This is a genomic window from Lysobacter antibioticus, from assembly GCF_000731095.1.
Lineage (GTDB): Bacteria > Pseudomonadota > Gammaproteobacteria > Xanthomonadales > Xanthomonadaceae > Lysobacter > Lysobacter antibioticus_B.
Genome location: NZ_JMTZ01000009.1, coordinates 1 through 56,962 on the forward strand (window position 1 = coordinate 1; position 56,962 = coordinate 56,962).

Sequence of the window (56,962 nt, forward strand, 5' to 3'; positions counted from 1 at the left end):
TTTGGGCTTAGCAAAAGAAAGTAACCCGGCCGCGTCAGCGGACGGAAGCTTTAGATGTTGCTTCACCGCACTGCGGTAAGAAACGCAGTGACCGCCAGTTGCGTGGTCGCGGCTCGCGCCGCTCCTACCCCAGGAGCAGACCGCCCGAGGCCGAGACCAACCCCCTAATCGCCCTGCGAACCCCGATGCGGCTTGCCATGCCGCTCGCGCAACACCGCCACCGCGTCGCCCAGCGACAGCCCGCGCGCGCGCAACAGCACCTGCAGGTGGAACAACAGGTCGGCGGCTTCGCCGCACAAGGCGGCATCGTCCTGGGCGACCGCGGCCAGCGCGGTCTCGACGCCTTCTTCGCCGACTTTCTGCGCGATCGAGCGCACGCCTTTCTCGAACAGCTTGGTGGTGTAGCTGCCGGCGGGACGCTCGCGTTCGCGCTCGGCGATCAGTCCATCGAGCTCGCCAAGAAACGCCAGCTCGTCTCCCGACGCGCTCGGGAAGCAGCTGTCGCGACCGAGGTGGCAGGTCGGCCCATGCGGACGCGCGCGCACCAGCAAGGTGTCGCGGTCGCAATCGGTCTCGATCGAGACCAGGTCGAGGTAGTGCCCCGAGCTTTCGCCCTTGGTCCACAAGCGCTGCTTGCTGCGGCTGAAAAAGGTGACATGGCCGCTGTCGAGGGTGAGCTGCAGGGCGGCACGGTCCATGTAGCCGAGCATCAACACGCGCAGGTTGACCGCGTCCTGGATCACTGCCGGCAGCAGGCCGTCCTGCTTGTCCCAGGCCAGGGCGTCGATCTGCTCCGCGCTCAGCGTCGCGGACGCTGCGGTGGAGGAATTAGTGGAGCTGTCGGACTGGGACACCCTGCTCTCGCAATGCTGCTTTCAAGGCCGGAATGCGGATGCTGCCGGAATGGAACACGCTCGCGGCCAGGGCCGCGTCGACGTCGGCCTGCAGGAACACCGCACCGAAATGCTCGATCGCGCCGGCGCCGCCGGAGGCCACTAACGGCACCTCGCAGATCGCGCGTACCGCGGCCAGCTGTTCGAGATCGTAGCCGCTGCGCACGCCGTCGCTGCCCATGCAGTTCAGCACGATCTCGCCGGCGCCGCGCTGCTGCGCCTCGACCACCCAGTCCAGGGTACGCCGGGCCAGGGCCTGGGTGCGCGAAGGGTCGCCGGTGTACTGGCGCACGCGCCATTCGCCGTCGGGGTCGCGCAGGCTGTCGATGCCGACCACCACGCATTGCACGCCGAACTCCTCGGCGATCTCGCCGATCAGCTCGGGACGCTCCAGCGCCGGGGTGTTGATCGAGATCTTGTCGGCGCCGGCGTTGAGCACCCCGCGCGCGTCGGCGACCGAGCGGATGCCGCCGGCGACGCAGAATGGGATGTCGATGGCGCGCGAGACGCGTTCGACCCAGTCGCGGTCGACGCTGCGCCCCTGCGGGCTGGCGGTGATGTCGTAGAACACCAGCTCGTCGGCGCCCTCGTCGCGATAGCGCAGAGCCAGCTCGACGATGTCGCCCATGTCGACGTGGTCGCGGAAACGCACGCCCTTGACCACGCGCCCGTCGCGCACGTCCAGGCAGGGCACAATGCGCCGGCTCAGCCCGTTCAGCATCGGCGCACCTGACGCAGCGCGTCCGTCAGTTCGAAACGGCCTTCGATCAGGGCCTTGCCGAGCACCGCACCGGCGCAGCCGACGCCATCGGCGGCGACGATGTCGGCGATGTCGCGGATGCCGCCCGAGGCCTGCAGCTGAACGTGCGGGGCGACCTCGTGGATGTGCCGGTACAGGTCCAGATTCGGCCCGGCCAGGGTGCCGTCGCGCGAGACGTCGGTGCACAGCAGGTGGCGCAGGCCGGCCTGGGCGTAGCGTTCGAGCAAGGGCTCCAGGCGCATGCCGCTGTCCTCGGTCCAGCCGGCCACCGGCAGCTCCCAGTCGCCTTCGCTGTTCTGGCGCACGTCCAGGGCGATGGTGATGCGGTCGGCGCCGAAGCGCTTGAGCCAGCCGATGACCAGATCGGGTTCCTTGATCGCCAGCGACCCGACCACGACGCGGTCGGCGCCGGCGTCGAGGATGGCCTCGACATCGGCCTCGCTGCGCACCCCGCCGCCGGTCTGCACGCGCATCCAGCTGGAGGTGGTGATCGCGCGCAGCAACGGCGCCAGGGTGTAGCCGCCGTAGCGCGCGGCGTCGAGGTCGATCAGGTGCAGCCATTTGGCGCCGGCCTCGGCGTAACGCGTGGCCAGGGCCAGGGGCTCGGTTTCGTAGCGGGTTTCCTGGGCGTAGTCGCCCTGGTGCAGGCGGACGACCCGACCGTCGCGAACGTCGATCGCGGGATAAAGCGTGCTGTTGCCCATGTTCACGCCTCCAGCGCCAGGAAGTTGGCGAGCAGGCGCGAGCCGACGGCCGCCGAGCGTTCCGGATGGAACTGGGCACCGTAGCAGCGCCCGCGCCCGGCGACCGCGGTGAAACTGCGGCCGTAACTGGTGCTGGCCAAGGTGTCCGAGGTCAGCGGCGCGGCGTAGCTGTGAACGAAATAGGCTTGGTCGCGCTCGCCGATGCCGGTCAACAATCCCGGGGCGCCGGTGGGCGTTTCGCATTTGTCGAGGAAATTCCAGCCCATATGAGGCACACGTACTCCTGGTCCTGGTTGCAGCCTGGTGATCCGGCCCGGAAGGAGTCCGAGGCACTCGACCTCGCCCTCCTCCGAGGACTCGTACAGCAGCTGCATGCCCAGGCAGATCCCGAGCAACGGCTGCTGCAAGCGGCGGATCGGATCGACCAGGCCCCGTTCCCGCAACCGCGCCATCGCGGGGGCAGCTGCGCCCACGCCCGGCAGGATCACGCGATCGGCGGAGGCGATCGTTGCGGGGTCGGCGCTCAGGATCGAACGCGCACCCAGCCGCTCCAATGCATAACGCACCGAGCCGATGTTCCCCCCACCCGAATCGACGACTACAACCCAAGACATCACAAGACCCCTTTGGTACTCGGCAATTCGCGACCTTCGCGGCGGATCGCCTGGCGCAGCGCGCGCGCCACGGATTTGAAGCAAGCCTCAACTTTGTGGTGATCGTTATCACCTTCCACGTTCAGATTCAGGTTCAGCCCGGCGGTTTCGCACAACGAACGGAAGAAATGCGCGACCAGTTCGGTCGGGAAATCGCCCACCCGCTCGCGCGCGAACGTGCCGGAGAAGACGAAATACGGGCGGCCGGAGAAATCCAGCGCCGCGCGCGCCAGAGTTTCGTCCATCGGCAATACGACAGCGTGTCTACCTAATGTGCTTTCCTGAAGTGTGCTTTCTTGAAGTGTGCTTTTTTCGGGTACCGCTTCCTGAAGTGTGCTTTCTTCGACTGCGCTTTCGGTGCCATCCGCGGCCACCGCATCGAAGCCGTAGCGGCCGATGCCGCGCTTGTCGCCGAGCGCCTCGCGCAGGGCCTGCCCCAGCGCCAGCGCGCTGTCTTCGATGGTGTGGTGCTCGTCGATGTGCAGGTCGCCTTCGCAACGCAGCTCCAGGGCGAAACCGCCGTGCTTGCCGATCTGTTCGAGCATGTGGTCGAAGAAGCCCAGGCCGGTGTGGACCTTCGGCTCGGCAACGCGATCCAGGTCGACCGCGACTTCGATCCGGGTCTCGCGGGTGTTGCGCTGCACGCGCGCGGTGCGCGGGCAATCGGCCAGAGTGTGGGCGATGCCGGCCCAATCCCACTCGCCGCCGAATTGCTCGGTGCGCAACTGGAACGCGCGGATGCCGAGGTTGGCGGCGAAACCGTTGTCGGTCTCGCGGTCGCCGACCATCGCCGAGCGCGACCAGTCGATGCCGCGGTCTTTCAGCAAAGGCAGCGCCAGGCCGATGCCGGGCTTGCGCGTGGGCAGGTTCTCGGCCGGAAAACTGGTGTCGATGAGCACCTCGCGGAAGACGATGCCCTGGCTTTCGAACACCTGCATCATCAACTGGTGCGGGCCGTCGAAACTCCAGCGCGGATACGCCTCGGTGCCGAGGCCGTCCTGGTTGGTGACCATGACGAACTGATAGCCGGCGTCGCGCAGTTTCAGCATCGCCGGGATCACCCCGCGCACGAACCGCAGCTTGGCATAGCTGTCGATCTGGAAATCCGCCGGCTCCTCGATCAGGGTGCCGTCGCGATCGACGAACAGGATCGGCGTCGAGGCGCTCATGCCGCTACTCCGCGCGTCTGCGCATTGCGCGTCAGCACTTCGATCACCGCCGCGTTCTGCTCCGGCGTGCCCAGGCTGATGCGCAGCGCATTGCCGAGCTGCGGCGCGGCGCGCATGTCGCGCACCACCACGCCGGCATCGAGCAGGCCGTCGAACGCGGCCTGCGCGTCGTCGAAACGGGCGAGCAGGAAATTCGCCTGCGAGGGATAGACCTGCAGCACGCCGGGCAAGGCCTGCAGCGCGGCGAACAATCGCTCGCGCTCGCCGATCGCGGTGACCACGCGCGCCTTGGTGGTGTTGTGCGGCACCTCGGCCAGCGCGCGCAGGGCCAGGTTCACGCAGGGCGTGGGCAACGGGTACGGCGCCTGGCAACGCTGCAACGCGGCGATCAGCTCGGCGTCGGCGATCACACTGCCGATGCGCGCCGCGGCCAGTGCGTGCGCCTTCGACAAGGTCCGCAGCACCGCGATATTGCGACGGGCAGCGAGCAGGCTCACTGCCGAGGCGCCGTCGGCGAATTCGAGATAAGCCTCGTCGACCACGACCAGGGCGCGGCCGCGCAGACGCAGGGCCAGCGCATCGATCTCGGCCAACGGCAACAAGGTGCCGGAGGGGTTGCCCGGCGAGCACAGGAACACCAGCTTGGCGTTCTCGCGCTCGACCGCCTGCGCGACCGCGGCGAAATCGCAGGCGAAACCGGCAGGCGTGTCGCGCAAGGCGACTTCGACCGTGCGAGTGCCGTGCAGGCGTGCGTTGACCGCGTACATGCCGAAGGTCGGCGGCGTGATCACGATGGCGTCGCCGCCGGGACGGCACAGCGCGCGCACCAGCAGATCGATCGCCTCGTCGCTGCCGCGGCCGGCCAGCAGTTGCTGCGGCTCGCAGCCGTACAGCCCGGCCAGCGTTTCGCGCAGGCGCTGCGGCTGCGGGTCCGGATAACGGCGCACCGAGCCTTCGCCGTCGGCCACGCTCGGCCAGGCCGCTTCGTTGGCGTTAAGCCAGACTCGGCCGCTGCGCTTCTCGCTGCGCGCCGAGCTGTAGCCGGCGAAATCGCGCAGGTCCTCGCGCAACAGGTTCAGGGGGTTGTCGTCGTTCATTTCGATCGGACTCGATTCGTTCTCAGCACTCATGCCGCTGCCGCCCGCAAACGCAAGGCCACCGCCTCGCGGTGCGCATCCAGGCCTTCGGCCGTCGCCAGCTCGACCGCGCAGGGGCCGATCGCCAGCAAGCCGCGCGGCTGCACTTCCTGCACCGTGATCGCGACCTGGAAGCTGGCCACGTTGACGCCGCTGGCGTACCGCGCCGCGCCGCTGGTCGGCAGGACGTGGTTGGTGCCGCTGCAGTAGTCGCCCAGCGCTTCCGGTGCCCAATCGCCGAGGAACACCGAACCGGCCGCCTCGACTTCCGGCAACCACTCGCGCGCATCGCGCAGGGCCAGGATCAGGTGCTCGGGCGCATAACGGTTGCTGACTTCCAGCGCGCGTTCGATCGAATCGACCCGGATCGAACGCGAGCACTGCAACGCCGCACGCGCGGTGTCGGCGCGCGACAGCCGGGCCAGCTGCGCTTCGAGTTCGACATCGACCGCATCCAGCAATGCCTCGTCGTCGCTCACCAGCAGCACCTGCGAATCCGGCCCGTGTTCGGCCTGCGACAGCAGGTCGGCGGCGACGAAATCGGCTCGCGCGCCGGCATCGGCGATCACCAGCACTTCCGAGGGGCCGGCCGGCAGATCGATCGCCGCCCCGCCTTCGAGCAGCGCGACCTGGCGCTTGGCTTCGGTGACGTAGGCATTGCCGGGCCCGAACAATTTGTCGCACTTGCCGATGCTTTCGGTGCCGAAGGCCATCGCCGCGATCGCCTGGGCGCCGCCGACCTTGAACACCCGGGTCACCCCACAACGGCTCGCAGCGTAGAGCACCGCCGGATCGGCGCTGCCGTCGCGGCGCGGCGGCGTGCACAAGGCGATCTCGCGGCAACCGGCCAGATCCGCCGGCACCGCCAACATCAGCGCGGTCGAGGGCAGCGGCGCCGAGCCGGCCGGCACGTACAGGCCGACCCGGCGGATCGGCCGCAGGATGCGTTCGCAGCGCACGCCGTCGGCGGTGTCGATCGCATACGGCTCGCTCATGCCGGCGTCGTGGAACACCGCGATGCGCTCGGCGGCCTCGTCGATCGCCGCGCGCAAGGCCGGCGTCAGCGAGGCTTCGGCGGCGTCGAACTCGGCGGCGTCGACAGCGAAGCGCTCGGGCGCGCCACCGTCGAAACGTTCGGCATACAGGCGCAATGCGGCATCGCCGTCGCGCCGCACCGCTTCGACGATCTCGGCGACCGCGGCCGCGGTCGAGGCCCGGGTCTGTTGCGCCGGACGGCGCAGCGCCTGTTCGCGCGCGCCTTCGTCGAGTGCGTTCCAGTCGAGGCGTTGCATCTTCGCGCTCATGCCAGCATGCCCTCGACCGGCACCACCATCAGTCCGCGCGCGCCGGCGCGCTTGAGTTCTTCCAGCCGCTGCCAGGTCACCGCGCCGTGGCACAGCGCCTGCAGGGCCACGCCGTCGCCGTTGTCCAGGCTCATCACCGTCGGCGGCTCGGCGTCGGGCAACAGCGGCAGCAATTCGTCGAGCAGGTTGCGCGGCGCCTGGAACATCAGCAGCTTGCTGTTGCGCACGCGCAGCGCGCCGTCGAGACGGCGCAGCAGCAGGTCGGCCAGTTCGCCGCGCACGTCGTCGAAGCCGCCGGCCGGGCCGGCCAGCACCGCTTCGCTTTCGATCAGGGTCTGCACCGGCTTGAGCTGGTTGGCCGACAAGGTCGCGCCGCTCGACACCAGGTCGCAGATCGCCTCGGCCTGGCCCAGGCGCGGGGCGATTTCGACCGAACCCGACAGCAGCACGACCTGGGCGTCGACGCCCTCGCCGGCCAGCCACTGCGACAGTAGCGCCGGATAGCTGGTGGCGATGCGCTTGCCGGCCAATTGCTGTGGGCCTTCCCAGTGCCAGGCCTCGGGCACGGCCAGCGCCAGGCGGCAGCCGCCGAAACCGAGCGCGCGCCATTCGCGGAATGCCGATTCGCGGCCGTTGCTGCGGCGGTCGCCGTCCTGTTCGAGCAGGACATTGCGCCCGACCACGCCGAGGTCGCAGACGCCGTCGGCGATCAGGCCGGGGATGTCGTCGTCGCGCACCAGCAGCAGGTCGACCGGCAAGGTTTCGCCGTAGCAGAACAAACGGTCGCGGCTCTCGCGCCAGCTCAGGCCGCAGGCGGCCAACAGCGCACGCGCCGGCTCGGCGAGACGGCCGGATTTCTGGATCGCGATGCGCAAGCGGTCACGCGCGGCGGCGCTGGCGGGAGGGCTCATGAACGGGTCTCGGATGGGGGGCGGTCGATGCGGGGACGAGGCGGCAGTCCGATGACGGGGTGTGCCGAGAGAGGCGCGGACTTGCGCGGTCTTTCAGGAATTCAGCGGTGTCGCGCGGCGCGCCGGTGCAGGGCCGCGCCGTAACCGCCGGTGCCGCGTTCGAGCACGCGGGCGACGCGCCCGATCGTGGTCACGCTGACCTGGGTGCGGTCGTGGATTTCGCGATACGGCACGCCTTCGTTGAGCAGGGGCACGACGCGCCAGCGGTCGCTCATCGCCTCCAGTTCGGCCGGGGTGCACAAGTCTTCGAGAAAGGCCCGCACCTGTTCGGCGCTGCGCAGGCCGGCCAAGGCCACCGCCAGGTCGGCGATCGCATCTTCGGTCTGCTCGGTGTCGTTGGCGCGGCGCTTCATTGCGGAGAACTCATGTCGGCGTGGTAGCAAGGTCGCTGAATCGGTTGCCCCGCAGGGCAGGCGGGGTTCGACGCCCGGGAATCCAACGCCTGGGGATCGAACCCAGGCGCGGATCATCGAACGCGTTAATGCACTAACGCGTTAATACATTATCGATCGAGCCGGCCGCCGTCAAGCCGGCCTGTCGCAGTAAGGAATTGCGTTAAGACTCAGATGCGCCCGATCCCACGCCCCTGACCGGGGTCGAGGCGCCGCGACCGCTCCCCCGACGCCCCGCCACCGCGACGCAAAGGCCTGTGTCCGCCACCGCCACGGAAGATGAATACGAACCCTGCCCTCGCTGCCGTACCGAGTCGCCCCGCCTCGCCCCAGCGCCGCTGGGCCGGGTGGGCCCTGCTCTGCCTGCTCGCCGCGGCGTTGCTCGCACCGGCGTCCGCGCACACCGTGCTGAACCTCGAACGCAGCACCCGCGAGGTCGAACTCGCGCCGTTCACCGCCTACTACCACGACACCGGCGGCCGCCTCGATCTCGACGGCGCGCGGCGCGCGCTCGCTGAGAAGCGTTATCGGCCGCTGCCGAACGGCAACGGCTCGTTCGGCTTCCAGCCCGGCGCCTACTGGTTCCACATCGCCGCGGTGAACCGCAACGCCGAGGTGCCGCGCTGGCTGTTGGTGCAGCAGTTCGCGCTCAGCGACCGTCTCGATGTCTACACCCGCGCGCGCAACGGCGCTTCGACCCACCAGGTGGGCGGCGACAGCCAGTTGTTCGCCTCGCGCGCGATCCGCTACCGCCATCCGAATTTCTGGATCGACCTGCCGGCCGACCAACCCGTCGACATCTTCGTGCGCGTGCGCAGCGACAGCTCGATGCAAGTGCCGCTGACCCTGTACACGCCGAGCGCCTTCACCGAGCTCGCGCGCGACGCCCAGTTCGGCATCGGCATCTACTACGGCATCCTGGTCGCGTTGTTCTTCTACAACCTGGTGCTGTGGCTGAGCCTGCGCGACTCCAGCTACTTCTGGTACCTGTTCCATATCTGCGCGTTCGGCCTGGTGCTGCTGACCCTCAACGGCCTGGGTTTCGAGTACCTGTGGCCGCGTTCGCCCTGGCTCGCCGACCACTCGGTGCCCTTGTCGATCTGCCTGGCCCAGATCGGCATGCAGCAATTCGCGCGCAACTTCCTCAGCCTGCACCGACGCTGGCGCCTGGGCGATTACGTCGGCCTGGGCATGATCGCGTTCTTCGTCCTGCTCGGCATCGCCGCGACCCAGCTGCCCTATCGCATCGCCACGCCGATCGCTTCGGCGGCGGTGTTCGTCAGCATCGCCTGGATCGCGGTCGAAGGCATCGTGGTGATGCGCCGCGGCTACAAGCCGGCGCGGCTGTTCCTGCTGGCCTGGTCGGCGTTCCTGCTCGGCACCGGCATGTTCGCGGCGATCGCCTTCGACCTGCTGCCGAAGATGTTCATCACCGAGTACGGCGTGCAGATCGGCTCGGCGCTGGAAATGCTGCTGCTGTCGGTCGCCCTGGGCTATCGCTACGCCTCGCTGCGCAACGAGAACGAACGCATCGTGCGCGAAGCCAAGGAGCAGCTCGAACACAAGGTCGAGCAGCGCACCACCGAGCTGCGCAGCACCCTGGCCCTGCTCGAGGATGCCCATGCGCGCCTGCGCGAAACCAGCCAACGCGACGGCCTGACCGGCCTGCACAACCGCAGTCATTTCCGCGAGGCCTTCGAGGCCTTGCTGCACCGCTCGCGGCGCCAGCACCGGCCGCTGGTGCTGATGATGATCGACCTGGATCACTTCAAGCAGATCAACGACCACCACGGCCATCTGGTCGGCGACGAGTGCCTGCGTTGGGCGGCGGGCCTGATCGCGCAGATCCTGATCCCGCAGCACGCCCTGCTGGCCCGTTTCGGCGGCGAAGAATTCGTCGCCGTGCTGCCCGACCACGACCTCGATGCCGGCGCCCGCGTCGCCGAGGCCTTGCGCCTGCGCCTGAGCTCGCAGCCCTGCCCCAGCCGCAGCCACGACATCCCGGTCACCGCCAGCATCGGCGTGTACGAGATCACCCCGGACTCGGACATGGGCGTGGAAGCGGCGCTGCAGTTCGCCGACCAGGCCCTGTACCTGGCCAAGGCCGAGGGCCGCGATTGCGTGCGGGTGTGGGGGGCGGCCGTGCAGGCTTGAACCACTGCGCGACTCGCGCAGCGCGGGCTCAGCCCGGCGCGTACATCACGTCCGAGCGCAGCGCGTACTTGACGCCTTCGAGCACCGCCGCGCCTTCGTGCCAGGTGTCGTGCACGAACAGCAGGCCGGCGCCGGTCTTCGGCACCACCTTGAACTGGCGGAAGTCGGTGTCGCCGCCGACGAACTCGTCGTTGAGATAGACCAGCAGGGTCAGCCTGCTCGACCGGCCGTCTTCGCTCCAGGGGCCGTCCTTGTGCATGCGGAAACGCTGGCCCGGCGAGTATTTGTAGAAGCGCAGCGCCCGCGGTAGGCCGACCGCGCGTTCGCCGTCGAGTATGGGCAAATTAAGCGTGCACAAGCGCTGCCATAAGCGTTCGACCCAGGCCGGCGACTCGAACACCACGCGCTCGTTGTTGCGCACGTGCTGCAGGCTTTTCTGCTCGCCCGACGGGGTGCGCACGCCTGCGGACTCGAAGCCCTGGCCTTCGGCGAGTGCGACCAGTTGCTGGCACTCGGACGCAGTGAGCAAGCCTTCGATGCTGAAGACGCGGTCGTTGTGGAAGATCGTCTGCATCCTGGGCTCCTGCCGGGGAAGAACGATGCGGTGAGTGATTCGGTGCTTGGGGCCGAGCGGCCCTTCACCCCAACCCCTCTCCCGCTGGCGGGAGAGGGGCTTTGACGCACGTGCCGCTTAGCTTTGCACCGCAGCGCGCGCCGCGGCGATCAGGGTGCCTTCGTGGACCAGTTGCACGGCGGTGGCGACTTCGCCGTCGAGCGCGCGGTCGCGGTCGAGGAAGGCGATGGCTTCGCGCAGTTTGGCGTGCGCCGCGGCGACCGCCTTGCCCGGACGGAACTCCTCGGCCGCGGCCAGTTCGGCGCGCAGGCCTTCGACCTCGGCGAGAAAGCCGGCGTGATCGGCACTGTCGCCGACCGGACCACCCGAGACCTTGCTCGCGAGCGTCTTGGCGTCGGCGCGGTCGGCCAGGTCGCGGGCGGCGTTGATCATGTCGCGTCGCAGGTCCAGCGCCTGGGCGGCGGTGTACAACTCCAACGCGAGCACCTTGCCGAGGTCTTCGGTCATCGACAGCACGTGACGGGCTTCGTTGGCGCCCATCGAAACGTGGTCTTCGGCGTTGGCGCTGGTCGGGATCGAATACACCGAGGCCGGATGCGCACGGCTGGCGAGATCGTTGACGATGGCCGCGGCGGTGTACTGCACGATCATGTGGCCGGATTCGGTCGCGTCCTCGTTGCCGATCAAAAAGCCCGGCAGGCCGTCGTTGGTGGCCGGGTCGACCAGCTTGTTGAGGCGGCGCTCGGAAATGCTGGCGAGCACCGGGATCGCGGCCTTGACGTAGCTCATCACCAGGGCCAGCGGCATGCCGTGGAAATGGCCGGCCGAGATCACCTGCTGCTCGACGTGCTCGGCCTGCGCATCCGGGAACACGATCGGATTATCGGTCAGCGAATTGAGCTCGACTTCGAGCACGCGCGCGGCCTGGGCGATGGCGTCGCGCACCGCGCCGTGCACCTGCGGGATGCAGCGCAGCGAATAGCTGTCCTGCGGCTGGTGCTTCTTGCCGCCGCGGAACGGGCGGAAGCGGGTGTAGAACTTCTCGCGGCCGTGGCGCTGGCTGAAAGGCACCCAGTCCCAGCCGATGTCGAAGCTGAGCTGCTGCGCCTGTTCGGTGTCCCAGCTCTGCGGCAGCCAGGGGCGGAAGCGCGGCACCAGGTGATAGGGAATGTCGGCGAGGGTCGAGCCTTCGAGCAAGCGGCGCAGGTTCGCGGCCACTTCGACCTGGCCCGGGTGTGGACGCAGGTCGTGCACTTCCTCGGCGAAGGCGCCGAGGCGGCCGGCGAAGGCGTCGATGGTCATCGCCGCGGCGAGGTCGGCGGTGTCGAGCAAGTCTTCGAGGCGGGCCAGCGCGAGCACGCCGCAGGCGAGCATCTGCGCGGTGCCGTTGTTGAGCGCCAGGCCTTCCTTGTAGGACAGCTTGACCGGGGTCAGGCCGGCGAGCTGCAGCGCTTCCGCGCCCGGCATGCGCCTGCCGTCGTAAAAGGCTTCGCCGCCGCCGAGCAACACGATGGCCAGGTGCGACAACGGCGCCAGATCGCCGCTGGCGCCGACCGAGCCGAGCTGCGGCACCACCGGCACGATGCCGGCGTTGAGCATCGCCGCGAGCGCCTGCAGGGTCTGCACGCGGATGCCGGAGTGGCCGCGCATCAGGGTGTTGATGCGGATGCATAGCATCGCGCGCACGATCTCCGGCGCGAACGGATCGCCGACGCAGACCGCATGGGTGACGATCAGGTTGCGCTGCAGTTCTTCGTGCAGGGTCTCTTGATTGCGCTTGGCGCCCGGCAACTGATCGCGCAGGTGGTGCGCGCCGAGCAGGCGGTCGGCATTGCTGCCGAAACCGGTGGAAACGCCGTAGATCGGTTCTTCGCGGCGCACCTGTTCGGCCAGGAAGTCGGCCGCGCGGGCCACCGCGGGCAACTGCGCCGCGGCCAGTTCGACCTGGGCGCCGTAAGCCACGGCCACGAGTTGCGAACGCGTCAGCGAACGGCCATCGAGTTGGATCTTGTTCAAGTTGTAACCTCGCCTCGCACCCTGGCGATCATCTGAACGGCCGCGCTTACGCCGCGAACGGCGCAGCCCGGCCGAGCGTACTCGGGAGTCGGTGCGTCAATGAAACGATGGGAACCGCGGCGGCGTCATTGCGCCGCGGCATGGAGTCGGCCCGCATCCGCGCCGGATCGCGATCCGGTGCGGGACGAACCAGGGAATCGGCCGCGCACGCGAACCCACGCGCCCGCCGCCGCAGACCCGCCGCACAGACGGCCGGCATGCGGATCGCGAGATCCGCCACGCCGGCACGGCCTGCACGGGCCGGGATCACTTCATGACCCGCGACTGCTCCAGTTCGACCCGCAGTGTGCGCGCCAGCTCGGCGCGCGACACCTCGAACTGGTCTTCGCGGCGCAGGTCCTTGACCGTGGCCGTGCCTTTGGCGATTTCGTCCTCGCCCAGCACCACCACGAAACGGATGCCGGCGCGGTCGGCGTACTTGAACTGCTTGCCGAGCTTGGAGGTCTCCATGACCACTTCGGTGTTGAGGCCGCCGTGGCGCAACTCGTTGGCCACCGCCAGGCAATGCGGCAGGTGCGCATCGTCCATTTGCGTGACCAGTACCTGCACGCTGCTGTCGGCGGTGCTGACCAGGCCGGCTTCCTGCAACTGCCAGAACAAACGGGTCAGGCCGATCGAAATGCCGACGCCGGGCAGCTTGGACTTGGTGTAGTGGCTGGCCAGGTCCTCATAGCGCCCGCCCGAGCAGATCGAGCCGATCTGCGGAAAGTCGTCGAGCGTGGTCTCGTAGACGGTGCCGGTGTAGTAGTCCAGGCCGCGCGCGATCGAGAAATTGAGGGCGTAGTTCTTTTCCGGCACGCCCAGCGCGCGGATCAGTTCCAACACCTCGCGCAGCTCGGCCACGCCTTCGCGCAAGGCCTCGTTGCCCTCTCCCAGCGCGGCCAGCTTGGCCAGCGCGTCGGCGTGCGAGCTCGAACGCACCGCGACGAAGTCCAGGATGGTCGCGACCGCGTCCGCGGCCAGGCCGAACTCGGGCCCGGTCAAGGTCTCGCGCACATAGTCGGGGCCGCGCTTGTCGAGCTTGTCGACCTCGCGCAGCACCAGCGCCTGCAGCCCGCCGTCGGCGACGCCCTGGGCCTCGAAGAAGCCGCGCAGCAGCTTGCGGTTGTTGAGCTGGATCGTGAACGGACCGATGTCGAGCTCGGAGAACACCGCATAGATGGCCGCCGGCAGCTCGGCGTCGTAGCGCACGCTGAGGCTGTCTTTGCCGATCACGTCGATATCGCACTGGTAGAACTCGCGGAAGCGGCCGCGCTGCTGGCGCTCGCCGCGGTACACGCGCTGCATCTGGTAGCGGCGGAACGGGAAGGCCAGCTCGTGCTCGTGCTCGGCCACATAGCGCGCCAGCGGCACGGTCAGGTCGAAGCGCAGGGCCATCTCCGGCACCCCGCGCTCGCCCGACTGCGCGCTTTTCTCCAGCGAGCCGGTGGACTGGGCGAAATAGACCTGGCGCTCGGTTTCGCCGCCTGACTTGGTCAGCAGCACCTCCGACAGCTCCATGACCGGGGTTTCCACGGGCAGGAAGCCGAAGCGCTCGAAATTGCGCCGGATCGTGTCCAGCATGCGCTGGAAGGCGATCTGGTCGCGGGGCAGCAGCTCCATGACTCCCGGCGGGGTACGAGGCTTGATCAAGCGGAACTCCAATACGTCGGCCGCGCCGACAACGAGCTGTGGGGGTTGGAAAGCGCCACAGTTTAACGGCCGCCCCCGCTCCCTGCTCGTCCGATCAACAGACCCCTTGCGCCGGCCGGGGGTGAGTCGCTAGAATTTGCGGCTCAGCAGTCGGGGTGTAGCTCAGTCTGGTAGAGCGCTACGTTCGGGACGTAGAGGTCGCAGGTTCGAATCCTGTCTCCCCGACCAATGCTGAGAGTTATCGACTAAGCCGGCCTTGCGCCGGCTTTTTCGCGTCTGCAAAAAGTCTGCAAATTATTCTCGGGGCGGCCGCCGACCAGGCTCCTTCTTGGGTCGGCTTCCAGCGCGGTTCTGATCGCGCCACTCGACGACTTCCCCGGCCTTCCAGGTCGCCGGCTTACGGGTCAGTCGGACCGGGAAGCCCGGCCGGCAGGCGATCGTCGCCAGGAAGTGCTCCGGGGTGATTCCCCAGAGCTCGCCGCACTCGGTCGCGTTGAGCGCTAGTTCCTGCCACGGGATCTTGTCTGATATCGGCATGGTGCGAGGCTATGTCGCGACTGTCGCAAGAGCGGAGACTCAGCGCTGGCCGATGCCTGCCCGTCATTCCGTTTTCCCTTAGACCACAGGGAGGGATCGGCATGAGATTTGAAATCTATCGTGAAGGTGGTGGTCTGCTCGGCAACGCATTGGCCGGGCTCGGAACGAAGGGTCAGTACAGGTGGCGGCTTTGGTCCGACGGCAACAACAAGATCATCGCTTCAGGCGAGGATTATGTGAACAAAGCCGACTGTCAGCACGCCATCAACTTGGTCAAGGGGACCAATGCCCTTACGCCGGTCGTGGATAACTCATAGCGCCCGAGGCCGATAGCGGAATCACGCTAACGCGCGCCCCCCCCCCGTTGAGGGTTGTGCCATGGCAGGAATTCCTGCTTCGAAGGTCCCGCTTGAGACCGCAGCTTCACCAACTCAAAGTTGAGTCAATGCGCCGATAGCCGGGATTCCGGCTATCCCAACTACGGGGTAGCCCCGTGTTTGGGGCTGTTCCGATTTAGGAAGCAACCAAGTGTCGGTCACTTCTCCGGTTTCAAACCGGAGAAGTGAAGGCAGTTTCCCCTGAGGCGGCGCTAGCCAGTTCGGCGCGGGTGTGCCGGCCCAGCCGCTTAAGCCTGCGAGCGGCAGAGTCGAATGTAGCCCGCGATCCTTTGCCGGCTAGAAGGCCGCTTACCAAGTCGCAGATTCGGGCCGAAGCGTGCGTTCTACTGGTCGCCTTCCTCAAGGCGACGTTCCCAATGGACGTACTAGAATATTGGATATGGCATGGGCCGTGACTGCGCGGCTTGGAACCGCAGCGAGATCCGAATACTACGTCGCTACTACCCAAGACACGGCGCGCGATTCGTTGCAGATCGCACTAGCCGCACGATCGCGTCAGTTCGTTGCAAGGCAAAGCGCTTAGGGATTGCTTTAGGTAGGCATCGGCGGGTTCCTTGGAGCCCCCAGGAAATCACGCAACTACGGGACTACTATCCAATAATGGAAACAGGCCTGCTAGCTAACTGGCTTGGGAGGTCGCGGTGCGCGGTTTTCAACAAAGCTACACAGCTGAAGCTTGATAAGTCTAGTGGTTTGGGCAGGAATAGTGGCCGCTTCCATTCGGGCATGAGGCTGACTTGGCCAGCTGGCTTAAATCGACGTCCTGGCGCTGCCATCGGTGCTGAGAAGTTCATGTCCAGTCGCGGTTATTTAATGCGAAAAATCACCTCTACCGGGAACGCGGTCCGCGATTGGCAGAAGGTCCATCGGCTTGTTTGGGAGGATGCCAATGGCCCAGTTCCTGATGGACACTTCGTCGTATTTCGAGATGGCGATAAGACTAACGTCAGTATCAAGAACCTCGTTCTTCTGCCGGCTGCAGATGCCGCGCGTCGAGCCAGTGAGTTGTACAGCTCATATCCAAAAGAAGTCCGGATGGCCATGCGAGCGCTTGGCAAGTTGAAGAAGGCAATCTCGGAGAAATCATGAAGAACAAGATCGAAGACCTACGTAATCACTTGTTCGCGGTGATCGAAGGGTTGTCGGACCCGGACAATCCGATGGAGATAGACCGCGCAATCGCAATTGCAAACGTCGCGCAGGTTCTCATCAACTCAGCGAAGGTCGAGGTCGAGTTCATGCGCGTGACGGATAGCGTTCGTGGCTCTGGCTTCATTCCTTCCGACGCCGGAACGGCTACATGCCGGCCGGCAATTGACAGTAAGAGCGTCTCCTACGTCACCGCAGTTACGACGCCCAGCGCCACCGCGGCCGCCGGCAGCAAAGTTTGACGCCTCCGCCTATACGAACATTAGCGATAAGCCGCCCAACAAAAAGCCCCACAGTGCGGGGCTTTTGCTTCAGTGTGGACAGCGGTCCATTTGCTTATGTGTTCCCGCTCGCTGAAATACCGCAACTGACCCTTCCATGATGAAGGTGGCTTGGTAACGCTGCCCCTTGCCAGATTCAAGATCGATCTTGTATAGCTTCGGATCAAAACCATTCAATCCGTGAAATCGAAGTTTCTTTGCGGTCGGATTAGCCACCAACAACGCTAGTCTGTTTGCGAGATCCGCCAAGACATCTGGCGGAAGCTTCTTGACGTCATTGACGAACGAAACTTTATCGATGACGACCGCCGTGATCTTGAAGGTCACAGGGCGGCAAGAAAGCGACTTATCTCCTCGGAAGTGCTAAGGCCATCCTTGGAGCCAGAGGGGTCGAGTTCTGCGTTGCGGTGCATCGCGGCCCATCGCATTTGCTCTGCTGCACTATAAAGATCGCACGCAGCATTCAGTGCATCACGATAGGCCCTTGCCACACCGTCAGATTCGCATAGATCACGATCTTTCTTTGCCGCAACCAGCTTGGCCTCAAGCTCATCTCGAAGTGGTTCCAGCGCGCCTTGAAGCTGATCCAGGCCTTCGAAAAGCTTAGTTTCATCAACCTGGCAGGGAAAGCTCTTGATTAGATCAATGAAGGAAGCCGCAAGTGCATAGTTTGAGCGCAGGCTATCGGTAATTTGCCTCAACGCATTGATCGTCTTCTTGATGCGCTTCAGCAGCTCCACATCGCGCGCAGCATCGTCTCGCCAAGCCGCGGCGAAGACGTACATATCCGCAAGAGCGCTTGCGTTGCTTTGTTGAAGTGACATAGGACGCCTCCCCCCGGAGGTACTGCTTCGGCGCGAACAGTAGCAAAGCTAACGTATTGACGTGTGAAGCTTTTCCCGAAATTGGAACGTGCATTCACCGGATGTTGTTGACACATTTTGACGCGGTTCGGTGCCGTTTCCGGCCACACCGAAATACTGTCAACTAAATCAATCACTTGCTGATGAAGCCAGCAACTACAGGATCGCCCACCGGCGTCGCCTACCTTCAGATCGCCCCGAGGCCCGCCGCGTGAACGGTCTTTCAAGGTAGCCGAAAGGCGCCCGCCGACCACATACGCCCGCCTCACCCCGCCCCCGGCGGTTTTTTTGCCGTGGGCGGCGCCCATTTAACGAATGCGGACACCGCCGCGGGCCGACACGGGGTCCTCGGCCAGTCAAGAAGCCTCAGCGGGTCCGCCCGCAAGGCTCCGGTGGATATTGCGACCAAAGAGGGCTCCATCTTGGGCCTTGGCCTCAAGGGCAATGGCGGGGCCGTATCGTCGGACCCAGCCGACCACGTAGTCGACACCCCGGCCGAAGGTCCTGATCCAGATGTGATGCCGGCCTACCCTTCCTTCCCGATGGCAGCCGATTTGAGCCAGCCAGCCCTCGCGGGTTGCGAGGGGGCGACAGATGCTACCCGTTGGTCTGAGGCGCGGATCTCGACGTAGTCGTGGGTCGGGAAGTTGTTGCCGAAGTTGGGCCGCGCCCATTCGAAGCCAGCCGGCAGCGCCGGTAAGGACGCCAGATCGATCGTAGGGGGTAAGTTCCCGGGAACCCTGGGGCGGAAGTTCTGTGACCATGAGCCGCATTTTGTCCCCGGCTATCTCGCGGGGCGCGACCGGTCGTCACGGCTGCTGAATTGTTCAGTGCCGGGGGCTGGCGGGGCCTCGTTCCGTTGAGGCCCCCGTGCCGCGCGGTGGAACTACCTGGGGAGGGTCGCACGCTGCCAGCGGGGACAGATTGCCGCGGCGGCCTGGTCGGCGGCGTCGGCGCGCCCCCTATGCGCGGGTCGGGGAAGTCCTGGTGCTGGGGTCAGGCTGGTCCGCCGTACCGTCAGCCAGATTCGGCGCCCTCGGCCATTCGACGTCCGGGAAGCCCGCCTGCTGCGGCAGCACCCGGAGCGCGGCTCGGTACGTCGCCCAGGCTTCCCTATCCGCCTCGAGCAGCGGTGAATCATTGGCCTGCGTCCAATCGGAAGAACGCAGCTGCGCGTCGAAAGCGGTTGTAATTACGTTCGGGACGTAGAGGTCGCAGGTTCGAATCCTGTCTCCCCGACCAATGCTGAGAGTGTTTCTGACTAAGCCGGCCTTGCGCCGGCTTTTTCGTGTCTGCGCGACACCCGCCCTCGCCCGCATGGCCTGACCCGGCCGGATCGAGGGCCGACAGACGACGCGATGCAGGTGCGGGCCGCGCACTTTCCGGAACAGAAACCCAGGCGTCTGCCCCGCCGTCGCAGGGGGAGCGGGACGACATCTTGGGTCAGCCCGATCTCTCCGGACCCCGCAATGTCGGCGACTCCAGCCTTACCCCGGCCTGGCTTGCGGATTCGGCTTGCAGGGGTCGAGCCCAGCCCGGCGCCAGCCGCTGCGCGCGGCCTGGCTGCATCTCCCCTCTTGGCTAAAGTTCCTGCCCGAACATGATCCGATGACCGTCGATCGTGCGGACACCGAACTCACGCATGCCCCAGGGCTTGTCCGATAGCGTTTGAGTGAACACCGCGCCCGCAGTCCGATACTCGGCGAATAAAGCGGCGGCGTCCGCCACCGTCACATAGCCGTACCAGGAATGGTCGCCGAGCGCCGCGGGCGGAAGCGCGTCCGTACACTCGCCGAGCATCACCCGAAAACTTCCGCGGGACAGAAAGGTCCAGCCAGGCGCCGTGAAGTCGATGCTCAGGCCGAGAACGGACGTGTAGTAATCCGTGGACTTGGCCAAGTCGAGTACGGCCAGGGTGTATCGAACCTTGGTGAAATCGGACATCTCCGTCTCCTTGCCATGAACTGCGCCGCTGTCGCCCCACGCTGGAATCGACCGGGCCGCGCAGCGGCTTCGGTTCGAACGAATCGTCAGTCGTTGCCCGCGACACGGAAGCGAGCCAGCTCGGGCAGCGACCGACACACCAGGGTTACCTGTGAACTCGACCCGAGCGGTTGATGGGCCACAGCGCCGCCCGGAAGCAGAACATATACGCCTTTGCCCTGGTCCGAAGCGATGGGGAGGTTCTTGGTGCCGTGGACCTTGCGATTTTCGCGGACATGCCGAGGGACGAGCGGGTAGAACCTGCCGATCTCCCAACGTTGGCCGGATGGCGCCACCAGAACGAACTCGAGCCGCTGCAGAAACGGCGCGGCGTCATAGAAGTCGCCGGCTTCGATCGGCAGCGCAAACCCCACGAGTCGTCCGGTGCCGTCCAGGTCGGGCCGCCTGAGCGCGGCCATGGAATCGCGGGTCATCCAAGGGGAGACGATCGAGTAGCGCAAAATGGCCCAAAGCATGAAAACCAGCGCGAACACGATAACTGCGCAAAGCGCATACCCCAGGAAACTCAGTACTACGTCCATGTAGCGCTCGCCCCCTGTAGATCGACGGTAAACCGATCTGGTGGCGGGGTTATACACCAGCCGCGCCGGGGCACGATAACCAGGCGAGCTATCGCTCAGGCCCTGAACCGTGCGCACCGTCCGCGGCAAGGCTTGGGCCGCCGAAGGCCGCGGTGCGCGGCAGGCGCGGCTGCGTGGCCGGTCCCGCGCGACGGGCTCGTTAGGCATTGGGTAAATCCTCAACCCAGCCGAGCACAGACTCATGACCGACATTGCCAACCTCTCGCCGGCCGCCAAGGCCGAGCTCCACGCCCACATCAAGACGATCACCGAGTCCGCCGAGCAGGCGCTCGCCTCGCTGCATCTGGTGTCCGGGGATGCCGCCAACCAGGTCGCGCAATCGGCCGCGGCCTATTTCGACGGCATCAGCAAAATCGCGCTCGCCAGCCAAGGCGTCTTGATGAAGCAGATGACCCAGGACCTGGCCGAGCAGTCGGTGCAACAGTCCGCGGAAGACGCCCTGGGCCTGTTGGCCACCGACGTGCTGATGGGCGCGGCTGCCGCAGTCGCCGCCGCAGCCGGTGCGATGGAGGCCGAGTCGGCGAGCTTCGCGATCGACCGGATCGACGAAAACATCGCCAAGTACTCGTCGATGATCCGAGACCGCATGCCCTGACTCCGACTGTCCGCATGCCCCTCGACCGGCGGCGATGCAACGGCCGCAGGCAGCAAGATGCCGCGCGAACCCAGCCTCCCTCGCGCCTCGGCGGCCGGCCGCTGCGGCTATTCGAGGCCGGCCATATCGCGGTTCCGGCCGCCCCGAGCCTGCTCTATCCTGTCCACCGGCCGCGCACGATGCGCGACCCCATGCCATGCAAGGAGCTGCAAGCCGATGGGCAATTACTTAAAAATCTGGAACTGGATCGCGATCTTCGGGGTCCTCACCGCGCCGCTGTTCGGCGTACGTCTGTCGCCGGGCAGCCTGCTGATGGGTCTGGTCCCGTTCGTGTTCGCGCTGGTCTCGGCCTCGCTGGTGCAGGCGTCGTGGTTCGCCTTGCTGGTGCGCCTGGGCTCGGGGCTGCTGGCCTTGTTGGTCGCCGGCTTGTTGTTCCGCATCGGCATGGTCACGCCGGGCGTGGTGCGGCTGCTGTTGTTGTTTTCGGTCGTGCCGATGCTCAACGCGATCTACCTCGTCCCCTGCCCGCCCGAATTGCCGACCTTGCGTCCGCACCGCACGCCGCTGCCGCCGCGCCCCGCTCCGCAACAAGATCCGGATCGTCCCGCGCCCTGAGCGCAGAGGCGGCACGCGCACGCCGCCGGCCTTCGGTCCGGTCTGCACCTCAAGCATGGCTTCAAGCTTCGACTCGCGCTTGCACCGCCTGCGCAGGCAGGAACTCGCCGACCCGCGCGAAGCCATAGCCTTGCCCGCGCAAGGCCGGCACCAGGCGACGCACGATCTCGACGATGCCGTGACGGGCGCGGCCGAGCTCGTCGTCGCCGTCGTGCAACAGCACGATCGCGCCGGGGTGGATGCGTGCCAGCACCGACTCGACCACGCAGGACACGTACCCGGGCGCCTCGGGTTCGAGCCAGTCGCGCGGGTCGACCGACCAGCCGACCACGGTATAGCCGAGGCGCCCGAGCGCATCGACCTGCCCTGGCGCGATTTCGCCGTAGGCCGGGCGGAACAATCGTGGCATTTCGCTCAGCCCGGCTTCGCACAGGGCCGCCGCGGCGGGATGGATTTCGCGGTCGATCCAATCCTGCACGCCGAAACCGCGCGCATCGGCATGGCTCAAGGAATGGTTGCCGATCTCGTGGCCTTCGCGAAGGATGCGTTCGATCAAGGCGGGCTGCGCGCGCGCGGCCTCGCCGACGCAGAAGAAGGTCGCGGCCACTTCGAGTTCGGCCAGCAAGGACAACAAGGCCGGCGTGGCGCGGCCGGGGCCGTCGTCGAAGGTCAGCGCCAAGCGGCGTTTATCCGGCAACCCGCGGCCGAGATAGGTGCGCGGGTGGTCGGCGAGGAAGTCGTGATAGTCCATACCCTGCCCCGCCCTCAGCGCGTCAGCCAGGTCTTGCGATGGCCGCGCAGTTCGTCGATCAGGCCGATCACGTTGGCCGGCAGCAACAGCACGTCGATCACCGTGTTGCAGATCGACACCAGCACCAGGTCCAGCGGCCCGAGTTGCAGGCGCGTGCGCGCCTGCATCACCGCGATGAAATTGAGCAGGGCCATCAGCCACCAGTTCAGGGCGGCGATGCCGAGCAGGGTCGGGCTGCGATAGATCGAAGCACCGGCGATCAGCAGCAAGAGGGTCGGCACCAGCGCCGACTGCGCCCACAGCAACCACCACGGCAGCATCTTCATGGTCCGCGGCCAGGAGATGCGCCAAGCGACGCGGAACGATTCCAGACGCCCGCGCGCCCAACGCCGGCGCTGGCGGAACAGGCCGAAAAAGGTCGAGGGACAGATGGTGTAGGCGATCGCATCGGGCGCGTAGGCGATGGAATAACCGTGGGCCAATGCGCGCCAGGTCCAGGCGATGTCCTCGACCAGCCATTCGCCCCACCCACCGAGTTCGCGGATCACCTCGGTGCGATGCAGCGAGAAGGCGCCGGCGACGACGTTGACCACGCCGATCTTGCTCTGCACGTAACGGATCGCGGCGAGCGCGCCGACATGCTCGTAGAACTGCAGACGGTGCAGCCAGGAATTATGCCGCCCGGCCGGCACGATAAGGCCGCAGGCGGCGGCGTGACGCGGCGAGCTGTACAAGGCCTCGACCGCCCGGCGCAGCGAGCACGGCATGATCACGGTGTCGCTGTCGATCACGGTGACGACGTCGGAATCGGCCGACAACTGCGGCAAGGCCGCATCGAGCGCTAAACCCTTGGCGCCGCCGTTGCGTTCCAGCGAGATCAATCGGTAGGTCTTGTCGCGCGGCTGCGCCAGCCAGGTCGCGACCGTGGCCGGCGTGGAATTGGTCGAACCGTCGTCGACCAACAACACTTCGATGCGGCCCGGATAGTCGGCGTGCTCGATCGCATCGAGCGTCATCAGGAACGACGCCTCGGGCTCGTTGTAGAACGGCACCAGGATCGACACGAACGGATAGTGGGCGAGCGTCGGCGCGGTCGGCCGGCGCACCGCCTTGAACAGTGCCCACCCGGCCAGGAACACCAGGCAGCACAACAGCACGAAAGTGGAGAAACCGACGAGGCCGGTGAGGACGAACTGGCTGAACATGAGGCGATGCATCCGGCAGCGCGATACGCCACCGCGGCATCGTCGATGCGCAGTGCGTTCGCAGGGTCTGATTGGCAGACCGGACGCGTCGATACGGGTCGCCGCGCGTGTGCGCGGCCCCGCACGCCTGGTGCTTGTGGGGGAACTACTCTTGCAGAACTCAGGGTAGGACGTGGTGGGGTTAATGGTTGCTTGCGAAACGGTGCCGCATCTATCCATCGATCGAAACGCAATGCGTTGTCGCGTTTTCTCAATAGAGAATGAAAGCAGCAAGCGTTTTATTCTGTGACGACGGCAAGCAGTTCCACGATCGTTGTAGTCGACGTCGCTCGACATGCGATCGATGATCGATGAAGAATCGAAACCGTTCTGTCTTATCCCTTGGTCATGATGAACAATCCCCCGACGATCGCCCCCACGCAGGCCGCCCCGATGTTCCGTCCGCGCTTCGACATCGGCGCCCAACGCATCGATTGCGGCCACGAGCCCGACGTCGCTACCCACGACGCCGCCGACCAGTTCGCCACCTGGCCGCTGCTCGACTATTCCGCCTGCGAACCGACCGAGGACCAGGCCGCGATCAACCGTTGGCTGGCTGCTGCCGACCTGCGCGATCGCGACCTCCTGCACGTCGGCACCGGCAACTCGTCGGTGGCGCGCCTGCTCGCCGGCAAGGTGCGCGGCATCGTCTCGGTGACGGTGGCCCACAACGAATGGCAGCACGGCAACTCGCTCGGGCTGCCGCAGTACTCGGTGCATCTGCTCAACAAACACAGCGACGACTTCGCCCGCCAGTTCGAGCCGGCGAGCTTCGATTGCATCCTCGACAACAACCTCGCCAGCTTCGCCTGCTGCCAGCGCCATCTCGAACGCTATTTCGAGACTCTGGTGAGCCTGCTGCGGCCCGAGGGTTTCATCCTGACCCACTGGCTCGGCATGCAGTGGACCCTGGATGTCGGTGTCGACGACGTCGAACCGGTCTGGCAGCTCGATGCCGGCAAGCTGCGCGCCATCGCCAGCGCTTACGGCCTGGCGGTCGAACGCCAGGACGAGTTGTTCTTCCTGCGCCGCGCCCGCACGCCGAACGCCGGCGCGACCAAGCCCTGACCCGCCGCTCGCCGCGCCGTCGCCTGCGACCGCCGTGAGCGAGCGCCCCGCCCCGGTACCGCCTCGCCTGCGCCGCCGCTTCGCCACGGCCGCGCGGCTGTGGCGCATCGGCCGGCGCGAGCCGCGTTTCGGCTGGCTGCTGCTCGACAACCTGATCACCACCTTCGGCGCCAGCTTCACCCTGATCGCGCTGCCGTTCCTGGTGATGCGCCTGACCGGCAGCGCCTTCGATCTCGGCCTGACCGCCACCATCGAAGCCTTGCCGAGCGTGTTGTTCCTGTTCTTCTTCGGCGGCTTCCTCGACCGCGCCAACCCGATCCGGGTGTTGTGGATCTGCCGCGCGCTCTACGTCGTGATCAACGCCAGCATGGGCCTGTTGATCTGGTTCGGCCTGATGACCATCGAGATCATCTACGCACTGGCCTTGTTCGGCGGCCTGGTCTGGGCGGTCGCGTATCCGGCCGGGCGCGCGAGTTTCGGCCTGTACATCCGCAAGGGCCTGCTGCCGGCCGGCAACGCCTTGTTCGCGGTGGCCTCCAGCCTGGCGATGATGCTGCTGCCGATGCTCGCCGGCAGCCTGATCCTGGCCTCCAGCGACAGTCACGGCCTGGCCATCGCGTTCTGGATCGACGCGCTCAGCGTCGCCGCCTCGCTGTGGCTGCTCGCGGCGGTGCGCCGGCGCGGGCCGGTGCGGCGGCCGGCGCAAGACAGCTCCGCCGACGCGCGCCTTAACGTCGCCGCAGGATCGCCGCCTGCATCGTCGCCCGCGATCATCCCGCGCAGCTATTACCTGTATCTGTTGGTCAGCACGGTGCTGGTGTTCGGGCCGGTGCAGATCCTGCTGCCGGTGTTGCTGGTCGAACACGGCGACACCCGTTACTTCCTGGTCTATGTCGCCCAGTTCGCCGGCATCACCGCGGCGGCGGCCTTCGCCGGCCGCGCCTCGAAGGGCTTGGCCGGGGTGATCGTCAAGTTGCTGGCGTGTTGGGCGGTCGCCGCGCTGGCCTATGGCCTGCTGGCCTGGAACGCCAGCCTGGCGACGGTGTTGGCCGCATTCTGCCTGCTCGCCGGCGCCTCCAACTTCTACGGCATCCAATCGCTGTCGTGGCTGCAGCGCAGCGTCGCCGCGCAACACATGGGCCGCGAGATGACCTGGTTTTCGGCCGCAACCATGGGCGCGATGCCGCTGGCGACCTTGTTGACCGGGCTGTTGCTCGAACGCTTGCGCTTCGCCGCAACGACGCAGTGGCTGATGGCGCTGATCGCGCTGTCCTTGCTGGCCGGTGTCGTGCACCTGCGTCTGCGGCTTGCGCGCGCACCGGTCTTGCAAACGCTCCGGGGGCCGACGGCCCCCGGAGCTTGACGCCTTTGTCGCTTTCGACGCTCAGTTCGTCTTCAAGCCGTACATGAAGGTCGCCGGCACGCCGTTGATCGCGCCTGCGGTGCCCGGGTTCGGGCTGGTGTTGCCGGCGCCGCCGATGCCGTCCCAATTGGTCTGGCCCAGCGAATACAGCCCCGCACCGACGATCGACAGCGCATTGAGCGCCGCGGTCTGGGTCGGCGCCGCACCGTAGTAGGTGACGAAGCTGCGCGCCGCGCCCGGTGCGAGCGAACCGAAGCGGAAGTCCATGTGCGCCCCGAGGTCGCCGGGGCCGTTATCGGTCATCGGCCCGGACAAGCCGGAGTTGGCCGCAAGCGGGTCGAGCGAGTTGAAGCCGTTGTTGTTCCAGGCCAGCAGGAACGGCGAGGCCCCGGCCAGGGTGATGTACTCCGAGAACGTGTTCGGCGGCACGTCGTAGTCGATGCCACGGGTGTAACGCAGATCCTTGACCGTGGTGCGGCCGATGTTCTCGATCTTGACGTCGACGCGGTACAGGAAGCTCGTCGCCGCGATCGGCGTGTACTGATGGGTCACCCGGAACGTGCTGCCCACCGTCACCACCGACGTCGCCATGCTCGTGGTCGGAGTGAAGCTGACCAACGTGACGTTGCTGGTGCCGGCGCAACGCGAGGTCCGGCCGGTCACCAGTGCGGCCGGATCGGCATTGGCCACGCCCCAGCCTTCGCAGGGCGCGCCCGGTGCCGAGGCTTCGCCGTTGGTCGGCATGTAGCGCAGGCCGACCAGGCGGGTGCCGTAGCGGCCGCTCGACAGGTCGATGTTCGGGCACTCGATGTTGAGATAACCGGTCGGCGCCACGCCGAGCTGGATGATGCCGTTGTTGATCAGGCCCGGGCAGCCTTCCGGCGGATCGACCGCGCAGACGTAGCCCCAGTCCTTCGCCTCCACGCTAGGCGTGTCGACGCGCTGGAACTTGGGAATGCGTTCCAGGTGCGGCAGGAACTCCTTGTACGGCAGTTGCGGCCGGAACGCGCCGGGGTCCCACAGATCGGCGCAACCGGTGTTGAGGCCGGGGTCGACCTGGACGAAGTAGAAGTCCTGGATATCGCCCACGCCCTGCCAGTCGCTGAAGGTGTTGCCGGCGAGGATGAAGCGGTCGCTCTTGCGGTCGATCGCGTACAGGCTTTCGCGGAACTTGTCGCCGAAGCGGCGCGGCGACAGGCCGCCGTAACGCAGCAGATCGCTGGTATTGGCCGCGAACAAGAAGCCCTGGGTGCCGGCGATGGTGCCGACCACCGCGACCGCGCCCTCGCGGCCGTCCAGGCCGCGCGCTTCGACCACGTCGAAGGCGGTGAAGCTGGCCTTGTCGCGATCCACCCAGCTCGCCTGCACCAGCGGTCTGCAGCTGTAACGCGCGTAACGAGCCAGATAGGCCTGCGAAGCGCTGCCCTCGTCGAGCCCGGTCGAGGCGCCGACCGAGACCGTCTCGCCGGTGTAGTTCGCGTTCAACAGTGCGGTCAGGCCATGGAAGTCGCGATGGTCCTGGCCGTCGATCAACACGCTGCTGCACACCGGCCCGCCGTTGGCGTCGGTGCGGAACATCAGGCCGCCGCGTTTGGCATCGGTGGTCAGCGCGGTGCCGGCGACGACAATGTCGGTGAAGCCGCCGCTGCTGGCGAGGTTTTCAGTGACCGCGCGGAAGCGCAGGCCCGGCCAATCGCCGCTGCCGTCGTAGCGGTGATCCCACAGCACGTTGCCGACCGCATCCAGGCGTGCGATGCGGCCGAGGGTGCGGCCGTCCTTGTCGTTTTCCTCGCCGACCACCACCAGATCGCCCTGCGCCGGCGCCTTGCTCGGCATCACCGATCCGGTTTCGATCAAGTCGTAACCGGTCGCGCGGTGACTGGTAGCGACGTTGTCCAGCAACGTGGTCCAGATCTGCCGCCCGCGGCAGTCGATCTGCAGCACGTAGATGAAACTGCCCTCGCCGAGCTGCACCGCGCCGGTCACGGCGAAACCGCGCTCGCCGCTCAACTCGACGATGCCGTAAGCGTCGGAGCGTTTGCTGCCGGCGATCATGTAGGCCTGTTGCCAGGTGTTGATGCTGCTGTCGTCGGTGACGCCGAGGTCGTTGGCGCGGGTCACCAACACCTGGGTATTGCCGTCGCTGGAGCGACGCGTGCCGACGGTGACCGAGCCGCGGCCCGGACAATAATTCACCGCCTTGACGTCCTCGCCGCCGTCGCGCCAAGGTTGGTTGCCGTAGTGAGTTTCGAAGTTCTGGGCTTGCGCCCAGGGTGCTGCGAGCATCAAGCCCGCTGCCAGCACCGCGGCGTGATGCCGCAGCCTGGAGCCGGTACGTCCCATGAGTTCCATATGAGCCTCGTTGCGGAATCATTCCGCGTGGATGGGTCGATCGCACTGCATCGCCGAACTTAGCCCTCCTCAGCGCGCGTTCCGAGGAAGAACACGGGGCGATATCGGGACATAACGGGAACGATTCGCGCGATCGGACCGCTGCGTTCGAGGCGAACGCATGAGGTTTCCGTTAAAGCGCACAGCGCGTCACAGCGCCAATGCGAGCGCCGGCAGATTAACGTGGCGCGCGCCGACCGACGGTGCGCGACGAATGCGGCGTGGCCGCAAGCGTGCGCTGCGACCTGAACTGTCTGAACGCGTTGTTCGAACGCGCTGCGGTATTACTGTCGCCGCGACCGCCGCACAACGCATTCGACGTTGTCGCGGCGCGGGCGCGCCGAAGCAGGCGGCAACGCCGGCCTTACTTCGCCTCGCCGAGCAACTCCACTTCGGCCAGCTCGATGCCGCCCTGCCCGGCGCCGTCGGCGAGCAGGCGCAAGCGATAACGCGAGTACGCTGCGGCCTCGGCGATGGCGAACGCACGCGTCTGCTTGCGCCAGGCGAAGACCTGCCCGCTGCGTTCGTCGAGCGTGGTCCATTGCGCGCCGTCGTTGGAACCCTGCAAGGCCCAGGCCTGCGGATCGCCGCGTCGCGCCGCCGAGGTCAGGGTGTACAAGCGCACCGTCGCCGGCGCCTTGAAGTTCCAGCTCAGCAGCGGCATCGGCCCGCTCAAGCGCGTCGAAGTGGTCGCGTCGTCGTCGAACAAGGCCGCGGCTTGCTTGGCCGCGACACCGGCGACCGTCGCATTGTCGCGCCGCCCCAGGTCGCGCAGCGGCTTGGGTGTCTCGCCGTCGGCGCTCAGCGATTCCGGCAAGGCCTGCGCGCTGCTCGCCCAGTTCGACGGCGACGGCCCCATGCGGAAATCCAGCACCGCGCCTTGCGCCAATAATTCATGCGGCAGGGTCAAGCGGTCCCAGGCTTCGCCGTTGACGCGCAGCGATTGCACGTAGCGATTGCGCGCGCTGACCTTCGGCGCGTTGATCTGCAGTTCGCGGCCGTTTTCCAGGCGGATGCTCATACGTTCGAAGCGCGGCGCGCCGATCACGTACTCGGGCGAGCCCATGCGCAGCGGATAGAAACCGGCGGCGCTGAACAACCACCACGCCGACATTTCGCCGTTGTCCTCGTCGCCGGCATAGCCCTGGCCGATCTCGCCGCCGACGTAGAGGCGGTCGAGGATGTCGCGCACTTTCTCCTGGATACGCCAGGGTTGGCCGGCGGCGGCATACATATAGGGAATGTGGTGCGAAGGCTGGTTGCTGTGGCCGTACTGGCCCATGCGCACGTCGCGCGCTTCGAGCATTTCGTGGATGACGCCGCCGTAGCTGCCGACCTCGAAGGTGCCCGGCGTGGCGAAGAACAGATCGAGCTTGTTGCCCAAGGCGGTGCGTCCGCCGTGCAAGGCGGCCAGGCCGGCGCCGTCCTGCGGCGCGTGGAAGGCCATGTTCCAGGCATTGGTCTCGGTGTAGTCGCCGCCCCAGCGGGTCGGGTCGAACTCGGTCGCGGTGTAGCGCCAGCGGCCGTCGCGATGGCGGCCGACGAAGAAGCCCAGTTGCGGATGGAACAGGTTGGCGTAGCCGAGCGCGCGATTGCGGTAGTAGGCCGCGTCGTCGCGATAGCTGCCCTGGTAGGGATCGTCGGCGCCGGCCTGCTGCGCCAGCGCGCCGGCCAGGCGGCCGATGGCGAAGTCGTTGATGTAGCCGTCCATCGACCACGACAGGCCTTCGCCGACCGTGGTGTCGGTGTAGCCGGCGAAGATCGCGCGCTCGATGCCCTTGCGGCCCGCGCCCGGCACCGGGCTGACGCTGGAGGCGTTGCGAAGCGCCGACTGATAGAACGAGCGCACGTCGAAATTGCGCACGCCCTTGAGCCAGGCATCGGCGAAGGCGACGTCGGAACTGGTGCCGACCATCAGGTCGGCATAGCCCGGCGAGGACCAGCGCGCGATCCAGCCGCCGTCGCGATACTGCTGGACGAAGCCGTCGATCATCTCGCCGGCATGCGTCGGCGTCAGCAATACATAGGCCGGCCAGCTGGTGCGGTAGGTGTCCCAGAAGCCGTTGTTGACGTAGACCTTGCCGTCGACGACGGCCGCGCCGGTGGCGCCGGCGCTGTCCTTGCCGGTCGGCGCCGAGAACGGGCTCGCGTATTTGTACAACGGCCGCTCGGCGGTGCCGGTGTTCTCGTAGCCGCTGTTGGGGTAAAGAAACAAACGGTAGAGATTGGAGTACAGCACCGCTTGTTCGTGCACCGGCGCGCCCTCGGCGCGGACGATGCCGAGCTTGGCGTCCCAGGCGGCGCGGGCGCGTTCGCGCACCGCGTCGAAGCCTTCGTCGGCGCCGATTTCCAGCTCCAGGTTGCGCTGCGCCTGTTCGACGCTGATCAGCGAGGTGGCGATGCGCATCGTCACCTGGCGGGTGGGATCGCCGCTCAGGTCGAAGCCGTACCAGGCCGAGACGCGGTCGCGCCCGGCCTTGTCGCGATCGAGCCGGGCGCCGTCGCGGATCGGGCGGTCGAACCGGGCGTAGAAGAACAAACGCGAGGCGCCGGTCGAGAGCTTGCTCATGCTCTCGCTCCAGCCGCTGAGCGCGCGGCCGTCGCGGTCCAGGCGGATGTCGCCGTGCTCGTCGCGGTGGTCGAACAGCAACTGCGCGCGGGTCTCGCCGGGCTCGGCCGGGAAGGTGAAGCGCATCACCGCGGCATGGTCGGTCGGGGTCATCTCGGCGACCAGGCCGTTGTCGAAGCGCACCCGGTAGTAATCGGCGCGCGCGGTTTCCTCGTCGTGGCCGAAACTCAGCGCGCGCTTGCTGCGGTCGAACTCGAGCCGGCCCTCGCCGATCGCCGGCATCACGTGAAAGGTCTGGCGGTCGCCCATCCACGGGCTGGGCTCGTGCGACAGCGCGAAGGCTTCGATGCGCGGACGGTTGTCGTCGCCGTTGCGCTCCTGGTACTGGTAGATCCAGTGCGAACCGGCGTTCGTGGTCGGGGTCCAGAAGTTGAAGCCGTGCGGCACCGCCACCGCCGGAAAGGTGTTGCCGCGCGAGAAGCGGCTGTTGGAATTGCTGCCGCGGCGCGTGTCGACGTAGTCGCTCGGGCGCAGCGCCGCGCGCTTGCCCTTGGCGAGCGCGGGCGCCGGGGCGATGCGCAGGTCGTCCAGATAGCCCTGGTACGGCAACGCCGTGTCGCCGTCGTGGACCAGCAGGATCTTGCGCACGCGGCGACCGGCCGCGACCTCGCCGATGCGGCTGCTGACCGCGTTCCACTGGTCGGGATAGAGCAACCGCGCCATGCCCTGCTCGCGCGCGGTCAAGGCGTTGCCGTACAGATCGAGCGGCTTGCGTTGCGACAGACGGCTGCCGTCGTCGAACACCAGGTCGATGGCGACATAGGTCGAACCGTTGCGCAGCGCATCGAGTTTCGACGGCGCCGGCTGGCCGGCGATGTGCGCGCTCGACAGCGGGAACAGGCGATACGACAGCTGCGTGTCCTTGGCGACGGCGATGTCGACCTCGAAGGCCTGAACGCTTTGCGCGGCGCCGCTGCCCACGCCCTGGTAACGCAGCGAGCGCACACCGCTGAAGCCCATGCCGGGCTTGGCGGTCAGGGCGGCGGCCTGGGACGGGCCGCCGTCGGCACTCAGGCGCGGCACCGCCCCGGTGGCCGTGGGTCCGGCCGTGGGTTCGGCCGCGGCCGGCTCACCGGCCTCGAACGAGGTCCAGAAGCTGCGCGCGGGCCCGGCCATCGCCGTCGGCATCAATGCCCCGGCCAAGGCCAGCGCCAAGGTGTGCTTCGCCGCTGCCCGTGCGCCATCGCGGCGCGCTCTCCACGTTGCCGACATTCCCGCTCCCATTGCCCGGACGGCGACTGCCTCCGATTCGCACTGTGCCGACCGGCACAGGCCCCTGCTTTCTCGATTTAAATCGATCTAAATCGAGCTTGTCAAACCGCGCCGCAGCATCCTCGGCAGCGTCTTGGGAGCAAAAAATCCAATCCAGACAAGCACTTCCAGCATCGTTCAAGCAGCGGACGGGGCCCCTTGGCACACCTTTTGCACCACCCTCTCTGTAAATGTGATTTGCATCACATTTTTATCTTGGAATAAATCGCATCTGCACCCCCCTGCCTTACGGACCCTGTCGCTCATGCCGACTCCGCACCGACTTGCTCTCTCAATCGCCTTGGCGACCGCGAGCGCAATCTGCCCCCTGACGTCAGTTTTTGCTGCGGAGCGTCAAACGACCGCAACGAATGCGATGCCGGAGATCGAGCGCCTGCGCGCCGACCGGCAATGGCTCGCTGCGCTGTCCCGCATCGAAAGTGCGCAAGCGGCAACGCCCGGCGACGACCGCCTGTATCGCCTGCAAGTGCTGACCCTGGCCGACCTGGGCAGCGCGCATCGCGCCTGGACCTTGTACCAAGCTCGCCCCGACCTGTTCGATGCCGCCGAACGCAAGCGCCTGCACTCCGGCCGCCTCGCTCGCCTTGCGGTCTGGGGCAGCCTCTACCCCGAAGACGAAGCCACCCGCCTCGATGAAATGCGCAGCGCGCGCGACGCCTTCGAGCAGTACCGCGCCACCCAGACGCCGGAGCAACGCCAGGCCGACCTGCGCACGCGTTTCGACGAATTGATGCTGCTCAACCATCTGGAACGCCACGCCGAGGTGGTCGAACGCTATCGCGCCCTGCAGGCCGAGGGCGTCGAGATACCGATGTATGCCTTGTCCAAGGTCGGCGCGTCCCTGCTGGCCGACAAACGCCCCGAAGAAGCCGCGACCGTGCTCGAGCGCGTCGTGCGCGAATGGCCCGAGGACCACGACTCGCAACTGCAGCTGGCCTACGCCTATTCGGAAGGCGAGCGTTTCGACGACGCCCTGGCCCAGCTCGACAAGATCAAGGCCGCCGAACCGGCCTGGGTGCGCGTCAACGGCGCCAAGCAGAGCGTCGAAAACTGGCGCCATTACGACGCCGACAGCACCCAGACCATGATCCGCCTGTACGGCGAAGACACCGTCGGCGCGCAGCAGCGACTCGAAGCGATGGCGGCGATCGGGCCGGACAACCCCGGCGTGCAGACCAATCTCGGCGTCGCTTATCAAAAACGCGGCTGGACCGATCGCGCGCTGCAACGCTTCCAGATGGCGAGCACGCTGGAACCGACCGGCGTCGGCGCGCGCGTCGGTCAGGTCGGCGCCTATCTCGAGCACGCCCGCGTCGACCTGGCGCGGCCGATCCACGACGAATTGATCGCCAACCGCCCGCGCGACGTGCAAGTGCGGCAGATGAGCGAGTCCTGGGACAGCCGCCTGGGCTGGCAATGGTTGTTCAGCACCGCCAGCGGCCGCAGCGATGCGCGCGGCGGCGGCGCCACCGCCTCGCCGCTCGGCACCCGCGATGCCGTGCACCGCCTCGAGGTGCGCAGCCCGCTGATCAACGACCGCTGGCGCCTCACCGCGCACGCGCAGGATGCCTGGGCCGATTACCCCGGCGACCGCGTCCACGATCGCCGCGCCGGCATCGGCGCGCTGTATGCCTACGACCGCCTGAGCCTGGGCTTCGGCATCGACCGCGCCAACGACCGCTGGCTCGATCGCGGCGACCGCACCGGTTATTACCTCGATGCCGGTTGGCGCCTCAACGATGCCTGGCGCGCTAATGCGTCCTGGTATCGGCAGACCCCGGACGCTTCGTTGCAGGCGCGCGGCGCCGGCATCGATGCCGATGCCTTGAGCCTGGGCCTGCGCTGGACGCCGAGCGAGCGCACCTCGCTCGGCGCGAGCGCGCAGCAACTGCGCTACAGCGACGACAACCGCCGCAGCGCCGTCGCGCTGAACCTGGATCAGCGCCTGTACACCAGCCCGCATCTCCAGGTCGCGGGCTTGGCCGATCTGTCGGCCAGCCGCGCCAGTCGCCGCGACGCCGACGTGCCCTATTTCAACCCCAGCCGCGACGCTTCGCTGAATCTCGGCGTGCGCCTGGATCACATGACCTGGCGCCGTTACACCCGCCACTTCCTGCAGCGCCTTACCGCCACCGCCGGGCCGTACTGGCAGCAGGGCTACGGCAGCGCCTGGGTGCCGCAACTGCGTTACGAACACGAATGGCGGTTCGGCAGCGGCCGCACCCTCAACTACGGCCTCAACTGGTCGCGTCCGGTCTACGACGGCGTGCGCGAAGACCGCGTCGCCTTCGATCTGAGCTTCCGCTGGGGTGAGGAATGAACATGCTGTATTTCGCTGCGCCGCTTGCTGCCCCCCTGCGCGGGTTGATCCACCGGGCGCTCGCGTTCGCCGTGCTGGCCATGGCCGCGCTGGCTCCGCTCGCGGCCGGCGCCAACGAACTGTTGGTGCTGAGCTATCACGACGTGCGCGATGAAGTGGCTCGCAAAGGCGATCCCGATGCCTACGCCGTCAGCACGCAGAACTTCGCCGCCCACCTGGACTGGCTGTCCGGCCACGGCTACCACCCGGTCGCACTGAGCGAGGTCATCGCCGCCTCGCGCGGCGGCAAGCCGCTGCCGCCCAAGGCGGTGCTGCTGACCTTCGACGACGGCCTGCGCAGCATCTATACCCACGTCTTCCCGTTGTTGCGCGCCTACAAGTACCCGGCGCTGATGGCGGTGGTCACCTCCTGGGTGGACCTGCCGCGCGAACAGAAAGTCGATTACGGCCCGCGCATGTTCACCCACGACGACTTCGTCACCTGGGAGCAATTGCGCGAGATGCAGGCCTCGGGCCTGATCGAAGTGGCCTCGCACAGCCATGCCCTGCACCGCGGCGTGACCTCCAACCCGCAGGGCAACAGCATGCCCGCGGCGATCACCCGCGCCTGGGACGAGAAGGCCCAGCGCTACGAAAGCGAAACCGAATACCTGGCGCGCATCCGCAAGGACCTGGGCGACAGTGCCGCCGAGATCAAGCGCGAACTCGGCGTCGGCCCGAAGTCGGTGATCTGGCCGTACGCGGCCTACAACAGCCAGACCAACGCGATCGCCGACGAACTCGGCATGGCGGTCACCTTCGACCTGGAAGGCCGCCATCAGAAGATCGGCGCCGACCTGCACGGGCTGGCGCGCCTGCTGGTGTTCAACAACCCCACCGTCAACGACCTGGCCTATGAGTTGCGCCACGACGAAGCACTCGACGGCCTGCGCGCGCTGCAGGTCGACCTGGATTACGTCTACGACGCCGACCCGGCGCAGCAGGCGCGCAACCTGGACAAGCTGATCGAACGGGTCAAGCAAGTCGGCCCGAGCCACGTGTTCCTGCAGGCCTTCGCCGACCCCGACGGCAACGGCTCGGCCGATGCGCTGTACTTCCCGAACCGGCACCTGCCGATGCGCACCGACCTCTACAACCGCGTCGCCTGGCAGCTCAAGACCCGCGCGAACGTCAAGGTGTTCGCCTGGCTGCCGGTGCTCGGCTTCGAGCTGCCCGATGCGGCCTTGAACCAGCGCCTGAAGATCCAGGCCAGCAACCCGAAAGAAACCTTCCGCCTCAATCCGTTCGAGCCGCAGACCCGGCGCATCGTCGCCGATATCTACGAAGACCTCGCGGTGAGCGGCTACACCGAAGGCCTGCTGTTCCACGACGACGCACTGCTGCGCGACGACGAGTTGCGCGGCCAGGCGCCGGCCGACCCGGCCGCGCGCACCCAGGCGCTGATCGACTTCACCCGCGAACTGGCGCGCGCCGCCGGCAAATGGCGTCCCAAGCTGATCACCGTGCGCAACCTGTTCGCCGCGCCGGTGCTGGAGCCGCGCAGCGAAGCCTGGTTCGCGCAGAACCTGGCCGCCTTCAACCAGGCCTACGACTACACCGCGGTGATGGCGATGCCGTGGATGGAAAAGAGCCGCGATCCGCAGGCGTGGATGGACCAACTGCTGGCCGACGTGAAACGTTCGCCGCGCGGCCTGTCGCACACGATCTTCGAGTTGCAGACCGTCGACTGGCGCAACGAACGGCCGATCCCGGCCGCGCGCCTGAAGGCGATGGCCCACCGCTTGCAGGCCGGCGGCGCACGCCACCTGGCCTGGTACCCCGACAACTTCATCGACGACCAACCCTCGACCCAGGACGCACGCGAAATCATGTCCGCGCGCGGCTTCCCCTACATCGAGCGCTGAGCGCCGCCCCGACCGCCAATCGCCGCCTATCGACATCCGGCCAGCCTGTACGCGCTGCCATCGAGTCCAACATGAGCCAGGTCACTAATCCGCTGCTCACCGCGCTGTTCCAGTTCGCGTTCTTCTATCCGATCGTGATGTCGTTCTTCTGGATCTCCGGCGGGCTGTACTACTACTTCCGTCGCGAACGGAAGGCGCGCGTGCGCACCGATCCGCCGCCGCTGGAGAACGCGCCGTTCGCGTCGATCCTGATCCCCTGTCACAACGAAGGCGACCACGTCCACGAAACCATCGCCGCGGCCTTGGCCCAGCGCTACCCGCAGTTCGAAGTGATCGCGATCAACGACGGCAGCCGCGACGACACCGGCGATAAGCTCAACCGCCTCGCCGCCCTGCACCCGCAACTGCGCGTGGTGCACCTGGACCGCAACCTGGGCAAGGCCAACGCGATGCGCATGGGCGCCCTGGCGGCGCGTTCGGACTACCTGGTCTGCATCGACGGCGACGCCCTGCTCGACGAATACGCGATGCATTGGATGATCTGGCACCTGTGCTCGGGCGCGCGCGTCGGCGCGGTCACTGGCAACCCGCGCATCCGCAACCGCTCGACCCTGCTCGGCCGCCTGCAGGTGGGCGAGTTCTCTTCGATCATCGGCATGATCAAGCGCGCCCAGCGCGTCTACGGCCGCATCTTCACCGTCTCGGGCGTGATCTGCGCCTTCAAGCGCAGCGCCCTGCACCGGATCGGCTACTGGTCCGACAGCATGGTCACCGAAGACATCGACATCAGCTGGCGTTTGCAGATGGACCACTGGGACATCCGCTACGAACCCAATGCGATGTGCTTCATCCTCATGCCCGAGACCCTCGGCGGCCTGTGGAAACAGCGCCTGCGCTGGGCCCAGGGCGGCGTGGAAGTGTTGATCCGGCATGGCCGCGACCTGCTCTCGTGGCGCCGCCGGCGGATGTGGGCGGTGCTCGGCGAGTACGTGTTGAGCCTGGCCTGGGCCCACATCATGGCCTTCATCATCGGCCTGTGGGCACTGGGCCTGGTCGTCGACCTGCCCGAACAACTGCGTGTCACCACCCTGCTGCCGTCGTGGCACGGCGTCATCCTCGCCCTGATCTGCCTGCTGCAGTTCGCCGCCAGCATCGTCATCGACCGCCAGTACGAAACCGGGGTCGGGCGCAATTACTACTGGATGATCTGGTACCCGATGGCGTACTGGCTGCTCAGCTTCACCACCACCGTCGCCGCGCTGCCCAAGGCCTTGTCGAAACGCCGCGGCACGCGCGCCACCTGGGTCAGCCCGGATCGGGGGATTCGATGAACACCCAACTCTCTCCGGCGGCGCCGAAACACGCCGACTCGCATCGCACGGCACGCAAGCGCGCCGCGCACAAGCACGACTCGCGCCTGATCCAGAAACCCGGTGCGCAGGATGCCTGGCCGCGCACCTTGTGGGGCGTGGTGACCGGCGCCTTCTGGCTGGCCTATCTGTACCTGTGGATACCGGTGGCGACCCTGGTGATGTGGCTGCTCGGCATCCGCCGCACCGCCTCCGAACTGTATCTGCGCGAGCACGGCGTCGACCCGTTCCTGATGCTGGTGCTGCCGGCGACGGCGGCGGTCGTGGTGGCGATGCTGCTGATCTGGGCCGAATACAACCGCTGGCGTTTCGCCACGGCCAAAGGCGAACGCCGCGGGGCGCAGCCGACCGTCGGCCTGGACGAAATCGCCGACCACCTTGGCGCCAGCGCCGAAGTCGCACAGGCACTCAACCAAGGCCGCATCAGCGTCCTGCACATGGACCCGAACCACGCGGTGCCCTTGTCGCTGACCGCGGTGACCCCGCCCGCGATCAGCCAACCCTTCCCACCGGTGGCGCCGATGCCGCGCTTCGCCCGCGACATGGCGCCGCAAGGCTCGTGGATTTTGATGATCGCGCTGGCGATCTCGGTCGCGATCGTGGTCGGCGTGTTGGCCGTGGTCTCGTTCGGCTATCGGCAGATCCAGAGCGTGGCGCCGAAGCGCACCATCGAAGGCACGCCGGGCTTGGACCGCCCGGCCTACCTGCCCGAAGAGCCCGAGCCCGCGCTGGACCCGGTCGCAATCGGCAAACACACCGCGGCCGGCATCGAATCGGCGGTGCGCGATGCACGGCAACTGCAAGCTGCCGAGGCAATACGTCCCGCCCCCGCGCGCCCGCGCGGCAACACCGGCGCCCTGGCGCCCAACGCCAAACCGCGCCCCTTGCCCGGGCGCAGCCCGAAACCGCCTTACCCCATCGACGCACTGCGCCGCGGCGAAGGCGGCCTGGTGACCCTGCGCGTGCAAGTCTCCGCCGATGGGCGCCCACTCAAAGTCGACGTCAGCAAACGCAGCAGCAACCGCGAACTCGACCGCGCCGCCGTCCGCACCGTGCGCAGCTGGCGCTTCGCCCCCGCCATGCGCAAAGGCAAAGCAGTGGCCGCGGTGGTGATCGTGCCGGTGGAGTTCAAACCGGATCGCTGAGCGGCCGATCTCCCGCGAGCGGGAGGCCGGCCCTTCCCCTTCCCCTTCCCCTTGCCCTTGCCCTTGCCCTTCCCCCCTTTGAAAAAGGGGGCTGGGGGGATTTGCCTTTTGCCTTTTGCCTTTGCCTTTGCCTGAGCCGTAGCGCAAGCCACCCCCACATCAGTGCAGGCTTCCCGACGGCACCACCCCGACGCCACCCTCCTCCGCGGCCGCCGAAACACAAGCCGCCATCACCGGGTCCAGCCGCCGCGCCAACGCCTGAAACACATCCCGCAACAACCGGTGATTCTGCCCGGCGGGATAACCGATCTCGACCAACACCTCAGGCTGCAGAGTCCGCACGATCCCGTGCAACTCCTGCTGAAAAGCGGAAAGCGCTTCGAACGCATCAACGGGCATGACCACCCCTTCCTGCGGGGGCGTGAACTCGGGCTTGCGGGGCATATGCGGTACTCCTGTCCTTAGGCGAGGAACCCGCACGGTGCGACACGCAACCGGCGGGATGTCGGGAGGTTCGAAACCGCAAACAGACGGCGGGCGTATTCCCCTTGCGGGTGTTGTATTAGCCGCCCTCCCGACGCAGGACGCAGCGTCGGCCATGCCCAGACTTCGGGCATGAAAAACCCACCGATTTTCGGAGGTGGGTTCCGCTGTTTGAGGAGTTTCGACGCTCCTGATCGCGACTTTGCATAGTTCGCTAACGGCTGTCAATCAGGCATGGCCGAGTTGATCACCAAATCACGTTAAGCAGTAGAGGCTATTGCGGGCACCAATGCCTGCGCCTAGCCTGAAACCAACGACCAAAATAGACTAAATCCTGACCAGACCAACTCTCATTTAAAAGCGGTAACAGCTCAGAATCAGGCAACATCCACTTCAGCATCTAATCCCGTTAGGTGCATAGAACATATTATCGAGGCTCGATCAGGGGGATCCATGCCAAGAGATCTAACACTGGCTATTGAGAAGGCCTACACGGAACGCACTGATTTACTAGTTCTCGCTCTTACTGGAAGAACGGGCAGTGGCTGCACAACAACTGCAACCGCGCTCACAAAGAACATCGATGACCTGTCTGTCACAATGGCTGGCCTGAGCCAAATCGAGATTCGAAAGCTAGAAATCTGCAAAAGCTACGCAAAAAATCGATGGGTGCCTTTTAAGGCACTCACCATATCGACAATTATCTTTAGCTTCTTATTGCAAGAAGACAGAAATCACGTTAAGGAATTTTTAAATTCACTAATTAAAGGGCAGAAAGCAAGTCAAGCTGTGGAGACAATTTGCGATCATATTGAAAAACTGAGAAATGACCTCCTATACGAAGCGTTCTCAAAACTTGTTGGACTAGAGCACGATCAACACTTTGCGGCGGACGCATGGCAGTTCTATGCAGGCCCGCTCAGCGCTTCTTTCTCAGAGCTTCGCACCGCATTAAGCTCAGCCACTTACGCCTCCACCTTTCAAACGTTTGGCGACAACATTCGGAAGAGCGGCTCAGCAATAAGCGACGCGGTTGACCCAGAACAAGTATTCACACTTATAACAAGGGTAAAAAGGCTCGCGAAAGCTGCGTGGCGCCACGATCGCCGCATTGGTATCGGGAGCACAAGAGTCGTCATCGACGCGGTACGAAACCCTCTTGAACTCGTCTATCTACGGGATCAGTTTGCAGCCTTCTTCGCCTTGGCAGTGACAGCAAATGAGGACCATCGCCAGTCTAGACTTGCGGAATCAGGGATGGCGAAGCGGGATATCGAGATTCTCGACAAGCGAGAATACTCAAAGAAATCTCTTGGCAGCTATGATTCTTTCGTTTCTCAGAACCTTCAAGAATGCATTCAGAAGTCTGACCTTTTCATACACAACAATGGAAAGCCGGATGAAATAGAACTGAATAGGCCGCTACTGCATCAACAACTAATCCGATACGTCGCTCTAATTCTTAGACCAGGCTTAGTCACCCCGACCGCTGATGAACGCTGCATGCAACTTGCTTTCGTAGCAAAGCTCAATAGTGGCTGCATTTCTCGGCAAGTTGGTGCGGCCATTACGGACTCATCATGCTCAATCAAGGCAGTAGGCTGGAACGATGTTCCTCGCGGGCAAGTCTCCTGCCTACTTAGGGACGTAAATACATTACTCAACAGTCGCGATGACGTAGCCTTCAGCTATTACGAATCAACCGACAAAGCTTTCCGTACACATGTTGCATCTGAGTTCGCCAACTCAAACCCCATGAAGGTGTCGACAGGATTGAATTGCCCCTACTGTTTTAAGGATGCATACAACGCTGTAACAAAGAAAGACAACCAAGTACACACCCGCGCCCTTCATGCTGAAGAGAACGCATTTTTACAGCTCGCCAAGCATGGCAATAGCGGAATCGTTGGTGGGCAGTTATATACTACAGCAAGCCCTTGCGAGCTTTGCTCCAAGAAGGCGTATCAGCTCGGCATTACCGAAATCATCTACGTCGATCCGTATACAGGCATCTCATCAATTCACATTCTTGCCGTCGGAGCAGAAGCTAATCGCCCTAAGCTGAGGTTGTTTGGCGGCGCAGTTGGCAATGCTTACCATCGCCTATACGAATCTGTTCTTCCAATCAAAGATGAGTTCAAAGCCCGGCTAATGGATGATCCACCCCCAACTTTGCTGTGATTATTCGAGCCACACATCCAGCAGTTTTGTTTAAGCCGACCTATTAATTCAATTTGGCCCTCACGGTCTGAAATGATAGTGAGTGATTGCTGGATGCCGATAGCGAGCTAATGAATCGCCGAATCGCCGTGTATCAGCTCTAACGCCATCTTCGCGTATTGCTTCAGCTCCACGTCCGTCAATGCAGGCGTCGGCTGCATGTCGTCGTGATGGAATCTCGTTGAAAAATCGTTGACGGCCCGCATCTTTTCCAATGCCGACTTCGCAAACACGAGCGGTGAATCGCCCAGTGCTTTGTCTATGTCTCCGATAATCTGCGAAAGATTTATGTCCCTGCGCAGCAGAGGGGCCGGAAACCGCCTCTTGAAGAACCCCTCAACGAGAGGGCGTAAGTCATCCGCCACTTCGTCCAGCATCCCTTGAAATGTGCCTTCCAGGTACGCCGTCACTTTTCCATATCTCTGGATGTAGGGCTCTTGGCAGAGATAGTCGAGATCACACGAATCAATGATGGAGTAGTCATTAGCTGCTCGGCGAATTTCATGCACAGTTGCCGGCGTCCTGTACTTCGGTCCAGCGAGCACGTCACGTTGAGCTAATAGGAAGTAAGCATCATGGGAAAGAACAATAATTTGGGCGCCCGCAGCGGCCAAGTCGGCGATAGCCTGGACAGTTCTAGTCCGCCGGTTTGAATCCATACTGCACACCGGGTCATCGAGAACAACCACCTTCCCCTTGATCTGCTCTCCGAGTGCATGAAGACGGGCAAAAAAGAATGCGAGCGCAAGGGTGCGCTTGTCGCCCTCGCTTAGAACACCGCGGAAGCTTTGGTGCATTTCTTCTCGCGATCCTAGGCCCACGGAGTGGCCGCGCAGCTTCAGACCGTATTCCGTCCGCACGGTCCCACCACGCGAACTCGTCGTGAATTTCTCAATCGAGAATGACGCACTAAACCTTTGAAGAAACGCGTTAATCTGCGCCTCGTACCGACTCAGAATTGTCGGCAGCAGCTCATCCAGTTTACTTTTCGTCTCTGCCTTTTGACTGGTCAGCTCATCTTTCCTGGCCTTGGCCGTCGTGTATTCCGTTATCGCTTCACCAGCCTCAGATGTGCGCCTTGCGATGACCGTCTCAAGACGAGAAATCGAAGAGCCAATGATCGCAGCGGGCTCAGCGCTCAGATCGCGATTGAACTTTGCGATGCGCCCTGAAATATCCGTCACGGAAACGTTGTGCTCTTCAACTTGCTCCCAGATCTCACCGAGTAAACGCAAAATCGTGACCTTTTGATCTGGGGTCCCCATTGGCTCTAGCGGCCGTCTTTGCTTCTGTAGTGCAAGCTCGCTAGCCAGCTCGCGAACGCCAGAGAGCGTCCGGCGGGCCTGCTCCAGGTCTAATCCGGGGAGCTGAATGTCTAGCTGATCGTTCCATGCTGTTATGCGGGCCTCGTTTACGTCGAGCGTCGCCTTGTATGTGTCGATCTTTGCATCAGAGAAGCACGCCTCTACCCCGCGGCTAAGAACAGAAACTCTCGCCATGAAGTCGTCATAGGCTTTGTTGAAGTACCCGTCATAGGCCCCGATAAGCTCGGCATTTTCCACACTCTGCCCGCAGTACGGGCAGCCGTGCTCCAATCCGAACTGTCGTCCCTTTGTTACCCATTCTTCGATGCCGACCGGAGCATCATGTTGCTCAAAGTGCGTCTGGACAAGAGCCTTAGCATCTTCGCGGATGCCTTGAAACGTAGAGCTGAGGATGTTGAAGAATGCATCAGCATCAAAGTCAATCTGCGGAAGGGCATCGGGCCCTTGCCGCTGCATGAAAGACACGGCGTTCTTCGCGGCTTCCAGCCGGCTACGCAGTGCTGATATTTGGGCTTCGGCATCCGACACATCCTGCAATGCGATGAACTGGTCCACCGGCATTTGCTTACCGAGCGCAAGCAAGCGATTGCTCGCGTTGGTCATCGCCTTTGTTTGCTCGGCAATAAGCCTCGTCAGGTCGTCATGCTCTTTTTCGAGCTTCACCGACTCTGTGCCTAAAGCGAATTGCAACAGGGATTGGCGTTGATCCGCCCGAATCTCCTGTCCCGAAAACACGTTGTCCTCAACGAATGTCGGATCGAACACAAAAATTTGTGGCGCCACGCCTGACCATTCTCCATCCTTGAGCACTACGGGCGCATTGCCACCCCCTACGTCACAAAGGAGGTGGACGTGAGGCGCATCGGGTGAGTCGATTGTCTTACCGCCCATCACCGCTTGCGCATCGCCTTGAGCGACCGCGCGCAGAATATTGGCTATCGTCGATTTTCCGCGCCCGTTCTCGGCGTAGATCAAAGTCACCGCATCAAAGCTGGCCGGTGTGGTGGGCACACCGTCCCGTAACAGACCGACATTACTGATCTTGACGAACTTCCTGAGCATGCGTCACCCCCTGTACTTTCCATGAGGTCATGATTCGCCCGGAACTGGGCAAGTGCCAAGGTTGGACAGAAAAAGTTGCCTCAGAGGGCGGATTCGTGGTCTCTTCCCGTCCAGCGCCCGCAAGTGCGTCGTTAAATGGGTAGATGATCAGCCACTCTTAAGCAGTTGATTCACCGGATACAGCTGCGTCCTCAGAGGGTTCGAACTCCGGTAACAATCGTCAAAGAGCGGCTCCGAACGGGGCGACTGGCATAAGCCAGAGTCCGCTTCCGACCTACAGTCGTTCGCATCTGCTCCCTTGTCCTGAGCCACAAACGCAGCATTCGTTGCCGTTCGAAGCGCTAAGCCACTATCGGATTCCGCTACAGGGAAGTCACTTGTGTCGGGTTCACGGATGCAACGTAGCTGACGATTCCGTCCTTTGTAGCGTTATTTCCTGAAGCGAATGCAATATGAAATGCGCTCATTCGATCGCTTGTGACCAGCATCGATCTGTGTGATATCTCGATATTGAAGGCACTGACGCACGCGGCGGGTCCCTGTCTCTTGCTAGTGCTGAGAGGAAATCTCGCCGCTACTGAGGCCACCTCTAGCTCACCGGCAACGACCGCGAGAAGCTTTTCGTCGTCGGAAGAAATTACGATGTCGTCCATGTAGAGACTTACGTCGAGAGAAGAATTAGCGCTCACCTTCCTTAAGTAAGCTCCAAGCTTGCTACGGTCTAGCGCCAGGGACGCCAAAATCGGCGATTGCACGAAGCCATAAGGCAGGACGAACTCGGAAGACGAAGGCCTCCGAGCGACGCTCTCGCTCGCCATCTCGCGAGCTTCAGCATATGAATACCAACCCTTCAGACAACGAGTTACACGCGACCGATTCACTCGGCCGAAAAAGTCGTCAAGGTCGACTCGCAGAAAGAAAGCCCGCGCCTCGTGACAGCGGAGAGCGGCCACATGCCCCCCTTGGCGCAGGTGGTAGTAGAAGACCGGAGGCGTCCAGTGCGTCTCGACCGACTTCTTGATTCTTTTCCCGGATCTTCTGGCGTCCTCAGAGGGAACGAAGACCCACCGGCCGGGTTTAACCTCGTATCGGTGGGTCCACTTATTGGTCACGTTGATACCTGTAGTTAAATGCCATGTCCACGAGCGCAGCCAGCAGGCGGCAAATGCCGCCGACCATGTTCATGCACGCGTGGACCAGGCGGGTCTTACGAATGAATTTTCTCATCGTAATCTCCTTCTACTCTCGACTCTGGCATGCCTAGCGCCAAGCGCATGGACACATAACCAACAGGGCATATGAGGAAATCCATAGCCAAGTAACAGCATCACCGTGTGACCGAGTAGAGGATAGGGGGTTCCTATCGCCAGAGTGCCTTAACTGTGCGAGCAAGCGGTGCAAACGTCAAGGCATCGACCAAGCACCCTGTATGCCCATACTTCAACAGGAAAGCCGGGCTCGAGCCCCGATGCACGAATCTCATTCCGTACTACAACGATTAGAGGGGTCAGATGTAGATGACTCACGAGTTCGATCGGACGCGGGCCAATGTCTGCTTCTGGCCGATAGCGGACGTCTATCGGCCGTGACTGAGGCGCTGTAATGCACCGCCGAACTCAGCCCTCTGCCAATACTCGGCGCTCGCCGGTTTTAACCTCTCAGGGGAATTTTCAGGTAGCTGCCGCCATTCCACCACACGTGCGGCGCCTCGCCCGCATCCGCGATGCTCTCACCCGCCACCGCTTTTCCGCTGCCGTGGTGATCTCCTGCTGCGGATTATGCAGCACGCTCACCACCCACCAACCAGCTGCCGGGCTGCACCTGCTTACTGGTGGTGCGGCCAGCTTCCAAGTGCAGAACGGTGCGGCGGTCGGGTTGCAGCAGTTGCCTGTGGCTGAGGTCGCCAACGTAGCTGGCGCGCGATTGGTAACGTGAGAGTTCGAACTATCGCTGGTCAGGCAGTTTCTCGTAGTTCGAAATGTTGAACCAAAAGTAGCGCTTGTTCGTTTCGACTTCCAGGCCGATGAAGAACAGGCCGCTGAATTACTCGACATCATTGAAGGGTTCGCTGACAAAGACCAGGTTATCAGCGTGTCGAGTTCGCGGTCGACGATGCCACCGTCAGACAAAATGCGATACTCGTAGTTGCGGTAATGCAGGTTGCGAACCAATTCAGCGAAGGCGCGCCTGAGATACGGGTCATATCTCAGTGCCTTCGACGCCGCTTCTGCTTGACCCATGACGTCCACTCTTCCAGGATTAGCCACGAGTGCGCCGGCAATTCGGACGCTGACCCGCGGCATACATGGAGACGTAGATGCCGAAGCTCGACTCTCACCTCTTAGCGACGACACTAGCCCCGCTGGTCTGTGTCTTCGCTAGCTGTGCGTGCACCGCCACAGCTGAGGGCCCTACTTCGGTTCAAGGGAAGGCCGCCATGACGGAATCGGCATCGCCCGCCATCAACGACTCGCTTAGCGCGCAACAACTCAACGACAGGATTCTGGCCTGGATTCTGAGTGTGAACGACGCCCGAGACCTGTCCGGCTGGAAGGTCGAGAAGCGCACTGGTCTTCATCTGGGGCTTGATCCGGAAACTCCCAATATTTTCCGCGGCGTCGGGGCACTCTCTGATGGCTGGCGCTACTCGCTGTCTTCGGTTAATAACACCCCTGGGCACAGACTCCGCGCCGTCTTGTTCAAGATTGGGCGTGCCGGCGACGACTACGTCGATATGACGCCTGTGTGCGTTGGCCTGGAGCACTATCGATCCGCCCTCGTCTCTGCCGGATTCAAAGCGTCTGATATTCCTCGACGGGCGGGCACGGAATACCGGATCTTCAGAAACCGAATGGTCTATGTGCGCGTTGAGCTTCACGGAAAGACAACACCCATCGACGAGCAGCTTTGTGTTTACAGGGTGTTCGTCACGGCTGCGGCCCCTCAAGCATGATCGGGCATCGCAGTACCGCAGGACGAATTAGAAGCAAGGCAGGAGCTCGACGCCTTGACCCCTGATCAACCCTCTTCCAGGATAAGCCCGCGAGTGCGCTGGCGGTTCGGACACGGAACAGCGGCACACATGGAGACGTAAATGCCCAAGCTCGACTCTCACCTCCTAGCGACAAGACTGGCCCCGCTGGTCTGCGTGCTCGCTGCCTGTGCGTGCGCCACCACAACCGCGGGCCCAACTTCGGCACAGGAGAAGGCCGCCATGACGGAATCGGCATCGCCCGCTATCAACGACTCACTTAGCGCGCAACAACTCCACGACAGGCTCCTGGCCTGGATTCTTAGCGTGAACGACGCCCGTGACCTGTCCGTGCGGGACATCGAGAAGCACACCGGTCTTAGCATGAGGATAGACACGGAAGGCCCCAACAGCTTCCGAGGCGTCGGGGCGTTGACCGGAGCGTGGCGTTATTCGCTGTCCTCGGTGAAGCCTGCCCCCGGCACGAGCCCCCACTCCGTCTTGTTCAGCATGGGGCACAGTGGCGACAACCATGACGATATGACTCCCGTGTGCGTCGGTCTGGAGCACTATCAGTCCGCGCTCACCGCAGCCGGATTTAAAGCGTCGCAACGTCCGCCGCGGCTCGGCACCGAATACAGGTTCTTCCGCACTGAAAAAGTCTCGGTACGCGTTGAACTGCGTGGAAAGACAAAGCTCTATGACGAGCAATTGTGTGTCACCAGGGTTTTCATAAGCGCCGCCCCTCATGGATGATTGAACATGGCTACACTTCAGGGAGATTTGGAAGCCAGGCAAAAGCTCGACGCGATGCTGGCTGAGTTCGAGCGACAAGCCCGAACCAATGACACGAACCCAGGCGAGATTTTTCGCAGCGTTCTCGATAGCACCCCGGGGCTCCGGGCGCAATTTCAGCTCGCCGTTGAGAAAGAACATCTGGTCGCGATAGAAGCCGAAACCGACCCGAGATTCAACGGCAGTTACGACAGTGCTACCCGCACCTTGCGCCTGTCGGCTGAGCAATTGAACGACGCCACTCCGGAGAATAAGCAGCCGGATGAATTTCAGGAAGCCACCAACTTCGTTCGCTACACCGCCGGTCACGAGATAGACCACGCGCTAACCCGCAACGAGAGTTTGCGGATGGAACAGCGCTTTCGAGAGCAGGTCGCAACAATCGCAAACGGCCCGTCGCCGCACGACTTTACCGGTCCGGTTAAGGAGTACAACCAAGGGGCGCGCGAGAGGGAAGCTCGGGCGGAGATCGCGGGGTTCAACACGATTGCAGCACAGGTAAAGCACGAGGAACCTGGGGCGACGTTGGAGGACGTGTATCGAGCTGATGGCGGCGCATCCAACTACATCGACAACAACAGCCAAGGGCCGTCGCCTTACGCCATGGATCAGGGCTTGCACATCAAGCCCGATTTGCAGTTGGACGCTGAAAAAAGCGTCGAAGCAATGGCACAAGTGTTCTACGACAAAGTCGGCGGCTACCCCGCCCGCAACATCGACTGGGCCTTCAGCGAAATCTACCGCCAGGAAGCCATCGCACAGGCCGCGCATCCCGGGCGCGACTTTCCTGAGATCAGGATCAATGCCCAGGCGCTCGGCGCGCAGGTGGTCGTGCCGCCCGACTTCATCGATACCAGCCGCGCGCCGGATAAGCCGGTGCCGCCTGTGGAGCGCCCTGCCACGCCCAACGCCAACGACCCCAGCCATCCGGATCACCCGCTGTTGGAGAAGATCCGGGGCAGCGTGCGAAGCCTGGAGCAGAGCATCGGCAAACCCTGGGACGAGCAGAGCGAGCGCATGAGCGCCAGCGCGCTTTCGCTGGCGGTCGCCAACCGGTTCGGCCCTGGCGACGACGTCAAGGTCACGCTGAACCGCCCCACCGCGCAGAACGCGGCGGGCGAAGTGCTGTTCGTGTACCGGGACGGGCGCGGCGCCTCTCCCGACCCGGCGGCCAACTATGCGCATATGCCGGTCGCTCAGGCTCTATCCGTCCCTGCGTCCGAGCGCTACGAACAGGCGCAGGCCATGCGCGAGACTCAGGCGGCCGAGCAACGCTCGCTGCGGGAAAGCGCGCAGCAGACACAGGGGATGGACGGACAGGCTCAGGGTGGGCCGCGGATGCAGCATTAGCCGGCGCAGCGGTGCAAGCGGTGTCCGCTTCCGGCCCGAAGCGGACATCCAGACGATGTCCGCCTCTAGTGCTCGCCGCACGTCCGGCCGATCTGCCGGCCGCGACGCGGTGTGTCGGCGCCGGGCATGTTGCGCTGGCGCTTACTTAGTCGAACGCGCCGTTTCCTTTGCCGCGCGCTCGATCGTGTCGGCGACCACTTTGGGCTGGGTCATGAACACCGCATGGCTGGCGGCGACCTTGGTGATGCGCGCTTCGATGCGCTCGGCCATATGGATGAGCATGGCCTGGTCGAACGCCTTGTCATCGGTGGCGATCACGGCCCAGCTGGGCTTCGTGCGCCAGGCGGCCTGCGTCAGCTTGGTCCCGAACACCGACATGTTGATCGGCACCTGCGAGTCGCGCAGAAACGCCGCGTCGGCATCGCTGGTGTCGTGGGCGAAACCTGCCTTGAACTTGGCGGGGCTGATGAAGCCGTAACCGTCGCTGCCGGTTTCGATGACGAACTCCGGCGTGGGTGCGAAACCGGCGTATTGCTGCGCGGTGGTTTCGCCGGCATCCGGCGCGAGCGCGGAGACATAGACCAAGCCCGCCACCTTGTCGTGGACGCCGGCTTCGGTGATGACCGTGCCGCCCCAGGAATGCCCAACGAGAATGGTGGGGCCGTCCTGGCGGTCGAGCACCCGCTGTGTGGCCTTGACGTCATCGGCGAGCGAGGTCAACGGGTTCTGCACGATCGACACGCGATAGCCGCGCGCGGTCAGCTCGTCGTAGACCGGGCGCCAGCCTGAGCCATCGGCGAAGGCGCCGTGCACCAGAACGACATTCTTCACCTGCGCCCCATCGTGGGCTGCGGGGGCTGCGGCATCGTGGGCTTGGGCAACGGGGGAGATGGTGGCCGCCAGAGCGGCGGCGAGCACTGCGGGGATGAGCTTGAGCATGGACGTGGCCTCGGGCGGTGGGCGGTGGGTGGTGGTAGTTCGATCTGCGGCATTGGCCGGCAGGGCTACTTTGCGGGGCGAGCCCGGGCCATCGGTGACCGAACGTCCTGATAACTTGACCGAACGTATTTATCAGCCGCGAACGGGAACCTGCCCGGATCGAGGGGCGAGTCAGCGGCAAGGCGTGCTCTCGCGAAACAACCGGGAACCGGGACGTCACCGATGCGGCCGGCCCGGGCGGCTACACCGTCGGCACGGTTCCGCCGTCGATCGTGTATTCCGTCCCCGAGATCGACGCGGCCCGGGGAGAGACCAGGAACGCGATAAGGTCGGCCACTTCACCCGGCTTGGCCGGGCGCCCCAACGGAATCCCGCCCAGCTCCTTCATGACCAACTGCTTGCCGCCTTCGTAGTCCGTGCCCGCATGGGCCGCGACGCGCTCGACCAACGCGACCGAAGCCTCCGTCTCGATCCAGCCCGGCGAGACACGAACCACGCGCACGCCCTTCGGCGTGACTTCCTTGGACAGCGCCTTGCTGTAGGTCGACAACGCCGCCTTGGCAGCGGCATACGCGGTCGTGGCGTCCGGCAGCGGCAGCGTGCGCTGGATCGAGGTGACATGCAGGATCACACCCGATCCTTGCGCGATCATCGCGGGCAGCAAGGCGCGATCCAGTCGCACGGCCGACATCAGATTCAGATCGAGCGCCTTCGCCCACTCCGCATCGTCCAGCGCGGCGAAACCGCCCGCCGGCGCCGACGATCCCCCTACCACGTTGATCAGGGCATCCACGCCACCGAGATGGCGCAGTGCCGCCTCCGCCGCTCGGCGAGCGCCTTCGGCCGTGGCCAGATCGGCCGCCATATAGTGCACATCGTCGATGGGCCGCTCCGGCTGCGAGCGCGCAGTCGCCACGATCTGTGCGCCGAGCTGGGACAACCGTTCGACGACGGCAGCGCCCACACCGCGCGAGCCGCCTGTCACCAGGACGCGCTTGCCGGCCAACTGCAGGTCGAAGCTCACGGCGCGATCTCCAGCGTGGCGATCTTGCCGCGCTCCAGGGTGAAGCCATAGCGCAGGTCCACCGGGCTGCCGGGGAAATTGCCGGCGACGCGTGCCGTCACGATGTAGGTGCGCTCCTGCTTCTCCAGCGTGTGGGGCTTGGCGGTATAGGTGTACTTGGCGGACGAGTCGGTCTTCCACGCTGCTATCGCAGCGAGGCCCGAGTGGGTCTTGCCCTCGTCCCGCACCAGCCCGTCTGTGGTGAAGCAGCGGGCGACCGCTTGCGCGTCCTGGGTGTCGGCATGGAAGTAGGCCGCGATCGGCTCGGGCAGGTTCAGATCGTTCATTGCAATGCTCCGGTTGGGTCCACGGAGCAAAGGTTGAGCCGTTCTCATAGATAAGAGAATCACCTACTATCTGATCAGGCTATGTAGAGATCAGTGCACAATGCGCGGCTCTGAATTTGCGGAACTCAAGGCCTTCGTGGCCGTCGTCGACCGGGCCAGCTTCGCCCGGGCCGCCGATCACTTGGGGCTGTCCCGATCCGCCCTCAGCCAGATCGTCCGCCAGTTGGAATCGCGCTTGGGGGTTCGCCTGCTGAACCGGACGACGCGCAGCGTCTCGCCGACCGAGCCGGGCCGCCGACTGCATGAGCGCATCGCCCCGATGCTCCGCGACATGGACGAGGCCGTTGCGCAGGCCGTGGGTACGAGTGCGCGTGCCGCGGGGACCCTGCGGATCAACACTCTCAGCATGGCAGCGAAGAAGGTGATCGCGCCGCGACTGGGTCGTTTCGCCAAGGCGCATCCCGATGTAGCGCTCGACATCGTGATCGACGATGGGCTGAGCGATATCGCGGGCGAAGGATTCGATGCAGGCATCCGCGTGGGCGGCCGCCTGCAGAAGGACATGATCGCGGTCCGACTTACCCCGGACATCGAACTGCTGGCCGTGGCTTCGCCCGACTATCTCGCCAGATGCGGCGAGCCCAAGACACCCGCCGACCTGAGCCATCACGCCTGCATCAACTGGCGTTTCCCGGGCAGCGGAAAGGTTGCAGGGTGGGCGTTCAAGAAGAAGGGGAAAGCGGTCGAATTTTTCGGTGAAGGCACCGTGACTTCCAACCATCAGGACATCGTCGTGCCCGCCGCGCTCCAGGGCCTGGGCATCCTCTATGCCTACAACGACGACGGCATTGCGCAGGCGCTGCAGGACGGGCGCTTGAAGCGCGTGCTTAGCGACTGGTCGCCGACGGTCCCCGGCTTGTACCTCTACTACTCCAGCAGACGTTACCTTCTTCCCGCACTCCGCGCGTTCATCGACTGCCTGCTCGATCGCGATCTCGGCAGCGAGGGTCCGTCGACGTCAGGAACCAGCCCCTGACCGATCCGGCGGCAGTGCCGACACTACCGAGGTCTGCGCGTCGATCTGCGCGCGAGCTACCTGATTTTCACCAGCACCTTGCCCTTGGCGCGCCCGCCGTCCGCGTAGGCCAAAGCCTCGTGCGTATCTTCGAACGGGAACACCCTGTCGACGACGGGGTGGATCGCGCCCGATTCGACGAGATGCGCGATCTCAGCCAATTGCGCCCCGTCGGCTCGCATGAAAACGAAGGTGTACTCGACATTCTTCCGCTTGGCCTTGTTGCGGATGCCACGGCTTAACAGGCGCGACACCAGCTTGATCGGCCAGGCCAGTCCTCGCGCGGCGGCGAACGCCGGCGTGGGCGGCCCGGAAATGGAAATGAGATGCCCGCCGGGCTTGAGAACCTGCAGGGATTTGTTCAGTTCGTCGTTGCCCAGACTGTTCAGCACCACGTCGTAGTCATGAAGCACGGTGGCGAAATCCTGCTGCTTGTAATCTATTACGACGTCCGCGCCCAAGGCCTTCACCCAGGCGATGTTGGCCGTACTCGTGGTCGTGGCGACGAAGGCGCCCAGGTGCTTGGCGAGCTGGATGGCAATGCTGCCCACGCCGCCGGAACCGGCGTGAATCAGCACCTTCTGCCCTCTTTTCAGCTTGGCGGTTTGGACCAGCACCTGCCAGGACGTCAGGGCCACCAGCGGAAGGGAGGCGGCCTCGACCATGCTGAGGTTGGCGGGCTTGAGCGCCAGCGATGAGGCCTTGACGGCGATGAACTCGGCGAAGCCGCCGATGCGATCATCGTCGGGGCGTGCATACACTTCGTCGCCCGGTTTGAACTGGTGCACGCGCGCGCCAACGCGCACGACCGTACCGGCGACTTCGTTGCCGAGAATCAGCGGGAAGCGATAGGGAAGAATCAGCTTGAACTCGCCGCTCCTGATCTTGGAGTCCAACGGGTTGACGCCTGCGGCGTGGACCTGGATCAGGACATCATCGTCGCGCAGGTCCGGCTCGGGCATGTCGCCGATGCGGCCGGTTTCTTGCTTGCTGTACCGGTCGATGATGAAGGCTTTCATGTCGTGTCTCTGGGTGGGGTGTCCGGCCAGGCCGCCGACGTCGATCGACCCGTTGGGCGCGTTCCGACAGGTCGTGCCCGACGCCGGGCGTGTGTCGAGTCTGGCCGGGTCACACAAGGTGCGGTTTGCCGTACGACCGCCTTAGACGGCGGTGCGATAGCGCTCCGCGGCCTGTGCCTGCCGGATGTCCGTGAGCAGGGCCTGACGCGTGGCATCCAGGGTGTCCCAGCGTGCGGCAACATGCAGTGGCGGAATGGTGACGGCCTCGCGGCGATCGAAGCCGACCAGGGCCGCATCGACCAGTTCGCCCGTGTCCATCACCTCGGGCAGCGTGTTGATGTCGATGCCGGCGCGCTCCCATATCTCGGTGCGCGTGGCGGCAGGCAGAACCGCTTGCACGTAGACGCCCTTGGGCGCGAGCTCCAGGCTCATTCCTTGGGACAGGAACAGCACGAAGGCCTTGGTCGCGCCGTATACGGCCATGCCGAGCTCCGGCGCCAGGCCGACTACCGAGCCGATGTTCACGATCGCGCCTTCGCCTGCAGCGACCATTCGGGCGGAGGCGGCGACGGCCAGGCGGGTCAGCGCGGTCGTGTTCAACGTCACCAGTCGTTCGATGCTGTCGGCCGATTGATCGATGAAACCGCCGGACTGGGCGATGCCCGCGTTGTTGATGAGGATGCCGATGCGGGCGTCGTCGCGCAGGCGCGCTTCGACGGTGGCCAGTTCATCGTGCTGGGTGAGATCGGCCGGCAGTACATCGACCGCGACGGCGGTTTCCTGGCGCAGGCGAGCTGCCAGCGCTTCCAGTCGTGCCTTGTCGCGTGCGACCAGCACGAGGTTGTGGCCGCGCCGTGCGAAGCGCTCGGCATAGACGGCGCCGATGCCGCTGGAGGCACCGGTGATGAGGACGGCAGGGCGTGTGGTCATGGTGCGCTTCTCTGGAATTTTGGTGGGGGGCATGGGAGGTGGGGCGTATCGGGCCAGGTGAGCCGGGAATGACGTTCGTTTCCCGGTCCCTGCCTGACGACGGTCATAATGATGATGACTGTAATCTTTAATGTCAATAGTTTGATGATGAACATCATCAATATGGTAAAATGCGCCGCTGCCGTTGGCAGGCAGGGCATCCAGAGACACGGCAATGAAGGTCACCAAGGCACAAGCGCAGGCAAACCGGGCGCGCATCGTCGAAACCGCGTCCACCCTGTTCAGGGAACGGGGTTACGACGGCGTGGGCGTAGCGGACCTGATGGCGGCCGCCGGCTTTACCCACGGCGGCTTCTACAAGCATTTCGGCTCCAAGACCGATCTGATGGCGGAAGCGGCGAGCTGCGGTTTAGCGCAGTCCGCGGACGTCGCGGCGGGCGTCGATCTGAAGGACTTCGTCGAGCTTTACCTCTCCCGAGAGCATCGCGACAAGCCGGGCGACGGCTGCACGCTGGCCGCGCTATGTGCGGATGCCGCGCGTCAGCCGGAATCGGTCAAGGCGGCCTTTGCCGCCGGTATCGAGCGCCAGCTGGCGGCTCCGGCCCGCCAAACAGGGCGGCCGGTCGACGACGCGAACAGCGAGACGCGCGCGCGCCGAATCGCCCTGATGGCGCAGACCATCGGCGCGGTGGTGTTGTCGAGGTCCTGCCCCGACGATGCGCCGCTGGCGGACGAAATCCTGGAGGTCTGTCGGGCGCGCCTCTTTGCGCAGCTGTCGGACGAAGGGCTTATCTAGACAGCCCTTCCGGGATCGTTAGAGGTTCACCGCGAGCTCGCATGCATCGCCAAGCGGTTTGACGGCTCAGACAGGTCGAACAGACCGCCCATGCGTCTTATGCCTCCCTGCCCTGTGCCTTGGCAGGTGTCTGCTCATCACCGAAAGCAGACGCATGCCGTCGCATCGGCCGGAGCCGCTTGCGGCGAGTTGCGGCGAGCGAAGCGCCTGCCGCTAACTCCAGCTCGCGCGACAGCGGTCCGTTGTCTTGTGCGTCGCGTTCAACGGCTCAGCGGAATCTCCAGATAACTGCCGCCGTACCAGCGCACCCGCACCGGTTCACCGGCATCGGCGATGCTCTCCCCTGCCACCGCCTTGCCGCTGCCGTAGTTGATCTCCTGCTGCGGGTTGCGCAGCACGCTCACCACCGCCACCAGCCGGCTGCCGGGCTGCATGCGCTTGCTGGTGGCGCGGCCGGCTTCGAAGTCGAGCACGGTGCGATGGTCGGGTTGCAACAGTTGCCGGCGGCTGACGTCGCCGACGTAGCTGGCGCGCGATTGGTAGCGCGAGAGTTCGAAATAGCGTTGGTCGGGCAGTTGTTCGTACAGCGAGATGTTGAAGTCGAAGTCGCGCTTGTTGGTTTCGACTTCCAGCCGGCCGGAGAACAGGCCGCTGAATTCCTCGGCCTCTTTGAAGGGTTCGCTGACGAACACCAGGCTTTCGGCGGTGTCGAGTTCGCGGTCGACGATGCCGCCGCCGGGGACGATGCGGTCGGCGTCGCGGCGGTCGCGCAGGTCGATGGTCTGTTCGGCATAGCTGTCGGCCGCCGGCGCTAGCGCAGCGAAAGCATTGCGGCCGTCGCTGCCGGCGGCGCCGAGGTAGAAGCGCTGGCGCCGCTGCGCCATCGCCGCCAGCGAGGGCGCGTGCTTCCATTCGTTGGCGCCCATCACTTGGTAGTTGATGCGGTCGGCCAGCAGCGCGGGCTTGGGCGCGCCTTTGAACACGTAATCGAACCATTGGTAGCGCAGTTCGCCCAGGTCGATCTGCGCTTGCGGGTCGAGCGTGTAGCCGCGCAGTTCGGTGCCGGTGGCGACGGTGCCGCGCTGGCCGCTGACGTGGTTGTAGGGGCCGATCACCAGATAGTGCTCGGCCTGCGGGCGGTAACGATGGTGCTGGCGCAGGTAGTACAGCGCGCCGATCTGGGCGCCGTCGTAGTAGCCGGTGGTGGTCAGCACCTTCAGGTCCAACGCGGCGAATTCGTCGCGGTAGGGGATCATCGATTGCCAGTAGGCGTCGTAGTCCGGGTGCGAGAGCCAGCGCAGGTAGAGCGGATTGGGCGTGCCGTCGATCTGCGGCAGTTCGCGATACGGACGCCCGCTGAGATACCACTGACGGTGCATGCGGTTCCAGCGCGGGTAATCCTGCAGGGGCGCGTTGTCGACCTGACGATTGTTGGTGACGTAGAACGGCCAGTAGTACTGGAAGCCGTAGAAGATGCCGCCTTCCATCGGCACGTCGAGGCCGGGCGCGCCGGTCACCGAGGGCATCAGCGCTTTCAGGGCCTTGGGGCGGCGCTTGGCCGTGGCCCATTGGGTGAAGCCCTCGTAGCTGCCGCCGTACATACCGACGCGGCCGTCGCTCCACGGTTGCGCGGCGATCCAGTCGATCAGCGCCGCGGCATCGTCGCCGTCGTGTTCGTAGGGCGTCGGGCGGTCGGGGCTGCAGCCTTTGCCGCGGCTGTTGCCGATCACGCCGGCATAGCCGTGCGAG

The 56,962-nt window shown here is 64.9% G+C and carries 48 protein-coding genes and 1 tRNA gene (1 of these 49 cut by a window edge); 19 read left to right on the forward strand and 30 right to left on the reverse strand.

Going from position 1 to position 56,962, the window contains the following annotated elements:
- Positions 1–164: 164 nt before the first annotated feature.
- The 9 genes from hisIE to EX88_RS0102775 form a co-directional block, all read right to left on the reverse strand.
- Positions 165–803: a bifunctional phosphoribosyl-AMP cyclohydrolase/phosphoribosyl-ATP diphosphatase HisIE gene (gene hisIE, locus EX88_RS0102735; protein ID WP_031370483.1), complete on the reverse strand. Its 639-nt coding sequence runs from the start codon at positions 801–803 to the stop codon at positions 165–167.
- Positions 804–828: 25 nt separating this feature from the next.
- Positions 829–1,614, reverse strand: coding sequence for an imidazole glycerol phosphate synthase subunit HisF (gene hisF, locus EX88_RS0102740; protein ID WP_031370484.1), 786 nt, complete (start codon positions 1,612–1,614; stop codon positions 829–831).
- Complete coding sequence (gene hisA, locus EX88_RS0102745) at positions 1,608–2,357, reverse strand: 1-(5-phosphoribosyl)-5-[(5-phosphoribosylamino)methylideneamino]imidazole-4-carboxamide isomerase (RefSeq protein WP_031370485.1); 750 nt, start codon at positions 2,355–2,357, stop codon at positions 1,608–1,610. The genes hisF and hisA overlap by 7 nt, the downstream gene beginning before the upstream one ends.
- A 2-nt stretch (positions 2,358–2,359) precedes the next feature.
- Positions 2,360–2,971 (reverse strand): imidazole glycerol phosphate synthase subunit HisH, encoded by a 612-nt coding sequence (gene hisH / locus EX88_RS0102750; RefSeq protein WP_031370486.1) that lies wholly within the window; start codon positions 2,969–2,971, stop codon positions 2,360–2,362.
- Positions 2,971–4,179, reverse strand: a complete 1,209-nt coding sequence (locus tag EX88_RS0102755; protein ID WP_031370487.1) for a bifunctional histidinol-phosphatase/imidazoleglycerol-phosphate dehydratase — start codon at positions 4,177–4,179, stop codon at positions 2,971–2,973. Before EX88_RS0102755 ends, hisH begins: the two co-directional genes overlap by 1 nt.
- Positions 4,176–5,276, reverse strand: coding sequence for a histidinol-phosphate transaminase (hisC, locus tag EX88_RS0102760; protein ID WP_031370488.1), 1,101 nt, complete (start codon positions 5,274–5,276; stop codon positions 4,176–4,178). The genes EX88_RS0102755 and hisC overlap by 4 nt, the downstream gene beginning before the upstream one ends.
- Positions 5,277–5,305: 29 nt before the next feature.
- A complete protein-coding gene (gene hisD / locus EX88_RS0102765; protein ID WP_031370489.1) occupies positions 5,306–6,607 on the reverse strand; it encodes a histidinol dehydrogenase in 1,302 nt (433 codons plus the stop codon).
- 8 nt (positions 6,608–6,615) lie between these two features.
- Entirely contained in the window at positions 6,616–7,530 is a 915-nt protein-coding gene (gene hisG, locus EX88_RS0102770; RefSeq protein WP_031370490.1) for an ATP phosphoribosyltransferase, read from the reverse strand.
- Between the two features lie 101 nt (positions 7,531–7,631).
- A complete protein-coding gene (locus EX88_RS0102775; RefSeq protein ID WP_031370491.1) occupies positions 7,632–7,943 on the reverse strand; it encodes a YerC/YecD family TrpR-related protein in 312 nt (103 codons plus the stop codon).
- Positions 7,944–8,261: 318 nt separating this feature from the next.
- Here EX88_RS0102775 and EX88_RS0102780 point away from each other — a divergent pair, with 318 nt between their 5' ends.
- A complete protein-coding gene (locus tag EX88_RS0102780) occupies positions 8,262–10,136 on the forward strand; it encodes a sensor domain-containing diguanylate cyclase (protein WP_081930573.1) in 1,875 nt (624 codons plus the stop codon).
- A gap of 28 nt (positions 10,137–10,164) precedes the next feature.
- Here the strand turns inward: EX88_RS0102780 and EX88_RS0102785 are convergent, their stop codons facing one another.
- The 3 genes from EX88_RS0102785 to hisS form a co-directional block, all read right to left on the reverse strand.
- Positions 10,165–10,710, reverse strand: coding sequence for a prolyl hydroxylase family protein (locus EX88_RS0102785; RefSeq protein ID WP_031370493.1), 546 nt, complete (start codon positions 10,708–10,710; stop codon positions 10,165–10,167).
- A 117-nt stretch (positions 10,711–10,827) separates the two neighbouring features.
- Positions 10,828–12,726 (reverse strand): HAL/PAL/TAL family ammonia-lyase, encoded by a 1,899-nt coding sequence (locus EX88_RS0102790; RefSeq protein WP_031370494.1) that lies wholly within the window; start codon positions 12,724–12,726, stop codon positions 10,828–10,830.
- A gap of 306 nt (positions 12,727–13,032) precedes the next feature.
- Entirely contained in the window at positions 13,033–14,418 is a 1,386-nt protein-coding gene (hisS, locus tag EX88_RS0102795; RefSeq protein WP_031370495.1) for a histidine--tRNA ligase, read from the reverse strand.
- Positions 14,419–14,569: 151 nt separating this feature from the next.
- On the opposite strand from hisS, the gene EX88_RS0102800 reads away from it, so the two are divergent.
- The 4 genes from EX88_RS0102800 to EX88_RS27025 all read left to right on the forward strand — a co-directional run bounded on the left by EX88_RS0102800 (position 14,570) and on the right by EX88_RS27025 (position 16,744).
- Positions 14,570–14,646: transfer RNA gene (locus EX88_RS0102800), tRNA-Pro, on the forward strand.
- A 410-nt stretch (positions 14,647–15,056) separates the two neighbouring features.
- Complete coding sequence (locus EX88_RS23410; protein ID WP_036147909.1) at positions 15,057–15,272, forward strand: YegP family protein; 216 nt, start codon at positions 15,057–15,059, stop codon at positions 15,270–15,272.
- An 894-nt stretch (positions 15,273–16,166) separates the two neighbouring features.
- Complete coding sequence (locus EX88_RS27435) at positions 16,167–16,442, forward strand: HNH endonuclease signature motif containing protein (protein ID WP_430536892.1); 276 nt, start codon at positions 16,167–16,169, stop codon at positions 16,440–16,442.
- Entirely contained in the window at positions 16,439–16,744 is a 306-nt protein-coding gene (locus EX88_RS27025; RefSeq protein WP_235186183.1) for a hypothetical protein, read from the forward strand. Before EX88_RS27435 ends, EX88_RS27025 begins: the two co-directional genes overlap by 4 nt.
- Positions 16,745–16,813: 69 nt before the next feature.
- On the opposite strand, the gene EX88_RS25680 is transcribed toward EX88_RS27025, so the two are convergent.
- The 5 genes from EX88_RS25680 to EX88_RS0102835 form a co-directional block, all read right to left on the reverse strand.
- The gene (locus EX88_RS25680) at positions 16,814–17,110 is read right to left on the reverse strand and encodes a hypothetical protein (RefSeq protein ID WP_152566066.1); all 297 of its coding nucleotides are present in this window, start codon (positions 17,108–17,110) and stop codon (positions 16,814–16,816) included.
- Positions 17,107–17,607, reverse strand: a complete 501-nt coding sequence (locus EX88_RS0102820; RefSeq protein WP_152566067.1) for a hypothetical protein — start codon at positions 17,605–17,607, stop codon at positions 17,107–17,109. The genes EX88_RS25680 and EX88_RS0102820 overlap by 4 nt, the downstream gene beginning before the upstream one ends.
- Positions 17,608–18,608: 1,001 nt before the next feature.
- Complete coding sequence (locus tag EX88_RS27440; protein ID WP_152566068.1) at positions 18,609–18,965, reverse strand: phage tail assembly chaperone; 357 nt, start codon at positions 18,963–18,965, stop codon at positions 18,609–18,611.
- 262 nt (positions 18,966–19,227) lie between these two features.
- On the reverse strand, positions 19,228–19,590 hold the full coding sequence (locus EX88_RS0102830; protein WP_031370498.1) for a VOC family protein: 363 nt from the start codon (positions 19,588–19,590) through the stop codon (positions 19,228–19,230).
- 86 nt (positions 19,591–19,676) lie between these two features.
- Positions 19,677–20,171 (reverse strand): hypothetical protein, encoded by a 495-nt coding sequence (locus EX88_RS0102835; protein WP_031370499.1) that lies wholly within the window; start codon positions 20,169–20,171, stop codon positions 19,677–19,679.
- 241 nt (positions 20,172–20,412) lie between these two features.
- Between EX88_RS0102835 and EX88_RS0102840 the strand changes: the two genes are divergently transcribed.
- On the forward strand, positions 20,413–20,826 hold the full coding sequence (locus EX88_RS0102840; RefSeq protein ID WP_051884346.1) for a hypothetical protein: 414 nt from the start codon (positions 20,413–20,415) through the stop codon (positions 20,824–20,826).
- 216 nt (positions 20,827–21,042) lie between these two features.
- Positions 21,043–21,441, forward strand: coding sequence for a hypothetical protein (locus EX88_RS0102845; RefSeq protein ID WP_031370501.1), 399 nt, complete (start codon positions 21,043–21,045; stop codon positions 21,439–21,441).
- Between the two features lie 61 nt (positions 21,442–21,502).
- On the opposite strand, the gene EX88_RS0102850 is transcribed toward EX88_RS0102845, so the two are convergent.
- Both EX88_RS0102850 and EX88_RS26425 read right to left on the reverse strand, forming a co-directional pair.
- Positions 21,503–22,192: a polysaccharide deacetylase family protein gene (locus tag EX88_RS0102850; RefSeq protein ID WP_051884347.1), complete on the reverse strand. Its 690-nt coding sequence runs from the start codon at positions 22,190–22,192 to the stop codon at positions 21,503–21,505.
- 14 nt (positions 22,193–22,206) lie between these two features.
- The gene (locus tag EX88_RS26425) at positions 22,207–23,397 is read right to left on the reverse strand and encodes a glycosyltransferase family 2 protein (protein WP_161786069.1); all 1,191 of its coding nucleotides are present in this window, start codon (positions 23,395–23,397) and stop codon (positions 22,207–22,209) included.
- Positions 23,398–23,829: 432 nt separating this feature from the next.
- On the opposite strand from EX88_RS26425, the gene EX88_RS26430 reads away from it, so the two are divergent.
- Both EX88_RS26430 and EX88_RS0102865 read left to right on the forward strand, forming a co-directional pair.
- On the forward strand, positions 23,830–24,504 hold the full coding sequence (locus tag EX88_RS26430) for a hypothetical protein (RefSeq protein WP_161786070.1): 675 nt from the start codon (positions 23,830–23,832) through the stop codon (positions 24,502–24,504).
- 34 nt (positions 24,505–24,538) lie between these two features.
- Entirely contained in the window at positions 24,539–25,867 is a 1,329-nt protein-coding gene (locus EX88_RS0102865; RefSeq protein ID WP_031370505.1) for an MFS transporter, read from the forward strand.
- A 21-nt stretch (positions 25,868–25,888) separates the two neighbouring features.
- Here EX88_RS0102865 and EX88_RS24255 read toward each other — a convergent pair whose 3' ends face one another.
- Both EX88_RS24255 and EX88_RS0102880 read right to left on the reverse strand, forming a co-directional pair.
- On the reverse strand, positions 25,889–28,219 hold the full coding sequence (locus tag EX88_RS24255; RefSeq protein ID WP_051884348.1) for a hypothetical protein: 2,331 nt from the start codon (positions 28,217–28,219) through the stop codon (positions 25,889–25,891).
- A gap of 403 nt (positions 28,220–28,622) precedes the next feature.
- A complete protein-coding gene (locus EX88_RS0102880) occupies positions 28,623–32,099 on the reverse strand; it encodes a GH92 family glycosyl hydrolase (protein WP_081930577.1) in 3,477 nt (1,158 codons plus the stop codon).
- Between the two features lie 415 nt (positions 32,100–32,514).
- Between EX88_RS0102880 and pgaA the strand changes: the two genes are divergently transcribed.
- The 4 genes from pgaA (at position 32,515) to pgaD (ending at position 38,898) form a co-directional block, all read left to right on the forward strand.
- On the forward strand, positions 32,515–34,479 hold the full coding sequence (gene pgaA / locus EX88_RS0102885; RefSeq protein ID WP_051884350.1) for a poly-beta-1,6 N-acetyl-D-glucosamine export porin PgaA: 1,965 nt from the start codon (positions 32,515–32,517) through the stop codon (positions 34,477–34,479).
- A 2-nt stretch (positions 34,480–34,481) separates the two neighbouring features.
- Positions 34,482–36,383: a poly-beta-1,6-N-acetyl-D-glucosamine N-deacetylase PgaB gene (pgaB, locus tag EX88_RS0102890; RefSeq protein ID WP_081930590.1), complete on the forward strand. Its 1,902-nt coding sequence runs from the start codon at positions 34,482–34,484 to the stop codon at positions 36,381–36,383.
- A gap of 71 nt (positions 36,384–36,454) precedes the next feature.
- Positions 36,455–37,714 (forward strand): poly-beta-1,6-N-acetyl-D-glucosamine synthase, encoded by a 1,260-nt coding sequence (pgaC, locus tag EX88_RS0102895; RefSeq protein WP_031370510.1) that lies wholly within the window; start codon positions 36,455–36,457, stop codon positions 37,712–37,714.
- On the forward strand, positions 37,711–38,898 hold the full coding sequence (gene pgaD, locus EX88_RS24260; RefSeq protein ID WP_051884351.1) for a poly-beta-1,6-N-acetyl-D-glucosamine biosynthesis protein PgaD: 1,188 nt from the start codon (positions 37,711–37,713) through the stop codon (positions 38,896–38,898). Before pgaC ends, pgaD begins: the two co-directional genes overlap by 4 nt.
- A gap of 159 nt (positions 38,899–39,057) precedes the next feature.
- On the opposite strand, the gene EX88_RS26435 is transcribed toward pgaD, so the two are convergent.
- On the reverse strand, positions 39,058–39,342 hold the full coding sequence (locus EX88_RS26435; RefSeq protein ID WP_031370511.1) for a hypothetical protein: 285 nt from the start codon (positions 39,340–39,342) through the stop codon (positions 39,058–39,060).
- Positions 39,343–39,834: 492 nt separating this feature from the next.
- Here EX88_RS26435 and EX88_RS25045 point away from each other — a divergent pair, with 492 nt between their 5' ends.
- Entirely contained in the window at positions 39,835–41,562 is a 1,728-nt protein-coding gene (locus EX88_RS25045) for a hypothetical protein (RefSeq protein ID WP_081930578.1), read from the forward strand.
- 107 nt (positions 41,563–41,669) lie between these two features.
- Here the strand turns inward: EX88_RS25045 and EX88_RS0102915 are convergent, their stop codons facing one another.
- Both EX88_RS0102915 and EX88_RS25050 read right to left on the reverse strand, forming a co-directional pair.
- Positions 41,670–43,988: an AAA family ATPase gene (locus EX88_RS0102915; RefSeq protein WP_031370512.1), complete on the reverse strand. Its 2,319-nt coding sequence runs from the start codon at positions 43,986–43,988 to the stop codon at positions 41,670–41,672.
- 362 nt (positions 43,989–44,350) lie between these two features.
- On the reverse strand, positions 44,351–45,100 hold the full coding sequence (locus EX88_RS25050) for a reverse transcriptase domain-containing protein (RefSeq protein WP_081930579.1): 750 nt from the start codon (positions 45,098–45,100) through the stop codon (positions 44,351–44,353).
- Positions 45,101–46,425: 1,325 nt separating this feature from the next.
- On the opposite strand from EX88_RS25050, the gene EX88_RS0102925 reads away from it, so the two are divergent.
- From EX88_RS0102925 to EX88_RS24265, 3 genes are all read left to right on the forward strand, one after another.
- Positions 46,426–46,941, forward strand: a complete 516-nt coding sequence (locus tag EX88_RS0102925) for a hypothetical protein (protein ID WP_031370513.1) — start codon at positions 46,426–46,428, stop codon at positions 46,939–46,941.
- Positions 46,942–47,082: 141 nt separating this feature from the next.
- Entirely contained in the window at positions 47,083–47,715 is a 633-nt protein-coding gene (locus EX88_RS0102930) for a hypothetical protein (RefSeq protein ID WP_031370514.1), read from the forward strand.
- A 6-nt stretch (positions 47,716–47,721) separates the two neighbouring features.
- Positions 47,722–49,104: an XVIPCD domain-containing protein gene (locus tag EX88_RS24265; RefSeq protein WP_152566071.1), complete on the forward strand. Its 1,383-nt coding sequence runs from the start codon at positions 47,722–47,724 to the stop codon at positions 49,102–49,104.
- A 141-nt stretch (positions 49,105–49,245) separates the two neighbouring features.
- Here the strand turns inward: EX88_RS24265 and EX88_RS0102945 are convergent, their stop codons facing one another.
- The 3 genes from EX88_RS0102945 to EX88_RS0102955 all read right to left on the reverse strand — a co-directional run bounded on the left by EX88_RS0102945 (position 49,246) and on the right by EX88_RS0102955 (position 51,393).
- Positions 49,246–50,043: an alpha/beta fold hydrolase gene (locus EX88_RS0102945; protein ID WP_031370516.1), complete on the reverse strand. Its 798-nt coding sequence runs from the start codon at positions 50,041–50,043 to the stop codon at positions 49,246–49,248.
- A 241-nt stretch (positions 50,044–50,284) separates the two neighbouring features.
- The gene (locus EX88_RS0102950; protein WP_031370517.1) at positions 50,285–51,067 is read right to left on the reverse strand and encodes an SDR family oxidoreductase; all 783 of its coding nucleotides are present in this window, start codon (positions 51,065–51,067) and stop codon (positions 50,285–50,287) included.
- Positions 51,064–51,393, reverse strand: a complete 330-nt coding sequence (locus EX88_RS0102955) for a nuclear transport factor 2 family protein (protein ID WP_031370518.1) — start codon at positions 51,391–51,393, stop codon at positions 51,064–51,066. Before EX88_RS0102955 ends, EX88_RS0102950 begins: the two co-directional genes overlap by 4 nt.
- Positions 51,394–51,493: 100 nt before the next feature.
- Here EX88_RS0102955 and EX88_RS0102960 point away from each other — a divergent pair, with 100 nt between their 5' ends.
- Positions 51,494–52,429: a LysR family transcriptional regulator gene (locus EX88_RS0102960; RefSeq protein ID WP_036147918.1), complete on the forward strand. Its 936-nt coding sequence runs from the start codon at positions 51,494–51,496 to the stop codon at positions 52,427–52,429.
- 56 nt (positions 52,430–52,485) lie between these two features.
- Here the strand turns inward: EX88_RS0102960 and EX88_RS0102965 are convergent, their stop codons facing one another.
- Positions 52,486–53,487, reverse strand: coding sequence for an NADP-dependent oxidoreductase (locus EX88_RS0102965; protein WP_031370520.1), 1,002 nt, complete (start codon positions 53,485–53,487; stop codon positions 52,486–52,488).
- Between the two features lie 141 nt (positions 53,488–53,628).
- On the reverse strand, positions 53,629–54,417 hold the full coding sequence (locus tag EX88_RS0102970; protein WP_031370521.1) for an SDR family NAD(P)-dependent oxidoreductase: 789 nt from the start codon (positions 54,415–54,417) through the stop codon (positions 53,629–53,631).
- Between the two features lie 214 nt (positions 54,418–54,631).
- Between EX88_RS0102970 and EX88_RS0102975 the strand changes: the two genes are divergently transcribed.
- Positions 54,632–55,213, forward strand: coding sequence for a TetR/AcrR family transcriptional regulator (locus tag EX88_RS0102975; RefSeq protein WP_031370522.1), 582 nt, complete (start codon positions 54,632–54,634; stop codon positions 55,211–55,213).
- A gap of 260 nt (positions 55,214–55,473) precedes the next feature.
- Here the strand turns inward: EX88_RS0102975 and EX88_RS23425 are convergent, their stop codons facing one another.
- Positions 55,474–56,962, reverse strand: the 3' portion of a protein-coding gene (locus EX88_RS23425) for a CocE/NonD family hydrolase (RefSeq protein ID WP_051884353.1). It continues 806 nt past the right edge of the window; only the last 1,489 of its 2,295 coding nucleotides appear in the window; its start codon lies off the right edge, out of view; the stop codon is at positions 55,474–55,476.

What these genes read in the sequence shown, in the direction of transcription:
- hisF (WP_031370484.1), bottom strand. Translation starts at nt 1,614, where the DNA reads ATGCTGAACGGGCTGAGCCGGCGCATTGTGCCCTGCCTGGACGTGCGC.
- hisA (WP_031370485.1), bottom strand. Translation starts at nt 2,357, where the DNA reads ATGGGCAACAGCACGCTTTATCCCGCGATCGACGTTCGCGACGGTCGG.
- hisH (WP_031370486.1), bottom strand. Translation starts at nt 2,971, where the DNA reads ATGTCTTGGGTTGTAGTCGTCGATTCGGGTGGGGGGAACATCGGCTCG.
- EX88_RS0102755 (WP_031370487.1), bottom strand. Translation starts at nt 4,179, where the DNA reads ATGAGCGCCTCGACGCCGATCCTGTTCGTCGATCGCGACGGCACCCTG.
- hisC (WP_031370488.1), bottom strand. Translation starts at nt 5,276, where the DNA reads ATGAACGACGACAACCCCCTGAACCTGTTGCGCGAGGACCTGCGCGAT.
- hisD (WP_031370489.1), bottom strand. Translation starts at nt 6,607, where the DNA reads ATGCAACGCCTCGACTGGAACGCACTCGACGAAGGCGCGCGCGAACAG.
- hisG (WP_031370490.1), bottom strand. Translation starts at nt 7,530, where the DNA reads ATGAGCCCTCCCGCCAGCGCCGCCGCGCGTGACCGCTTGCGCATCGCG.
- EX88_RS0102775 (WP_031370491.1), bottom strand. Translation starts at nt 7,943, where the DNA reads ATGAAGCGCCGCGCCAACGACACCGAGCAGACCGAAGATGCGATCGCC.
- EX88_RS0102780 (WP_081930573.1), top strand. Translation starts at nt 8,262, where the DNA reads ATGAATACGAACCCTGCCCTCGCTGCCGTACCGAGTCGCCCCGCCTCG.
- EX88_RS0102785 (WP_031370493.1), bottom strand. Translation starts at nt 10,710, where the DNA reads ATGCAGACGATCTTCCACAACGACCGCGTCTTCAGCATCGAAGGCTTG.
- EX88_RS23410 (WP_036147909.1), top strand. Translation starts at nt 15,057, where the DNA reads ATGAGATTTGAAATCTATCGTGAAGGTGGTGGTCTGCTCGGCAACGCA.
- EX88_RS27435 (WP_430536892.1), top strand. Translation starts at nt 16,167, where the DNA reads ATGCGAAAAATCACCTCTACCGGGAACGCGGTCCGCGATTGGCAGAAG.
- EX88_RS27025 (WP_235186183.1), top strand. Translation starts at nt 16,439, where the DNA reads ATGAAGAACAAGATCGAAGACCTACGTAATCACTTGTTCGCGGTGATC.
- EX88_RS0102820 (WP_152566067.1), bottom strand. Translation starts at nt 17,607, where the DNA reads ATGTCACTTCAACAAAGCAACGCAAGCGCTCTTGCGGATATGTACGTC.
- EX88_RS27440 (WP_152566068.1), bottom strand. Translation starts at nt 18,965, where the DNA reads ATGCGGGCGAGGGCGGGTGTCGCGCAGACACGAAAAAGCCGGCGCAAG.
- EX88_RS0102830 (WP_031370498.1), bottom strand. Translation starts at nt 19,590, where the DNA reads ATGTCCGATTTCACCAAGGTTCGATACACCCTGGCCGTACTCGACTTG.
- EX88_RS0102835 (WP_031370499.1), bottom strand. Translation starts at nt 20,171, where the DNA reads ATGGACGTAGTACTGAGTTTCCTGGGGTATGCGCTTTGCGCAGTTATC.
- EX88_RS0102840 (WP_051884346.1), top strand. Translation starts at nt 20,413, where the DNA reads ATGACCGACATTGCCAACCTCTCGCCGGCCGCCAAGGCCGAGCTCCAC.
- EX88_RS0102845 (WP_031370501.1), top strand. Translation starts at nt 21,043, where the DNA reads ATGGGCAATTACTTAAAAATCTGGAACTGGATCGCGATCTTCGGGGTC.
- EX88_RS0102850 (WP_051884347.1), bottom strand. Translation starts at nt 22,192, where the DNA reads ATGGACTATCACGACTTCCTCGCCGACCACCCGCGCACCTATCTCGGC.
- EX88_RS26425 (WP_161786069.1), bottom strand. Translation starts at nt 23,397, where the DNA reads ATGTTCAGCCAGTTCGTCCTCACCGGCCTCGTCGGTTTCTCCACTTTC.
- EX88_RS26430 (WP_161786070.1), top strand. Translation starts at nt 23,830, where the DNA reads ATGTTCCGTCCGCGCTTCGACATCGGCGCCCAACGCATCGATTGCGGC.
- EX88_RS24255 (WP_051884348.1), bottom strand. Translation starts at nt 28,219, where the DNA reads ATGGAACTCATGGGACGTACCGGCTCCAGGCTGCGGCATCACGCCGCG.
- EX88_RS0102880 (WP_081930577.1), bottom strand. Translation starts at nt 32,099, where the DNA reads ATGTCGGCAACGTGGAGAGCGCGCCGCGATGGCGCACGGGCAGCGGCG.
- pgaA (WP_051884350.1), top strand. Translation starts at nt 32,515, where the DNA reads ATGCCGGAGATCGAGCGCCTGCGCGCCGACCGGCAATGGCTCGCTGCG.
- pgaB (WP_081930590.1), top strand. Translation starts at nt 34,482, where the DNA reads ATGCTGTATTTCGCTGCGCCGCTTGCTGCCCCCCTGCGCGGGTTGATC.
- pgaC (WP_031370510.1), top strand. Translation starts at nt 36,455, where the DNA reads ATGAGCCAGGTCACTAATCCGCTGCTCACCGCGCTGTTCCAGTTCGCG.
- pgaD (WP_051884351.1), top strand. Translation starts at nt 37,711, where the DNA reads ATGAACACCCAACTCTCTCCGGCGGCGCCGAAACACGCCGACTCGCAT.
- EX88_RS26435 (WP_031370511.1), bottom strand. Translation starts at nt 39,342, where the DNA reads ATGCCCCGCAAGCCCGAGTTCACGCCCCCGCAGGAAGGGGTGGTCATG.
- EX88_RS25045 (WP_081930578.1), top strand. Translation starts at nt 39,835, where the DNA reads ATGCCAAGAGATCTAACACTGGCTATTGAGAAGGCCTACACGGAACGC.
- EX88_RS0102915 (WP_031370512.1), bottom strand. Translation starts at nt 43,988, where the DNA reads ATGCTCAGGAAGTTCGTCAAGATCAGTAATGTCGGTCTGTTACGGGAC.
- EX88_RS0102925 (WP_031370513.1), top strand. Translation starts at nt 46,426, where the DNA reads ATGACGGAATCGGCATCGCCCGCCATCAACGACTCGCTTAGCGCGCAA.
- EX88_RS0102930 (WP_031370514.1), top strand. Translation starts at nt 47,083, where the DNA reads ATGCCCAAGCTCGACTCTCACCTCCTAGCGACAAGACTGGCCCCGCTG.
- EX88_RS24265 (WP_152566071.1), top strand. Translation starts at nt 47,722, where the DNA reads ATGGCTACACTTCAGGGAGATTTGGAAGCCAGGCAAAAGCTCGACGCG.
- EX88_RS0102945 (WP_031370516.1), bottom strand. Translation starts at nt 50,043, where the DNA reads ATGCTCAAGCTCATCCCCGCAGTGCTCGCCGCCGCTCTGGCGGCCACC.
- EX88_RS0102955 (WP_031370518.1), bottom strand. Translation starts at nt 51,393, where the DNA reads ATGAACGATCTGAACCTGCCCGAGCCGATCGCGGCCTACTTCCATGCC.
- EX88_RS0102960 (WP_036147918.1), top strand. Translation starts at nt 51,494, where the DNA reads ATGCGCGGCTCTGAATTTGCGGAACTCAAGGCCTTCGTGGCCGTCGTC.
- EX88_RS0102965 (WP_031370520.1), bottom strand. Translation starts at nt 53,487, where the DNA reads ATGAAAGCCTTCATCATCGACCGGTACAGCAAGCAAGAAACCGGCCGC.
- EX88_RS0102970 (WP_031370521.1), bottom strand. Translation starts at nt 54,417, where the DNA reads ATGACCACACGCCCTGCCGTCCTCATCACCGGTGCCTCCAGCGGCATC.
- EX88_RS0102975 (WP_031370522.1), top strand. Translation starts at nt 54,632, where the DNA reads ATGAAGGTCACCAAGGCACAAGCGCAGGCAAACCGGGCGCGCATCGTC.